We start from the raw sequence: 44,426 nt of genomic DNA, 5'->3' as shown, positions 1-44,426 counted from the left end.
GGAGCCCGAGGTCTATGCCGCCGCCGCCCAGCGCGCCGCCGCCGACGCGGCCCGCGCGGGCCGCGCGGCCGAACGTCTGGCCGGACTGGCCCGCGAAGGCGCCGCGCCCGGAGCCCAGGCGGGCGATGCCAAAGATCTGGCCGGTGCGGCCCAGGCGGGACTCGCCGCCGCCCGCGCCGATCTGACGGCCACCCGCCTGACCATGCCGTTCCCGGGGACGGTGATCGAACGCCTGGCCGAGCAGGGCGAAGTGGTCGGTGCCGGCCAGGCGCTGCTGACCATCGCCGACACGGCCAGTCCGCTGCTCGCCCGGGCGCAGGTGCCCGCCAGCCTGGCCGCCGGGCTGCGTGCGGGCCAGCCCGGCACGGTCCGCCTCGCCGACGGGCGCGACCTGGCTGCGCGGGTGCTGCGCAAGGCCGCCGGAGCGGAGGCCCGGACCGGGCTCGTCACGGTGGAGCTGGCTCTGGCCGGCACGACCGGCGCGCTCAGCGGGGCGCCGGCCTCGGTCCGCTTTCCGCAGGCGGTCCCGGGCCCGGGTGCAGCCGATGGCGTGCAACGAATTCCCGCCGAAGCCCTGATCGAGGCCCAGGGGGGCACGGCATCGGTCTACGTGATCGACCAGGGCGGGCGGGCCCGCCGCCGCTCGGTCCGCCTGCTGGGGCTGGCCGATCGCGACGCCCGCGTCGCCGGCCTGCCGACGGATGCCCGCGTGGTCACGCTCGGCGCGGGTTTCGTTCGGGACGGCCAGCGGGTGGAGGTGACGCGGTGAACGGCTTGATCACCTTCGCGGTCCGGCGCTGGCAGTTCATGCTGCTGGCCGTGGCCCTGCTTGTCGCGCTGGGCCTGATCACCTTCGCCAAGGTGCCCCGCACCGAGGACCCGCCGCTCAACACCCCGGGCTTTACCATCACCATCGTCCTGCCTGGCGCCACGCCAGAGACGATCGAGCAGCAGGTCACCCGGCCGGTCGAGGATGCCCTCGCCGGGCTCGACAACCTGCGCGAGATGCGCTCGACCAGCGGGGACGGCGTCTCGACGATCAATGCCGAATATGTCTGGGGCACCAATGCCGATCGCAAGTACGACGAGGTCGTGCGCGAGGTGAACGCCCTGCGGCCCGCCCTGCCCGCCGGGGTGGTGCGCGTCGACGTGCGACGCTGGCGGCCGACCTCGCTGCCGATCATGCAGGTCGCCCTGGTCAGCGACGTGCTGCCGATGCGCTCGTTCGAGAAGCTGGCGCGCGATCTCAAGAACCGGCTCGCCCGGGTGCCCGGGGTCCGCAAGGCCGACGTGCTCGGCGCCCCGACGAGCGAGGTGCGGATCGCGCTCGACATGCCCCGGCTCGCCGCCCAGGGCGTGCCCGCCGGAGCCGTGATCGATGCCCTGCGCGCGGGCGGGGCGGATACCCCGATCGGGGCGGTCGATGCCGGGGCGCGGCGCTTCAACCTGCGCTATGGCGGGGCCTACCGCGATCTCGACGCGGTCCGCGACACCCCGGTCCCGGTGCCGGGTGGCGGGGCGGTGCGGGTCGGCGATCTGGCTGCGGTCGACTGGGCCCAGCGCGAGCCGCAGCATATCGTCCACTTCCGCGGCCATCGCGCCCTGCTCGTCACGGTCGAGCAAAGCGATCGCCAGGACGTGACCCGGCTGACCAATGCGATCGACGCGGAACTGGCCTCCTTCGCCCGCCTGCTGCCCGGCAGTGTCCGGATGGAGAAAGGCTTCGTCCAGGCCAGCAACGTGCGCAACCGGCTGGATCATCTGGTGCGCGACCTGCTGCTGGCCTTGGGGATCGTGGCCATCACCTTGCTGCCGCTCGGCTGGCGGGCCGGCGGGGTCGTGATGGTGGCGATCCCGGTTTCGCTGCTGATCGGCATCCTGGTGTTGTCCGCCTTCGACCTGACCCTGAACCAGCTCTCGGTCGCCGGCTTCGTGCTGTCGCTCGGGCTGCTGGTCGATGATGCCATCGTGGTGATCGAGAACGTCGCCCGCTGGCTGCGCGAGGGTGCCGACCGGACGACCGCCGCGATCGGCGCGACCCAGCAGATCGCACTGGCCGTGCTGGGCTGCACCGCCTGTCTGATGTTCGCTTTCCTGCCGCTGATCGCCCTGCCCGAAGCCTCGGGCGAATTCATCCGCTCGCTCCCGGTTTCGGTGCTGGGCACCGTCGGCGGCTCGCTGCTGGTGGCGCTGACGCTGATCCCGTTCCTCGCCGCCCGCGCGCTGAAGCCTGACGAGGACCCGCATGGCAACCGCATGCTGCAGGCGATGACCGGGCTGATCGAGCGGGTCTATGCCCCGGTGCTCCACCGCGCGCTCGACCGGCCGTGGCGGGCGCTCGGCGCGATCTTCCTGATGGCCGCGCTGGCGGTGCCGCTGCTGGCCGCGATCGGCTCCAGCCTGTTTCCTCCGGCCGACCTGCCGCAATTCGTGGTGCGCGTGGACATGCCGCGCGGCACGGCGCTCGACGTCACCCAGAAGGCGGTCGAACGGGTCGAACGGCGCCTGCTGCAGGAGCCCGAGGTCGCCTGGACCGTGGCCAATGCCGGGCGCGGCGGTCCGTCGCTCTACTACAACGTGGTGCCCACCCCGGAGGATCCGGCGCGGGGCGAGGTGGCGGTCGGCCTGAAGGCCTGGGACCCGTCGCGCAGCCCCGAGCTGCTGGCCCGCCTGCGGGCAGACTTCCAGCGCGTGCCCGGGGCCGAAATCAAGCTGCAGACCTTCACCCAGGGACCGGCGGTGGAGGCGCCGATTGCCCTGCGCATCGTCGGGCCGGATGTCGCCACGCTGGGGCGGATCGCGGCGCAGGCCCAGGCCGTGCTCGAGGCCATGCCCGAGCTGCGCGACATCGGCAATCCGCTGCGCAGCCCCCGCACCGACCTGACGCTGGCCGTCGACGAGGCCCGCGCCCGTGCTCTGGGCGTCCCGGCGGGCGCCTTGCGCTCGGCCACCCAGATCGCGCTGGGCGGGGCCAGCCCGGCGATCCTGCGCGATCCGGATGACGATGACTATCCGCTGACCGTGCGCCTGCCGATGGACCGGCACAACCGGCTCGACGCGCTGGACCAGATCACGGTCCCCACCGCCAGTGGCGCGGCCGTGCCGCTGACCAGCCTGGCCACCCCGTCGCTCCAGTCGGGGCCGGCCGAAATCGATCGCTACCAGCGCGAACGCTCGGTCACCCTGACCGCCTGGGCCAAGGACGGGGTCCTGGTCTCGCGCGCCAACGCCGCCGCGCTCGAACGGATCCACGCGCAGGTGCCGTTGCCCCCGGGCTATGCGATCAAGGTGGGCGGCGAGGCCGAGACATCGGCGCGCAGCTTTGGCGGATTGCTGCCCGCGATCATCACCGCCTCGCTCGGCATCCTCGCCGTGCTGGTGCTGGAATTCGGCAAGTTCCGCCAGGTCGTGGTGGTCGCCGGGGTCGTACCGCTCGGCTTCTTCGGGGCGGTGCTGGCGCTGTGGCTGACCGGCAACAGCCTGTCGTTCACCGCCTCGGTCGGGCTGATCGCGCTGGTCGGGATCGAGATCAAGAACTCGCTGCTGCTGGTCGATTTCACCGAGCAGCTGCGGCGCGAGGGGATGGATGTGCGGGCCGCAGTCGAGCAGGCCGGCGAGATGCGCTTCCTGCCGGTGCTGCTGACCTCGGTGACCGCGATCGGCGGACTGCTGCCGCTCGCCCTGGAGGGCAACGGGCTCTATTCGCCGCTAGCCATCGCGATGATCGGGGGGCTGATCACCTCGACCCTGCTGGCCCGCGTCGCCACGCCCGTGATGTACCTGCTGCTGGCCGGGCGGGAGATCTGCCCGGTCGAGCCGAGCGAGCCTGCCGCCCTGCCGGAAGGAGCCCTGGCATGATCCCCCGCCTGTCGCTGCGTCACACCCTGCTCCTGGCCGGGATTCTCGCCGCCGGCCCGCTGACGGCGGCTGCCGCCGGGGCCCGCCCGCAACCGGCACCACCACCCGTGGAGGCGCCGGTCGCACCGGCCTGGAGCGCGGCCAATGCCGCGGCGCGCCCGGCCGAGCCGGCCTGGTGGCGGGCCTATGGCGATCCGGCGCTGGACCGGCTGGTCGAACGGGCGCTCGCCGCCGGGCCGGATCTTCCGGGGGCCCTCGCCCGGATCGATCAGGCCCAGGCAGCGGCCCGCGCGGTGGGCGCGGGCCGGTTTCCCTCAGGGACGGTCAATGGCTCGCTCGCCCGGACCGAACAGTCACTGGAAAACGGACTGGGGCAGTTGACGCGCTTTGTCCCGACGATCAACCGCACCCAGGACACCGCCTCGCTCAACGCCACGCTCGGTTGGGATCTCGATCTCGGCGGCGGGGTCAAGAACGGCGCGCGCGCCGCCCGCGCCGATCTGGTCGCGGCGCAAGCCGGGCTGGCGGCGACCCGCCTGGCGCTCGCCGCCGAGGTGACCGCGCGCTACCTCGATCTGCGGGAGGCGGAGGCCCGGTCGCGTCTGGTCGCCCGCCAACGCGACGATCTGGCTGCGCGCCTGCGCTATGCCGAGCTGCGTCTTGCCGCCACCGAAGGCTCGGCGCGCGAGCGGGATGCCCGGGTGCGCGAACTGGGCGAGGCCGAGGCCAGCCTGCCCCTGCTCGACGCGCAGGTCCGCGCCGCGCGCCACGCCCTGGCCGTGCTGACCGGGCGTCCGGCTGGCACGGACCTGCCCGAACTGTCCGCCGTGGGGCCGGGCGCCGCCGTGCCGCTGGCCGAGGACCCGGCCGCGGGGACCCCCGCCGACCTGCTCCGCGCCCGCCCCGACCTGGTCATGGCCGAAGCGCGGATCGTCAGCGCGCGGGCGCGGGTCAAGTCCGCGCTGGGCGAGTATTGGCCGCATGTTTCGATCGGCGGGCTGCTCGGGTTCGACACCAACCGGCTGGCCGGCTTCGGCACCCCCGCCTCGCGCATCACCCAGGGGTTCATCGGCCTGCGGTGGCGGCTGTTCGATTTCGCCCGGATCGACGCCGAGGTCGCCGCCGCGCGCGGGGCCGAGCGGGAGGCCCTCGCCGCCTATCGGGATGCGGTGCTGCGCGCCGGAGCCCAGGTGGAAAGCGCCTTCGCCCTCGCCGCGGCCCGCCGCGAGGCCCTCGCCGCGCAGGACCGCCGCCGGGCTGCAGCCGACAGCGCCTGGACCAGCGCCCAGGCCGCTTTCCGCCTGGGTGAGATCAGCGACGACCAGTTGCGCGGCGAAAGCCTGCAACACGCCAGCGCCGAGGCGGACCAGCTTGCCGCGCGACGGGCACTCGCCGAAGCGGTGCTCGATTGCCGCAAGGCCCTGGGGGGGTAGCGGCGGGCGAGCCGGCTACAACATCGTGGCGTAGTACGTCTGCTCCAGGGGCAGCATCGCCGCACCGACGGCGCAAGCGTCGAACCCGGTCTGCGAGGCGATGATCCGCGGCAGCGGACGCGGCATCTCGCGCCGGGCGTCGTCGAACAGCTCGATCGCAGGCAGCAGCTTGGCGGCAAGCTCGGGAGGGATGCGGCCGCCGAACACGATCGCCTCGGGATCGACCAGCGCGGCAATGCCCGAGGCGATCAGCGAGAACTGGTCCCGGCTGCGCGAGATCCATTCGTCGACCCCCGGCCATTCCGGATCGAACCGGGCCAGCATGGTCGAGAGCCCGTCAAGCTCGACCCCCGCCTTGCGCAGGGAATCGAGCAGGGTCTCCAGCGTCGGGATCTGGAAATTGCGCCAGGGCAGCATGCGGCCGATCTCGCCGCTGTTGCCGTGCGATCCGCGCAGCAGGCGGTTGTTGATGATGATCCCGCCGCCCAGTCCGGCCGCGACATAGATGTAGACGAAGTTGGCAAAACTCCGCCCGGCCCCGAGAAAGCTCTCGCCCACCGCAGCGGCGTTGCCGTCGCTCTCGGCCCAGCACGGCAGGCCGAGCCGCTCGGCGAACAGCTCGTCGATCGGGACCATGGCGAATTCATCGAGCGCGCGCGGCGGATTGAACCGGGCCTTGCCGTCCAGGCAGGGACCCAGGATGCCGATCCCGGCGCCAACCAGCCGTTCGCGGGCCAGCGGCGTTGCGGCCAGCAGGCGCTCTCGCACCTCGTCGATGCGGGCGAACACCGCCTTGCGGCTCATTACCGGCATGGTGAAATACTCGTGGCCGACCACCCGCCCGGAAAAGTCCATCAGGGCGATCGACATCGCGTCGGTCATCAGCGCGATGCCCAGCGAATAGGCGAACGGCGGGGCGATCGCGAGTTCGACCGTGGGCTGCCCGCGCCGCCCGCTGCTGCGCTTGCCCCCCTGCACCAGCGCCCCGCTGGCCAGGAGATCGTTTACCAGCCGCGAGACGGTCTGCTGCGACAGGCCCGTGGCACGGGCGATCTCCGGCTGGGTGGCGCCATTGCTGCGCAGCACGACGCCGAGAATCCGCGCCTCGCTTTCCGAGGGTTGCTGGCGCGTTTCCGCGAAGGTCATTGTCCCGGCCATCGCGCCCAGATGACAAATCCGGTGCGCGGGATCAATTCCCCACTCGGCAATAGAGGCGTGGGCTTTCGCGGCGTGGGCTTTCGCGGCACGTCGCGGCTCACTCCACCGTGACGGACTTGGCCAGGTTGCGCGGCTGATCGACGTCGGTGCCCTTCACGCAGGCGACGTGATAGGCCAGCAACTGCACCGGCACGGCATAGACCAGCGGCGCGATCAGCGGATGGACCTTGGGCATCTCGATCGTGGCGAGGCAACCCTCGCCAGCCTCGGCCAGACCTTCGGCATCGGAAATCAGCACGACCTTGCCTCCGCGGGCGCGGACTTCCTGCATGTTGCTGACGGTCTTTTCGAACAGGGGGCCGGATGGCGCGAGCACGATCACCGGCACGGCCTCGTCGATGAGCGCGATGGGGCCGTGCTTCATTTCGCCCGAGGCATAACCTTCCGCATGGATGTAGCTGATTTCCTTCAGCTTCAGCGCGCCTTCCAGGGCCAGCGGATAGTCCTGGCCACGCCCGAGGTAGAGCACGTCACGCGCCGGGGCGATCAGGTGGGCCATGGCGGCGATCTCGTCGTCATGGGCCAGCGCGGCATTGAGCGCGGCCGGCGTTTCCACCAGTTGGTCGACCAGATCGCGCTCTTCCTCGCGGCTCATCCGTCCGCGCTTCACCGCCAGGTGCGCGGCGAGCGCGGCCAGCACCGCCAGCTGGCAGGTGAAGGCCTTGGTCGAGGCGACGCCGATTTCGGGACCGGCATGGGTGGGCAACAGCAGGTCGGCTTCGCGCGCCATCGAGCTGGTCGGCACGTTGACCACCACCGCGATCGTCTGGCCGTGTTCCTTGCAGTGGCGCAGGGCCGCCAGCGTGTCGGCGGTCTCGCCCGACTGCGAGATGAACAGCGCCAGCCCGCCCGGTTCGAGCACCGGATCGCGATAGCGGAACTCGCTGGCCACATCGATGTCCACCGGCAGGCGCGCGAACTGTTCGAACCAGTACTTCGCGACCAGCCCGGCGTAATAGGACGTGCCGCAGGCGACGATGGTGACGCGGCGGATCTGCGAAAGGTCGAAATCGAACTGCGGCAGCGCGACCGACTGGTCGACCCGGCGGATGTAGCTGCGCAGGGTCTGGGCCACCACGGTCGGCTGCTCGAAGATCTCCTTCTGCATGAAGTGGCGGAAGTGCCCCTTCTCGATCGCCGCGGCCGAAGCCCCGGATGCGACGATCTGGCGCGTGACCGGGTGGTTGTCCTTGTCGAACACCTGGGCGCCGGTGCGGGTGATGATCACCCAGTCCCCCTCGTCCAGATAGGAGATGCGCTGGGTCAGCGGCGCGAGCGCCAGGGCATCGGACCCGAGGTAGGTCTCGCCCTCGCCATAGCCGACCACCAGCGGCGAGCCGAGCCGTGCGCCAATCAGCATCTCCGGGTGGGCCTTGAACGCGATCGCCAGGGCAAAGGCGCCCCGCAATTGCGGCAGCACCGCCTGGACCGCCTCGGCGGGCGACCTGCCGGCCTCGATCTGTTCGGAAACCAGGTGCGCGACCACCTCGGTATCGGTGTCGCTCTCGAAGACGCGGCCCCGCGCGGTCAGCGCCTCGCGCAGGGGGCGGAAGTTCTCGATGATCCCGTTGTGCACCAGGGCAAGATGCTCGGTGGCGTGGGGGTGGGCGTTGGCCGCGGTCGGCGCGCCATGGGTGGCCCAGCGGGTGTGGGCGATGCCGGTGGTGCCCGGCGCGGGGTGCCGCGCGAGTTCGAGCACCAGGTTCGACAGCTTGCCCGGCGCACGGCGGCGGATCAGCTCGCCTCCGGACAGCGTGCAGACCCCGGCGCTGTCATAGCCGCGGTACTCCATCCGCCGCAGACCATCGACCAGGCGGTCCGCCACGTCTTCCTTGCCGACGATGCCGATGATTCCGCACATGCTGCCAGGGGCCTTTCAGGGATCAGGTGTAGGGGACGCGGATGCCGGGGATGTGCGGCGGGAAATCGGCGACGTTGCTGGTCACCAGGATCGCCCCGTGCTCCTGGGCCGAGGCGAAGACAAGGGCCGCGGCCATGCCCAGCGCGGGGCGCTCGGCCTTCAGCGTGGCCGCACGACGGGCGATTTCCGGACTGATTTCGCGGATGGCGAAGTGCGACAGGAACCGTTCGGTCTCCTCCCGCGCCACGGCCGGAGCTTCGGCCATGATCTCAAGCCAGGTGATCCGGCTGATCCACGGACGCTTGGCCCGGCGCAGTTCGGCCATGGCGAGCTGATGGCCCGACAGGGTGTCGACAACGATGCCGGTGTCGAAGCAGGTGTCGGTCATGCCGCCCCGCTGTCCGGTCCATCCGGCAGGCGCACCCATTGCGCGCGCAGCGCCTTTTCGTAGTCCTTGCCGACCACGCCCTGGCCATAGCGCGTCCACAGCCCGAAGCCCTGCTCAAGCCAGTCCTGCTCACCGGCGCGGAAGGTCGCGATGGCGAAGCGGATCAGCGCCGCGCGCGAGATTCCCCGCTCGGCAGCCTGCTCGTCGAGCCAGCGGATGTCATCGTCGGGAAGATCGGCGAGGATGCGCATTATGATATCTTGATATCATATCATGATATGCCCGTCAAGCAGGCGAGCACCTGGCAAGTGCTTGATTTGCTAGCATGGGCACGGTGAACGACCGGTAAACGATCCCCGTCGCCGGGCACGGTCGTCGGACTTGGTCAGCCCGCCCTAGTTTCGCCCCTTCTCCGCCTTCTTGCGCTTCATCGCGTCGTGAAACCGGTCGGCCCAGCCGGGCTTGACCATCTGTTCGGCCCGGACCAGCCGCAATTCGCCATCGGCGACATCGCGGCTGACCGCGCTGCCCGCGGCCACGATGGCATCGGCCCCGATCCGCACCGGAGCGATCAGTGCCGAGTTCGAGCCGATGAAAGCCCGCTCACCGATCACGGTCTTGTGCTTGAAATAGCCGTCATAATTGCAGGTGATCGTGCCCGCGCCGATGTTGGCCCCTGCCCCCACTTCCGCATCGCCAAGGTAGGTCAGGTGATTGGCCTTGGCTCCCGGCCCGAGGGTGGCGTTCTTGACCTCGACGAAGTTGCCGATCTTGACCCCGGCCTGCAGCACGGCGCCGGGACGCAGGCGGGCATAGGGGCCGATCTCCACCCCCTCGTCCAGCCGCGCCCCCTCGATATGGCTGAAGCCGCGGATCAGGACCCGGTCAGCCACGGTCACACCGGGGCCGAACCACACGTTCGGCTCGATCGTCACATCCCGCCCCAGCACGGTGTCCCAGGCAAACCACACGGTCTGGGGCGCGATCAGGGTCGCACCCTCGGCCATGGCGCGATCGCGGCGCCGCTCCTGCCAGCGCGATTCGGCCTCGGCCAGTTCGCCGCGGCTGTTGATGCCGGCCACTTCATCCGGGTCGGGCGTCACCACCACCGCGCAGTGTCCGCCTTGGGCATTGGCGACGTTCACCACGTCGACCAGGTAATATTCGCCCTGGGCATTGTCGTTGCCGACCTGTCCCAGCAGTTCGAACAGGCGCCCGGCCCGCACCGCCATCAGCCCGGAATTGCACAGCCGGCATGCCCGTTCCGCCGCAGTGGCGTCCTTGTGCTCGACCATCCTGGTGATGCGCCCGTCCGCCTCGGCGATCACCCGGCCATACTGGAGCGGATCGGCGGGCTCGAAGCCGAGCACGACCACTTCGGGGGCATCGTCGGCGTGCAGGCGGTCGAGCATCCGGCGCATCGTTGCGGTGCTGACGAACGGCACGTCCCCGTAAAGAACCAGCACATCGCCGGAGAAACCGGCCAGCGCCGCTTCGGCCTGCTGGACCGCATGTCCGGTACCCAGTTGCGGCTCCTGCACCGCCAGATCCGCCCGGCTGCCAAGCTGGCGCTCAAGCTGATCCCGCCCGCTGCCGACCACCACGACCTGCCGCTCGGGCTGCAGCTCCGCGGCGCTGGCAATCAGATGCTCCAGCATCGGCCGGCCCGCGATGGGATGGAGCACCTTGTGCAGGTCGCTCTTCATCCGGGTGCCCTTTCCGGCGGCAAGGATGACGACAGCTAGCGGGGGAGTCTGACGATCGGCGCTCATGCCTTTCCCTTGCCAGCAAATCGTTACGGTTTCCAAGCCTTGTGATTGCTGTTTCCTCCGCTTTGCGCCACCAGCCGCGCATGGACGCCTTTCCCTTCCGCATTGTCGGCTTCGATCTCGACGGCACCCTGCTCGACACTCATGGCGATCTGGGCGCCGCGCTCAATCATGCGCTGGGTCTGGCGGGACGTCCGCCCGTTGCCGTGGCGCAGGTGACCGACCTGATCGGAGGCGGGGCGCGCCAGATGCTCGATCGGGCCCTCGCGCTCACCGGCACCGTTCCGCCTGATGACGAGGTCAAGGCCCTGCATCGCGAACTGATCGCCTTCTATCGCGAGAACATTGCGGTCCACACCCGGCTCTATCCGGGCGGCGAGGCGATGCTCGATGGATTGGCCGCACGGGGCGTGCAGATCGCGGTGGTGACCAACAAGCTGGAATCGCTCGCGGTGCGCCTGCTCGACGCCCTCGGACTGAGCCCCCGACTGGCCACGATCATCGGCGGAGACACCCTGGGCCCCGGGCGCGCCAAACCCGCCCCGGACCTGCTGCACGAGATGATCCGGCGACTGGGCGGAGGGCCCGCAGCCTTCGTCGGGGACACCACTTACGACACCCGGGCGGCGGCCGCGGCCGGTCTGCCCTGCGTCGCCGTGCGCTTCGGCTTCAACGATGTTCCGGTGGAGACGATGGGCGCCACCGCCGTGATCGACCACTACGACGCGCTGATTCCCACGCTGGAGCGCTTGTGATTCGAGGTTTTCCACAGTCGGGCGATGGGGAAAGATGACACTGGCGTTACAGCGCCGTCAATCCGTGCATTTTTTACGATAGTCCGTGAACAAGCGCGAAACGCGCGCCGCCAGGTTTCACAAAACTGTAACACGATCGGGCGGATCGTAGTATCATCCGGGTCCGGCAACCGCGCCGCGACATCACCCGTCCGTTCTCCCGCGAGGGCGGACAACCGGGAGAAGGATGATGAAGCACGGTCACCTCCTGCGGGCATCTCGCCCCTTGCTGGCCCTGATCGGCCTGATGACGGCCGCTGCCGCCCAGGCCGAACGGCTCGACATCGATCACCGGCTCTACGCCCCGCTGCACGCCGCCATGGAGCAGCCGCACGAGGGCAGCATTTTCTACCAGGCCAGCCCCTCGGGCCGGCAGTTCGACCGCATTCTCGTCAACGGCACCTCGGCCGAGCATGACTGGACCGAAGCGCTCGAACTGGTGGTCGTGCCGCGCAAGGGTGAACGCAAGACCCCCCAGGAGTGGTTCGCCGCGTTCCAGGCTGCCAGCGAGAGCACCTGCCCGGCCAATGTGACGGTGCTGGGCGAGGACGAAAGCTCGATCACCTTCTCGCTCGACGCGCCTCCGTGCAGCACCGGCACGCCGCTGAGCGGGCTCTATCGCGTGATCTACGGCCGCAAGACCGTCTATGTCGTCAGCGCCAAGCTCAAGGGGCAGATGCGCGCCGACCAGCGGCAGCAATGGCTGGGCCTGCTCAACTCGGCGAAGCTCGCGGGCTAGCGGGCTAGCGGATCAGTCCTCGACCACCTTCAGCAGGCGGCGCTCGATCGGGCTGAGTACGCCGGCAAGGTCATGGCCGCGCTTCAGCACCTGGCCGGTCTCGCCGAACAGGGTCCACATCCCCTGCTTGTTGCGCAGGGCCGGGCGCTTCTCCAGCCTGGCCTGGGGCCGTTCGGCGGCGCGGCGGAAGGCCATGAAGCTGGCCGCCTCGCGCCCGAAATCCATCGCATAGTCCTTCCACTCGCCTGCGGCGACCATCCGTCCATACAGGTCGAGAATGCGCGTCAACTCGACGCGGTCGAACCCGACCTGGCTCGGCGCCGTCGTCGGAAACGGCACGATCTGCGCTCCCGGGGTGGAGCCGGTTCGGCCACCGGCCGCGCCATCGCCGCGCGCCAAGCCTCAGCCGCCCGACTGGCGGCGGGTGCCGCTAGGCGGAGCGGGGCGCGCAGCCTCGCGCAGCGCCGCCAGCTCCTGGCGCAGCAGGGCCACCTCCTCTTCCAGCGCGGCGAGGCGCTTGGTGTCGGCGGCCAGCTCGGCGCTGTCGCTGCACGGCTCCTGGCAGGGGGTGCCATAGGGCATGAACTCGCGCTGCCAGGTTTCCGCCGGGACCAGCGTCGACCGCGCCTTGACCCCGACCATGGTTGCGCCTTCCGGCACGTCCTCGGTCACCACGGCATTGGCCCCGACCCGCGCCCGGGCGCCGACAGTGATCGGGCCCAGGATCTGCGCGCCCGAACCGACGATCACCCCGTCCTGCAGCGTCGGGTGGCGCTTGCCCCCCACACCGTTCGCCGGGTTGGTCCCGCCCAGCGTGACGCACTGGTAGATGGTCACGTTGTCGCCGATCTCGGCGGTCTCCCCGATCACGGTGAAGCCGTGGTCGATGAACAGATGCCGGCCGATCCTGGCACCGGGGTGAATGTCGATCCCGGTGAAGAACCGGCCCAGGTGGTTGACCAGGCGGGCCAGGAAAAACAGTCGGCCGTTGAACAGCCAGTGCGCCACCCGATGGAACCCGACGGCCCACAGGCCAGGGTACAGCAGCACCTCCCAGCGCGACCGGGGGGCCGGATCACGGGCCTCGATCGAGTCGAGGTATTCGGTCAAGCGCCTGAACATGCTGGTCTCATTGTCTTTCAAATGCTGGCGGGTGACAACCGCCTTCCGTTGTCGCGGCGACGTCCGATCGACCGGAGCCGCTCAGTCCCCGAACAGCCCGGGCTGGCCCGGCCCCCGGAGCTCCTCCAGCGCATCGCGCCAGATCGACAGGGTCGGCGGCTGCTTGCGCTCCAGGCTGAGCCGGTCGATCGTCGCCACGATCTGCTCGGCCCCCAAATGGCTACGCTCCACGCGCGGCACAAGATAGGCGGCAGCATCGGGCCCCAACGCGAAGCCGCGCCGCTCGGCGTGAAGCGCGATCAGGTCGGCCAGCATGGCGTCATCCGGGGTCCCGATCTCGAGGTGGAGCGCCGCGCCCAGTCGCGAGGCGAGATCGGGCAGCCGCACGGTCCAGCCGCCGGCGGGGGCATTGACCACCAGCAGCAGGGGGGTGCCCATCTCCTGCGCCCGGTTCCAGCGGTGGAACAGGTCGGTCTCGTCGACCCGCTCGACGTCGTCGATCGCCTCGCCTCCGGTGCTGTCGGCAAACCAGCGCGCCAGCAGGGACTTGCCCGAACGCGGCGGCCCGGCGAGCAGCGCGGTGCGATAGGGCCAGTGCGCCGACTGGCCCAGGGCGTCCAGCACCTTGGCATTGGCATTGCCCACCACGATGCGGCCGGGCTCGCTGGCCGCGGTGAGCGGCAGGGGAATCTGGCGGGCCATCGGCCGATTGCCCGCCCTAGCGCCGGATGCTCAGGGCGCCGTTGCCGATGGTCACGGCATAGCCGCGGGCGCGCAGCGCGGCGGCCAGTTCGTCGAGGCTGCCGCCGTAGGTCACTCGCATCACCGAAGTTCCGCCCATGGCCAGGCTGGTGGTGGCCGCAGCCCTGACACCCGAAAGCCCCCGCACCGTGGCGAGCGCGGCATCGACGGCGCGCGCATCGGGCGAGGCGAACTGGACGGTAAAGACCACCGGCGCATCGGCTGCGGGCGCGGCGACGATGGTGGGCGCCGGGACATCCTCTCCGCCCTCGCTCAACACCGCCTGTTCCTGGGCCGCCGTGACGCGATTGGCCGCAGCCAGCAGCGCGGCGATCGCCGGATCGAGCGCCAGCCGCTCGGAATTGAGCGTCGGGTTGACCCTTAGCGTGCCCGCCACCAGTGCATCGGTGTAGATCCGGTCCATCCGCCGCACCGCCTCGTCGAGCATGGCCGGCACCTTCTCCGGCCCGGGGGCGGTCAGGATAAAGGTGCCGAGCGGGCGGTTGTCCGGGCCATAGCGCGCGGTGAAGGTGCCCTTGACCGGCCCACCCGGCCATTGCCGTTCGAGCCGGGCGACCGGCACGATCACGTCGCTGGCGCCGAACTGGTCCAGCACATTGCGCCACCATGTGCGGCTGCGTCGGGTGACCTGGCCGGCGGTGAGCAGCAGCGAATCGCCGCCGCCGCCAGTCGGGCGGACATAATCGATCGCGCTGGCTCCGGCATGGAACCGCGCCCAGGCCGCCTGCCACGGGGTGCGCACCTCGTACATCTGCGCCACCCCGCCCGAATAGAGCAGCGGCAGCATCAGCAGCGGCTGCGACCGGGTCCCGACCGCGCTGCCGCTGCCGACGAACTGGCTGGCGCGGGTGCGGTCGAAAATCACCCCCAGCGTCGCGATGTAGCGGCGGGGTCCGATCTGCTCCTGCTGGATCACCACCGAGGACACCAGGCCCTCCAGTTGTCCGTCCGACAGTTGGGGCCCGCCAGCCTTGGCCCAGGCCTGCCGCGTGGCTTCGCGCCAGCCGTTGCGGCGGGCCTCCTCGGCGGTCTTGCCGGTGGAGTTGACCTGGATTCCGTCGACCTCGATATCCCCGGTGCTGGCGACCGGGGCGATGCCCCGTTCCCCTTCGATCTGCGCGATCAGGCGGGCCGGACCGATCGCTGCGACGGCGATGGCTGCGGCCACCACCAGTCCTCCGCCCCAGCGCTGGGCCGTGGTGGGACGCCAGTGGCGCATGCGGGGGGGGATGGCGTTGAACAGCATCGGGGAAACCGCGCGCCTTTTGCCCAAAGGCAAGTGGAAATCCAAGCGCGAAACGGCTAGGCGCGCGGGATATGGCAAATGATCCCGAACCGCAGTCCTACAGCTATGAACAGGCCGGCGTGTCGATCGCGGCCGGCAATGCGCTGGTCAAGGCGATCGCACCGCTCGCCCGGGCCACGGCCCGGCCCGGCGCCGATGCCGAACTGGGCGGCTTTGGCGGCTTCTTCGACCTGCGCGCCGCCGGCTACAAGGACCCGCTGCTGGTGGCGGGCAACGATGGCGTGGGCACCAAGGTCAAGCTGGCGATCGACCATGACCGGCACGACCGGATCGGAATCGATCTGGTCGCGATGTGCGTCAACGACCTGATCGTCCAGGGCGCCGAGCCGCTGCTGTTCCTCGATTACTTCGCGACCGGCAAGCTCGACAACGGCGTGGCCGAGCGGGTCGTGGCCGGCATTGCCGAAGGCTGCAAGCTCGCCGGCTGCGCGCTGATCGGCGGGGAGACCGCCGAAATGCCGGGCATGTACGCCCCGGGCGACTATGACCTGGCGGGCTTCTGCGTGGGCGCGGTCGAGCGCGGTGAGCAGCTCACCGGCGACAAGGTGCGCGAAGGCGACGTGCTGATCGGCCTCGCCTCGTCGGGCGTCCATTCCAACGGCTACTCGCTGGTCCGCCGTCTCGCCGCCGACAAGGGGTGGAAGCTGGAACGGCCCGCCCTGTTCGATCCCGAGGTGCTGCTGATCGAGGCGCTGATCGCGCCGACCCGGATCTATGTGAAGAGCCTGCTGCCGCTGATCCGCGCCGGACGCATCCATGCCCTCGCCCACATCACCGGCGGCGGCCTGCTGGAGAACGTGCCGCGGGTCCTGCCCGCCGGACTGCATGCCCGGATCGACGCGGGCGCGTGGGAGCAGCCCCGGCTGATGGCGTTCCTCCAGGCCCAGGGCCATATCGAGCCGGGCGAAATGGCGCGCACGTTCAACTGCGGGATCGGCATGGTCCTGGCCGTGGCGGCCGACGAGGTCGCCGGACTGATGACCGATCTGGCCGCCGCCGGCGAGACGGCCATGGTCATTGGCGCGATCGAGGCCGGTCCGCGCGGCTGCACAGTCCAGGGTTCGGCCGAGGACTGGTCGGCGCGATCCTCCTGGGAAGCGGTCCACCTTGGCTGACGCAGTCGCGCCCCGGACCAGGGTCGCGGTGCTGATCTCGGGCAGCGGGACCAACATGGCGGCCCTGCTCTATGCGAGCCGGACCGACGATTGCCCTTACGAGATCGTCCTTGTCGCCTCGAACAATCCGGACGCGCCGGGGCTGGACGTGGCCCGCGCCGAGGGAATCGCGACCTTCACGCTCTCGCACAAGGGCATGGATCGCGCCAACCACGATGCGGCGATGCATGAGGCGATCCTCGCCAGCGGTGCCGATCACATCGCGCTGGCCGGCTACATGCGGGTGCTGACCGACGGCTTCGTCGCCCGATGGGCCGGCCGCATGGTCAATATCCACCCTTCTCTCCTGCCCCGGTATCCCGGCCTGCACACCCACCGGCGCGCGATCGAGGCGGGCGACAGCCACGGCGGCTGCTCGGTCCACCTCGTCACCGCCACGCTCGACGAAGGTCCGGTGCTCGGCCAGATCCCGGTCGCGATCCTGCCGGGCGACACGCCCGAGACGCTCGCCGCGCGCGTCCTGTTCGCCGAGCACCAGCTCTATCCGCGCTGTCTGGCCGCCTATGTCTCAAGGGTCCGCGATCCCCGCTGGCTCACCCAACAGGTGCGCGAACGGGCCATGGCGCTGCCGGAGGCCGAGGAGACCCTGTCGCACGGCATGGCCTGCTTCGGCGTGATCAAGGGCAAGAAGTTCGCCTGGGTGTCCGCCGATCATCACGGGGACGGACGCATCGCCCTGCTGGTCAAGATCAGCGGCGCGGACGAACAGGCCGACCTGATCGAACGGGACGGCGAACGCTATTTCCGCCCAGCCTACTTCGGCAGCGACTGGATCGCGATCCGGCTCGATCTGGGCGACACCGACTGGGATTCGATCGAGCAATGGCTTCTGCGCAGTTGGCGCACCATCGCGCCGAAACGCCTGACCGGCCTGCTCGACGCTGCGGACATGTTCTGATCTGGTAGTGCCCGCGCGGCGGGGTGGACCCATTCGAACGGCGGCTTTCGCCTGAAGTCGGACCTTTGTTTCCTCCCCGGTACGGGGAGGGGGACCATCCGCAGGATGGTGGAGGGGCACTCTCCTTGGGGCGCGGCAGTTGGGCAAGGCGGGGTGCCCCTCCACCACCTTCGGTGGTCCCCCTCCCCCGCTGGGGGAGGATCTTGGAACGGCAGCTCCCCACCCAACCTGACCCTTCATCGGTTGGACGTTTGTGCCCGCCGCCAAGTTTGAAACACGCTCAGCCAATCTCGCTTTCGTCGACCAGCGGACGGCTCTCGCGCGTGCCGCGATAGCGCTCGTCGGGCTTGGTCGGGTCGGGCAGGAGGACGACGTGATCGTCGTGGACCTCGACCAGGGTTCCGACGAACGGGAACCCGTCGAGACTGCCGGTGACGCGATAGCTGACCACGTCGCCGGGCTTGAAGGTGGCCGGATCGAAGTTGAATTCGAACGGACAGGCCTCGCCCGTCTCTCCCATACCCTGCATCGCCATACTCCTTGCGCCGAGGATAGCGCTTTGCCCGCTGCGGGACCAACGAAAAGGCGACAGGGGCATTTGCGAAGGTGACGGCCGAGCCCCCTCCCCGCTGCGACTGGCCCGCCTGCGGCAGGGCAAGTCTCGCTCCTCTCCCCTTTGGGGAGGGGATGGGGGTGGAGGGCCGCGCTTGCCACGGCAAGCGACCCCATCGCCAATGAAAAGGGCCGCCGGATCGCTCCGGCAGCCCCATCAGGATGCGATCCTGCCGGCCGTGATCAGCCGACGATCTCTTCCGGCTTGAAGAAGTAGGCGATTTCGATCGCCGCGTTCTCTTCGCTGTCCGAACCGTGCACCGAATTGGCTTCGATGCTCTCGGCCAGTTCCTTGCGGATCGTGCCGGGTTCGGCATTGGCGGGGTTGGTGGCGCCCATGATGTCACGGTTGCGCTTCACCGCGTCCTCGCCCTCGAGCACCTGGACCACCACCGGGCCGGAGATCATGAACGAGACCAGGTCGTTGAAGAACGGACGCTCGCTGTGGACCGCGTAGAAGCCTTCGGCCTGCTCCTTGGTCATGTGGATGCGCTTCGAGGCAACGACGCGCAGACCGGCCTCTTCCAGCATCTTGGTGACCGCACCGGTCAGGTTGCGGCGCGTGGCGTCGGGCTTGATGATCGAGAAGGTGCGGGTGACCGCCATGTCGGGATCCTTGATTACGGAGTGGGTCTTGCAAAAGCTGGCGCGCCCCTAGCCGGGAACCCGCGAGACTGCAAGCTGCGCAGGACCACGCCAGCGGCGGAACGGCCCGTCGCGGACATCATTTGAAACAGGGCAGCCATGCGCCATCCCGGTTCGGTCGCCACATCACCCCTGTCGAAAGATAGGAAACAGTTTCCTGCCGATCGACCCACGGTTTGATCCGAAGGAGATTTGGAGATGAACACCGCGCGTCTTGGCCCGACCTCCCTGGCTGCCTCCCTCGCGGCCGCCCTGGCCTTCGCCACAGCCCCTTCCGCCCATGCTCAGACCGGAGCCGCTGCGACGCCGGACAGCCACGTCGAACGGCTCGAGCACAACGGGATCGGCTATGAGGTGACTTATCGCCCGCTGGTCCGGACCATGGAGAAGACCATCGGCGCTCACCCGGGCGCGCGCTCCACGCTGCAGCGCTGCCGGGCAGTGACCGAGATCGCGATCGATCGCGAAGTGCGCCTGCCGGATGGCTCGGCCGCCTTGTCGCACCGCCTGACGGACATGCAGCGGATCACCGCGCACCACATCGGCCCGTGCGAACAGAACCGCCAGGCCCTGGCCAAGGCGCGGCTGCGTCAGGCCGATGCGATCGCGGCCCAGGTGCGGGCCATGGCGGCCAGTGACCGCCCGGCGCTGCTGGCCCAGATCGATGCGGCGCGGGCCCTGGCGGTCAACTGATCCCCTGGCAGGTCAGGCGGCCCTGATCCAGCGGCCGCCGTCCTGCTTCCAGAAGTGGCGCTCCAGCCCGTCCCGTTCGCCAAGCATCCGCCAGCAGGCCCGTGCAGCCCCCAGCGTGGCCTCATCGAACACCAGAAAGGTCCGTTCGAACCCCTCGGCCTCGCGCCAGACCCCATCGGCCAGAACACAGAAGCGCGCGCCATTGGCCGGCTCGGGCCGGTCGGACAGGAGCACGGGCTGGCGCGCGGCATGGGGATCCCCGGCCTGACCGTTGGCGAGGAAGCTGTCGGCCGGGGCCGCCCGCCACAGCGCCTCGCCGATGGCCTCGCGCAGGTCCGGCCGATCGGCGACAACCAGCAGCCGTTCGCCGGCCTTCAACGTGTTGCGCGCCAGCAGGGCCACGATCTCGGGCACCGGGTCGCGGCTCACCTGATAGAAGTCAACCCGCATCAGCCCCCCGCATCCCGCCGCGCGTCCTGCCCTGCCGCCTTGCCGCGCCGGCAGCGGTCGGAACAATAGCGCACGTTGTCCCAATCGCGCTCCCACTTCTTGCGCCAGGCGAAGGGCAGGCCGCAGGTCAGGCAGGTCTTGGTCGGCAGGTCCGCCTTGCGCCGCATCCGCGGCATGGGATCAGCCTTCCAGCACGTCGCGGACGTAGCGATCAAGCAGGCGCACGCCGAACCCGCTTGCGCCCTTGTCCCAGGTCCGCCCGGGCTTGTCGGTCCAGACCGTGCCGGCGATGTCGAGGTGGGCCCAGGGCGTGCCCTTGGCGATATAGCGCTGCAGGAACTGCGCCGCGGTGATCGACCCGCCGTACCGCGGGCCGACGTTCTTCATGTCGGCAATCGGGCTGTCGATCAGCTTGTCGTAGGCCGGGCCGAGCGGGAAGCGCCACAGCCCGTCACCGGTCGCCTTGCCCGCCGCGTCGAGACCGGCGGCAAGCGTATCATCATTCGCGAACAGGCCGGCATATTCATGGCCCAGCGAAACGATCATCGCCCCGGTCAGAGTGGCCAGATCGACGATGGCCGCGGGCTTGTACTCCTGCTGGACCCAGGTCAGCGCGTCGCACAGCACCAGCCGCCCCTCGGCATCGGTGTTGATCACCTCGACGGTCTGGCCGGACATGGTGGTGACCACGTCGCCGGGGCGCTGGGCATTGCCGTCCGGCATGTTCTCGACCAGTCCGCAGACGCCGACCACGTTGGCCCTCGCCTTGCGCCGGGCGAGCGCCAGCATGGTCCCCGCGACCGCGCCGGCACCGCCCATGTCCCACTTCATGTCCTCCATCCCGGCCGCCGGCTTGATCGAGATGCCGCCGGTGTCGAAGGTGACGCCCTTGCCGACGAAAGCCGTCGGCGCCGCTCCGGCGGCCCCGCCGTTCCAGACGACCGCCAGGATCCGCGGGGGGCGCACCGATCCCTGGGCGACACCCAGGAGTGCCCCCATGCCAAGCGCCTTCATCTCGCCCTCGTCGAGCACGCGCACCTCGAGGCCCGTGCCCTCGTAACGGGCGCGGCAACGGGCGACGAAGCTCTCCGGATAAATGACGTTGGCCGGCTCGGTGACCAGTTCGCGGGTGAACTCCACCCCTTCGGCCACGGCGCTTTCCACCGCCCAGGCGGCCTCGGCCCCGTCCGGCGCGCCAACCACGACGATCTCGGCCAGCGAGCGCTTCTGCTCATCCTTCAGGGTGGTGCGGTACGTGTCGAGCCGCCAGGCCCGCAGCCGGGCCCCGGTCAGCAGCGCGGCCACGCCGGCGGCATCGATCTTCGCCCCGGCCAGATCGAGCACCAGCACGGTCTCGCCCGAGGTCAGGTACTTGCCGGTCAGCGCGGCGCCGGTCTTTTCCAGCGCGGCCGCCTGATCGCCGCCAGGCTCGCCGGTCCCGGCGAGGACCAGTCGGACGACCTGCCCGTCCTGGCGGGTGAAGCCTTCAAAGACCTGCGCCGTCTTCCCGGCGAAGCGGTTCGCCCGCGCCGCCTCGGCCAGCACGGGATCAAGACCTTCGGGCAGGGCATTCTGCGCGGTCAACCGCGCGACCAGGCGGGCGTTGGCGGGAATGGCGGCGGCGAAGGTGATCTTCATGGGGACTCCAGGCATTATGCGACAGATTTTCGCACAGGTGCGGCGGGTTGGGACATTAATGGCCCTGCCAGCCGGTTGACCCGATTGCAGTTAGGGCGCGGCGGTGCGATAGGCAAGCCATGCTCCCCCTGGCCGAAAGTCCCCTGCCGCAATGACCCTGCGATGCGCGGCCGGATTTCGCCGGAGGCTGGCGCACGGCCTGGCCGGAGCCGGCCTGCTGGCGCTGCTGGCCTGCGGCAGCCCCGCTGCCCGGGCGCAATCATCCCTCGATCCGTCCGCCCTGCCCCCCGGCAACGACCTCAACGGACCGATCGGGTTCGAAGCGGACCAGGTCAGCTATGCCTATGATCCGGAGATCGTCACCGCCAGCGGCAACGTGGTGCTGCGTCGCGGTGACCAGTCGGTCCGCGCCGATACGGTGACGTGGGACCGCAAGACCGGCAAGATCGTGGCCAAGGGCAACATCCGCCTGGTCGATGCCGATGGCAACCAGCTCTACACCGACACGGTCGAGCTGACCGACCAGCTCAAGGCCGGGGCCATGCAGAACCTGCTGATCGCCCTGCGCGACGGCGGGCGGCTGGCTGCGATCACCGGCGAGCGCGATCCGGCGGGCAACATCATCCTCTCGCACGCCACCTATTCCGGCTGCGCGGTCGAGGATGAACAGGGCTGCCCGCGCAATCCCACCTGGCAGGTCAACGCCAGCCGCGTGGTCTTTGCCCCCGAAGAGCGGACGATCCGCTTCAGCGGCGCCCGACTGCGGCTGTTCGGGGTCACGCTGATGCCGCTGCCCAAGCTGGCCATCGCCAGCGACGGCCGGCCGATCAACGGCCTGCTGATCCCGGACCTGCAGCTCACTGCCAACAACGGTGTCGCGGTCAGCGACACCTGGTACCAGCGTCTCGGCCCGAACCAGGACCTGGCCGTCACCGGCTATCTGTTCTCCGAAGCCTTGCCGATGGTCGCGGCCCATTATCGCGCCCTGGTCGATGACGGGGCCTTCCAGATCACCGGTTACGCCACGCGCAGCCGCCGCATTTCGGTCAGCGGATCGTCGGTCGGTGGCGCCCAGGCCAACGACTTTCGCGGCTATCTCCATGCCAATGGCCGCTTCCAGTTCAGCCCCGAATGGAGCCTGACCGGATCGGTGCGCCTGGCGACCGACCGGACCTTCCTGCGCCGCTACGACATCAACCGCGATGACCGCCTGCGCTCGACCTTCGATCTTCAACGGATTGGCGACAGCAGCTATTTCTCGTTCTCCGGCTGGGCGACGCAGACCATGCGGGTGGCCGCCCGGCAGGGACTGATCCCGGTCGCCCTGCCGGTGCTCGACTGGCGCAAGCGGCTGGCCGATCCGGTCCTGGGCGGACGGCTGGAGCTGCAGGCCAACAGCCTGGCGATCACCCGGACCAGCGGCCAGGACACCCAGCGGGCCTTCGCCCGGGCGCAGTGGGACCTGTCGCGACTGACCCCCTGGGGCCAGGAGGTGACCTTCACCGCCATGACCCGCGGCGACATCTATCACTCGGCCCAGAACGACATGACCAACGCCTTCTATCCGGGCCGGTCGGGCTGGCAGGGTCGGGCCGTGGCGATCGGCGCGGTCGACGTGCGCTGGCCCCTGGTCGGCGCGGCCTTCGGCGGCAACCATGTCCTGACCCCGCGGCTGCAACTGGTCGCTTCCCCACCGATCCGCAATCTGGCGGTCCCGAACGAGGATTCGCGCGCGATCGATCTGGAGGATTCCAACCTCTTCGCGCTCAACCGCTTTCCCGGCTATGACCGGGTCGAGGACCTGGTGCGGCTGACCTACGGCTTCGACTGGGAGCTGCAGCGGCCCGGACTGCGGGTGCGATCGACCCTGGGACAGTCGGTGCGGGTCGGCAGCCAGGCGACGGTCGTGCCTGATGGCACCGGGCTGTCCGACCGGATGTCCGACATCGTCGGACGGACCGAGGTCCGCTTCCGCGACAAGGTCAAGCTGACCTGGCGTTACCGGCTCGACAAGGACAACCTTGCGGTCCGCCGCAACGAGATCGATGCGACGATCGGCACCGAACGCAGCTATGTCGAAATGGGCTACCTGCGGCTCAACCGCGATATCTCGTCGATCGAGGACCTGCGTGACCGCGAGGAACTGCGGGCTGCCGGCCGCTTCGCCTTCGCCCGGTACTGGTCGGTCTTCGGGGCGACCCTGATCAACCTGACCGATCGCCAGGAAGACCCGCTCAACACCTCCAACGGCTTCCAGCCGCTGCGGACCCGGCTCGGTCTGGCGTACAATGACGACTGCCTCGAGCTCGCGCTGACCTGGCGGCGCGACTATGTCGCTACCGGCGATGCCGGGCGCGGCAACACCTTCCAGATCCATTTCGCGCTGCGCAACCTGGGCTTCCGCTGACCGGCGCGGGGGCCGTCAGGGGCACCGATCGGCTGTAGGAAGTGTTTGCAGGGTTGCGCAAACACGCTATCGCCCTCGACGGGCGCTGCGGCGTCCGACGCGGGGGTGGTCAGACAGTACCGGGCGATGCTCAGGGGGCGATGCTCAGGAACGGTTCAGCCGTCGCTGCACATCAAGGCGCAGGCACATGCGGATCGGCCGGCAGGCGGACGAACCGCGCAGACAGGAATTGGCTTACGGTGACATTCTTCTCGCGCAAGACCCCGGGCCGCCCGGGTGGAGCAGGCCGCACCATGCTGATGCTCGGCCTTGCCGCCTTCACTGCCGGTTCCCTGGTTCCTGCCGCCGCGCTGGCCCAGGCCGGGCCCGCCGAGACCCCTCAGGGCGCGATCGTGATCCCCGACGACGTTCAGATCTTTGGCAAGAACGATCCCAACCACCGTCGCGCGACAGCGGTGGTGAACGGGGACATCATCACCGGGACCGACGTCGAACAACGCCTTGCGCTGATCCTCGCCGCCAACCAGGGCAAGATCGGACCTGAAGAAATGCAGCGGCTGCGGCTGCAGGTCCTGCGCAACCTGATCGACGAGACACTGCAGATCCAGGAGGCGAAGGCCCAGGACCTGAAGGTGACCGACGACGAGGTCGATTCCACGTACGAGCGGGTGGCGCAGCAGAACTTCCGCCAGGAGGCCACGGCCCTCGATGCCTATCTCGGCAAGGTCGGCTCGTCGGCCGGGTCGCTGAAGCGCCAGATCCGTGGTGAGCTGGCCTGGCAGGCGGTGCTCCGTCGCAACGTGCAGCCCTTCGTCAACGTCTCCGAGACCGAAGTGCGCGAGGTGATGGACCGGCTCAAGGCCGCCAAGGGCACCGAGGAGTACCGTCTCGGGGAGATCTTCCTCTCCGCCACCTCGGAAACGCGCGCGCAGGTGTCCGAGAACGCGCAGCAGATCATGGAGCAGCTCAAGAAGGGCGGCAGCTTCGTGGCCTATGCCCGCCAGTACTCGCAGGCCTCGACCGCGGCGGTCGGCGGCGATCTCGGCTGGATCCGCCTGGCCCAGTTGCCCAGCGAACTCGCCGGCGCGGCCCAGGGGCTGGGCGCGGGACAACTGGTCGGACCGATCGAAACCAGCGGCGGCTTCTCGATCCTCTACCTGATCGACAAGCGCCAGGTGCTGACTGCGGACCCGCGCGATGCGGTGCTCAGCCTCAAGCAGATCTCGATCGAGTTTCCCGCGGGCACGACCGAAGCCACCGCCACGAAGCGCGCGGCCGAATTCGCTGCGGCCATGAAGTCCGCGCGCGGTTGCGGCGCGGTTGATGCCGTGGCCCAGGGGATCGGCGCGCAGGTGGTCGCCAACGATCAGGTGCGGGCGCGCGATCTGCCCGGTCCGCTGCAGGACGCGCTGCTGGCGCTGTCGCTCGGCGAAACCTCGCCGCCGTTCGGCTCGATCGCCGAGGGCGTGCGCGTGCTGATGCTCTGCGGTCGCGACGATCCGCAGGTCGCCAGCGGGCCGAGCTTCGAACAGATGATGGCCCAGATGGAGGATGACCGCGTCAACAAGCGCGCCCAGGCCTATCTGCGCGACCTGCGCCGCGACGCGGTGATCGAGTACAACTGACCTGCACCATGGCACCCGCGCTGCCTGCTCCGCTCGCGGTCTCGCTCGGCGATCCCGCGGGGATCGGGCCCGAACTGCTGGCCACGGCCTGGGCCGCGCGCGACGTGCATGGCCTGCCCCCCTTCTTTGCAGTGGGCGGGGCTGACGTCCTGAGCGCAGCCGCCCGGCAGCGCGGCCTCGACATCCAGCTCGAACGCATTGCCGATCCGGCCGAAGCCGCAGCGGTGTTCCCGCGCGCCCTGCCCGTGTTCGACACGATCGACGGCGCCTATCGTCCCGGTGTGCCCGATCGCGCCGGAGCCGAGCTGGCGCTGGCTTCGCTGACCCGAGCCACGGCGCTGGCGGTGGCCGGCCAGGCCTGCGGGGTGGTCACGGGCCCCATCGCCAAGAGCCTGCTGGCCGAAGTGGGCTTCGTTCACCCGGGTCAGACCGAGTTCGTCGCCGCCGCCTGCGGGGTGGCGGCGGAAAACGCGGTGATGATGTTGGCCGGACCAGCGCTGCGCACGGTGCCGCTGACCGTTCACGTCGCCCTCGCCGAGGTGCCGCGGCTGGTCACGACCGATCTGATCCTGCGCCGCGGGCGGATCGTCGCCGCGGCCCTGACGCGGGATTTCGGGATTGCCCGGCCGCGCGTCGCAGTGGCGGCGCTGAACCCGCATGCGGGCGAGGACGGCCGGTTCGGGACCGAGGACCAGGCCGTGGTCGCGCCGGCCATCGCCGCGCTGCAGGCCGAAGGGATCGCCGCAACCGGCCCACACGCGGCCGATGCCCTGTTCGCGCCCCACAACCGCGGAACCTTCGACGTGGCGCTGTGCATGTACCACGATCAGGCCCTGATCCCGATCAAGGCGCTCGACTTCGATGCCGGGGTCAACGTGACGCTCGGCCTGCCGATCGTGCGGACGTCGCCCGATCACGGGACGGCCTTCGGCATTGCCGGCCAGGCCCTTGCCCATCCCGGCGCGACCATGGCGGCGATCCGCCTTGCCGGGGAATGCGCGGCGCGGAGACGGGCATGACCGACCTGCCCCCCCTGCGCGAGGTGATTGCCCGCCACGGCCTGTCGGCCAGCAAAGCCCTGGGCCAGAACTTCCTGTTCGATGAGCAGTTGCTGGACCGCATCGCCGCGATTCCCGGTCCGCTGCGGGACCGGGCCGTGCTGGAGGTGGGGCCCGGCCCCGGCGGCCTGACCCGTGCCCTGCTCCGCGCCGGTGCGCGGGTGACCGCGATCGAGATGGACCGGCGTTGCCTGCCTGCCCTGGCCGAACTGGGCGAGGCCTTTCCCGGCCGGCTGCGGGTGATCGAGGGTGATGCCCTCAAGATCGATCCGGCTGGCCTGTTCGACGAACCCTATGCCATCGTCGCCAACCTGCCTTACAACGTGGGCACGGCGCTGTTCACCGGCTGGCTGTCGGGCGAGGCCTGGCCGCCGCGCTGGTCTTCGCTGACCCTGATGTTCCAGGCCGAGGTGGCGCAGCGCATCGTCGCCCAGTCGGGGGAGGACGCCTTCGGCCGGCTGGCGATCCTGGCCCAGTGGCGCAGCCAGGCCCGTGTGGCGATGAAGGTGCACCGCAGCGCCTTCACCCCGCCGCCCAAGGTGATGAGCGCCATTGTCCATGTCACCCCGCAGGAGGCGCCGGCCGGGGTTTCGATGAAGGTCCTGGCCCGACTGACCGAAGCCGCATTCGGACAGCGCCGCAAGATGCTGCGGCAGAGCCTGAAGGGCGTCGCGGGCGCGCTCGATGCGCTGGACGGGCTTGGCATCGATCCGCAACGGCGGGCGGAGACCCTGACGGTGGCCGATTTCGTCAATCTGGCCCGAACCCTGACACCAACCGCCGGCACTCAGCCCGGCTGAGCCTCAGCGCCGTCCGCCGCCCCAGCCGCTGCGCAAATCGCCCTTCGGGAAGCGCAGGATGACCTGCGTTCCCTGGCCCGGTTCGCTGACGATCCCGATCGTCCCGCCATGATTGGCGACAATGCGCTTGCACAGGGCAAGGCCCAACCCCGATCCACCCGTCTTGGTCGAGAACAGCCGATCGAACACGCGATCGATATGCTCGGGCGGGATGCCGCAGCCGTTGTCCTCCACCGCGATCTGGACCTCGCCCAGGTCCGCCTCCGCCAGGGCCACCCGGATCACGCGTTGCGCGGACTGATCAGTCAGGGCATCCGCCGCATTGGCGATGAGGTTCATCAGCACCTGGATCAGCTCTTCCTCGCAGCCGTAGATGCAGAGATCGTCGAGGTGGTCGTCCGCCCGCACCTCAAGCACGATGCCCTGCTCGCCCAGGTCACGCCGGACCATGCCCTCCAGCCGATCGACCAGATCGACCAGATCGATGCTGGTGAACTCGCTCGACAGCCGCTGCATCAGGCGCCGCACGGTCATCACGCGTTCGCTCACCCGGATGATCTCGCTCTGTGCGCCGTCGAGCGAGGCCAGGGCCTCGGTCACGTCCGGCGTTTCGCGCGACAGCCAGCGGCGCGCCGCCTGGATATAGTTGTTGGCGCAGGAAATGGGCTGGTTGACCTCGTGGGCCATGGTCGACGTCATCGAATCGACCATCTGGACCCGCTGGGTTCGGATCAGGTCCTCGCGGATTCTGGCGTTTTCCTGGTTCAGCTTCTGGTTGCGCTCCATCTCCGCAATCAGATGGTGCACTTCCACCAGTTCGGTCCGGTGTTCCATGTACTTGGTGAAGCCGACGTACAGCGCGACAGTGAACCACAGCGTGAAACCGACCACGCCGATGATCCATCCCAGCATCTGGATTTCAAGGGCCCCCTGGGATGCGAAGAGAACCGCTCCGATCGCCGCGAAGCTGAGGCTCGTGGCCGGCAGCAGGTTGAGCAGCAAGGCCAGCCGCGGCTTGAACACCACCGAATTGGCCACGGCCACGGGAGGGGAGTAGAACAGGAGGTTGCGCGACACCAACGAGAACAGGTTGAGGCCCGCTTCGATCGAGCGGGCCAGGACGAAGGCGTTGAGCAGCAGGACCAGGATCACGACGATATAGGGCACCAGGTTGGGTCGCCCCAGGATCCTGACCAGGAACAGCGACACAAACAGCAGGAACGTGACCGGGTACTGGTAGGCCTGCCAGTCGATCTCGCCATGGCTGATGCAGTCGACCGCCCAACGGATGAAGATGAACAGCGTCATCCAGTTGAGCAGCAGCATCGCCCGACGGTTCTGCGCCACCGTCATCCATTCGGACTTGCTGAACAGCAGGCAGCGATCGAGCGCGTAACGCGCCATGGGCGCGGGCTGCGTCGAGATCGCCTGCAGAAACCGGTTGTCCACGGTACCCCCCTACCCGATCATCATCCCTGTACTTCGTCCGGATGGGTCTTCACGATCTGGGCGTAGTTGAGGATCAGTTCGCCGAGATGCTTGACGTCAAGCTTGTGCAGGATCGAACGCCGGTGGACCTTCACGGTGGCTTCGGACATGCCGAGTTCGTGGGCGATCTGCTTGCCGACCTGGCCATGGCAGAGCCGCACGAAGACCTCGTACTCGCGGGTGGTGAGGTTGCGGATCAGCCGGTCGGCCTCGCGCCGTTCGCGGGACTGGACCGATCGGCTGGAATCCAGCTCCATCGCCGCCCCGATCGCATCGAACAGGTCCTGGTCGCGGAACGGCTTGGTGAGGAACTCGAAAGCGTTGGCCTTCATCGCCTTGACCGCCATCTCGATGTCGGCAAACCCGCTCACCACGATCACCGGGGTATGAATGTCCAGCGCGGCGAGCCGCTTCTGCACCTCCAAGCCGCTGACGCCAGGCATCCGGACATCCAGGACAATGCATCCGGACAAGCCTTGCTTGGCCCGTTCGAGCAGGGCAGCGCCGGATTCGAACATCTCGACGACATAGCCGAGCCCGAAATTGTCGACGGCCACGGCGCAACCGAAGGCCTGGAGCCGCGACACGAACTGGACCGCTTCGGCAAAGTCGGGAAAGCTCGTGGTTTCGGTGATGGCGATGATCAGCCGGTTCGCCACGCTGCTGCTGCCGGTCAGACGCCGGAACAGGCCGCCCCAGCGCGCACAGGAACTGACACTTTGGGCCGAGACCTGGACGGCGATCGCCACGTCGGGGTCGGCCTCGAGCAGATCGAGCGCGCTGTTGACCAGGAACTGGTCGAGGGCCACGGCCAGGCCCAGCCGCTCCAGCGCCGGCCGGGAATCCATCAGATCGCGACGCTGCCCGTCACGTCCGCAAAGCTGCGGGACCATCTCGTAGAACAGCACGTCCTGACCGAAGTGACCATCGCGGACGGGCCGCCAGGTCAAGACCAGCGGCTCTGCTCCGGTCGACTGGCGGATCGGCTGCACGACACCCGATTCCCGGCCCATGGCCTCAAACACGCGGAACACGGCACCAGCGGTGGAGTAGGACACCGGAGCTTGTGCCGGGACGGCAGGGGCCTTCGCCGAATGATCGGGCAGCCCCCCGTCGCCCGGCAGGGCCGTGAGGACCGCCGCCGCCAGGGCCATGTCCGCGCGGTAGCGCTCAACCCAGGTGTTGCCACGCACCGGCGGCTCACCGAAAAACGCGGCCCGGCACCCGCCCTCGAAGCGACGGGTCGGGGACGGCTCAAAACCATCGTGAACCGACCACGATCCGGCCAGCGACAGGCAGATCGTCCCTCCGTCATGCGGCAGGAACACCACCGGAGGATTGATCAGGAGGCGGTTCACCGACAGGGCCTCGCCGGAGCGGACAGCCGCTCCGACCGTGGCGGCCCCGATCTCGGTCGCATCGCTCAGCGGACGGTGGAGCGTGCCATAGAACACGCCGGCGCTTTCGAAGTGGATCTCCGCCCGGTCACCCAGCCATTCTTCGATCGCGGCGCGCACCCGGCGCACGGCGAGGTCGGCCAGATCCGTCCCGTAAGCGATGCAGATGTGATCGAAGTTGTCGATCGCCAGCATGAAGCGGACGACGCCCGCCCTCTGCAGGCCGGACTGGTGGAGGCCGGACGACTTCGGGGCCGACCACCTCGGGCTGCGCGGTTCCCCGCCGCTTACGCTGCTTAGACCTTCGAACTGCACGACATTTCGCCCCTATTGCCGATCGGTTTCCACTCCGATCCGGACCTTTCATCATGCATTTGGGCGAAATTGGAATAATCAAGAAGTGACGTTAACTACTACCGGATTGAGAAATCTCCCTTTGTGTAGAGATACTATAATTCGAATGAACGTCAAAATACCCCAAAGTGGTAGATTTATACTTCAATGACTTATACCTTCTTGGAGGGGCTGTATGGGGAAATGCGCTGGATTCGCCCGTTTAGCCCTGGCCTCCGGCCAGTCCCGAACCGGGCGGGCGCGCCGTCAGCCAGGTCGCGAGTCGCGGTTTTCCGTGCCACCGCCGCTGGCCACGCAGACGGGCTTGGCCAGCAGGGTACGACCGCAGGCCAGGAAGGGTGGCGGGGTGGGAAGACAGGTCCGGACCTGGCGGGTACCCGGCCCTGCCTGCGGTCAAAAGCGGATAGGCAGGACGCCGGTCGCGCCGAGGATCAGGCTCCAGAGCAGCAAGGACAGGGCCACGACCACGATCAGCGAGCGCCGCGCCGACCAGCGCGGCTCCAGCGGCCCGGCAGCGCCGGCCGTGGAATCAGCGGAGCCCGGCTCGCGGAAGCCCGGTCCTGACGGGTGCCGCCATTCACCCGGGGACGCAACCCGCTCGTCCGATGCTTGCCCATGCCTGGTCATCGCCGCCATCCTCCCGGGCCACCCGCAGGTGCATCCGTTGAGTCGCCCCGGCGCCCATCAAGCCCACCGAAAACCTCCGGCCGCGTGCCGGCCAGGGCGGTGGACGTGCCGGTGCGGGTTCAGCACGCGGCTCGCTGGGTGCGGATGCGGCGGCAGGCTAACCACAGCTTGCCCAGGCTCGGCAGCAAGCTTTTCGGCAGAACTTTCAACGAAACCGGGTCTGAGATACCCCGATGGGGTAAGAACCAAGGTCAAGCCTGGTGCGCCAACGCAAAAAGAGGCGCTCGGCACGGACCGCAGCGAGGCGAAGCCCCATTCGGTCAAGCCGCAACGCCTCTTTCCGAGCTTCTTCCCGGTAAGTCAGAAGACCGTGCGCGGCTTATGCTTAGTTTCAGCTGAAGGAAAGTAAAATCGGTTGCAAGGATCGGATGCTGTCCGCCACACATTGCCGCAAGATACTGGTCTTGCAGGACAATGCACCAGAGTCCGGGTGTCAATTAAATTTGCGTCATGTTCAGTCAAACGAACTGGACAGACGGGATGCTAGCGCAGGTCCACGCGCACGACCGCCGGCAGGGGCGCCGCACCGGGCTGCTCGGGCCAGTGCGCCACCGGGCGAACGGCGCCCTCCTGCCGGGCCAAGCGCACCCGGTTCAGGTCAACCTCGGCCAGGAGCCATTGCGTCTCGCCTTCGCGGCCGGTCGCGATCACGCCGTCCTCGGGAAAGCCCAGGTCGGGAGGGCCATAGACTCCGGCCGCGCCACGGTTGACATCGACGGCGGGAGACCATTCGGCGAGGCCCACAGTGGGCGCCTGGACCGCCACGAGCTGCCCCTCGAGCGCGCGCGCCTGGGCGCCGATCCGCACCCGCCAGTAGCCGTGCAGGCTGTCGGTGCAGCTTGGCACCAGCAGCAGCTCGCAGCCGGATTCAACCAGCGCGCGGGCGAGCAGCGGGAACTCGCTGTCGTAGCAGATGGTCACGCCGATCGGGCCCAGCGCGGTCTCGAACAGGTGCAGCGGGCCCCCTGCGGACACGTGCCACTGCTCGCGCTCGAAGCGGGTCATCACCAGCTTGTCCTGGACCCCGACCTTGCCGTTCGGAGCGAACAGCCGGGCGCGGTTGACGAAGCGGCCATCGTCGAGGCGCACCGGGAGCGAGGCCGCCAGGATATGCAGGCCGTGGCGCCGCGCCAGTGCGGCGTGGAGCGCATCGACCTGCGGCGCCAGGCGCGCCACGTGGTGCAGCGATCCGGCCAGGTCCCCCATGGTCGCGGGATCGAGCGCGGCCAGCTCCATCGCCCCATATTCGGGAAAGACCGCCAGGGCCGCCCCGCCCGCGGCCGCCTCGGCCACCCAGCGCTCCAGCTTGGCGGCATAGGCCTCCCAACCCGACAGCCGGTCGATCGGGTACTGGGCGGCGGCGACGATGAAGGCGCTCACAGCCGCCGCATCCAGTATTGCATCGGCTTGGGGCTTTCGTCCGGCTCGCCATGCTCCTGCCAGGCCAGCTCGGTGACCAGGCCGGGCACCGGGGCATAGCCGCGGCCCGTCCAGAAGGCGTCCAGCGGGCGATAGCCGGCCGGGCGCGCCGGGTGGTCGGCCGGCCGGATCACCGCGGCAAAGGTGGCCGAACCGGCGCCGCAGGCCCGCGCCCGGGCCTCGCGGTGATCGAAGAAGGCATGACCGATCCCGCGCCCGCGATAATCGGCCAGCAGCACGCTCTCGCCGAAATAGAACAGCGCGGCGGTGTCGATCCCGCGCGCCTCGAACGGGGCGCGGAACTCCGCCTTCTGCGCGGCCATGGGCGAGGCCGTGGCGGCCCCGACGATCCGGGCCCCGTCGAAGGCGGCCACCAGCACGGCGTCGGGCGCCGCGGCGAATTCGCGCAGGTAGTCCCGCTCATAGGCCGGATCGCCCGCATAGAGGTAGGGAAAGTCGGCGAAGACCGCGATTCGCAGCCCGGCCAGATCGTCAATCGCGGCGCCGATCTCGGCTCCGGTCAGCGGACGGACTTCAATCGCCATCAGGCCTCCTTCGTCTGGGCACCCCAGAGACATGCCCGAGGGGCTTAGCCCAATGCCCCCGCCCTGTCAGCGGCACTGCGCCGGCCACGGTCCGGATCGCGCATGCCGACGGTCGGTCAGGGCCGCCCGCTCGTGGCAAGAGCCCAGGGCAGGCCCCGGACAGGGGGCGAACGGGCGCCGACCGGCGAATTTGCACTTCGGGGCTGGTTCGGCTACGGGCCCGCCAAGCGCCCCGGCCGTTGCGATGGACTCGCCTCCACGCGGTGCCGGGGCTTTTGGTTTCCCGTGGGGCCGCCCCTGTGAAATGCCACCGTCTAGGCCCACTGTGAAGGATAGCCGCAGATGTCCCGTCGCCGCCAGATCTACGAAGGCAAGGCCAAGATCCTCTATGAAGGCCCCGAACCGGGCACGCTGATCCAGTACTTCAAGGACGACGCCACCGCGTTCAACGCCCAGAAGAAGGGCACGATCAACGGCAAGGGCGTGATCAACAACCGCATCAGCGAGTATGTGTTCACCCGCCTGTCGCACATCGGCATCCCCACCCACTTCATCCGCCGCCTGAACATGCGCGAACAACTGGTCCGCCAGGTGGAGATCATCCCGATCGAGGTGGTGGTGCGCAATGTCGCCGCCGGCTCCATCTCCAAGCGGCTCGGCATCCCCGAGGGCGAGCCGCTGCCGCACACCCTGATCGAATACTACTACAAGGACGATGCCCTGGGCGATCCGATGATCGCCGAAGAGCACATCGCCTGCTTCGGCTGGGCCAGCAACGAGGAGATGCAGGACATCTCGTCGATGGCGATCCGCGTGAACGACTTCATGGTCGGCATGTTCGCGGCGATCAACATCCGCCTGGTCGACTTCAAGCTGGAGTTCGGGCGGATCTGGGACGGCGACTACAGCCGCGTGATCCTGGCCGACGAGATCAGCCCCGACGGCTGCCGCCTGTGGGACATGGTCACCGGCGAAAAGCTCGACAAGGACCGCTTCCGCCGCGATCTGGGCGGCGAGGAAGAAGCCTATCAGGAGGTCGCGCGCCGGCTGGGCCTGCTCGACACCGACAACGGGCCGAGCGAGGTGTTCGACCTGTCCAAGCACCGCAAGCTGCGCGGCAAGTAGAGCCCGTTCCGGGGCTTGCGGGCGGCTTCGGACGGCCGATTGCGCCCAAAGTCGGACCTTTGTTTCCTCCCCGGTACGGGGAGGGGGACCACCGAAGGTGGTGGAGGGGCACTCTCCTTGGGGCACGGCAGCTGGTCAAGGCGGGGTGCCCCTCCACCATCCTGCGGATGGTCCCCCTCCCCCGCTGGGGGAGGATCGAAGAACGTCCGCTCCCCACCCTAAATGGACATCCCGCCACCCCCTCCATCGTCGCCCCGGCCCTGAGCTGGGGCAGTGCTGGCGTGGCGACGGTGGGGGAAGGCAAGCCCGGTCCCGGGTCCCTGACCTCCGTCAGGGCAGGCAAGCCCGGGATGACGATGGCTTTAACGATGTGCCAGTCTGCGGGTGGGCAAATGCGTTTTGAGCAAGTGATGCCCACCGGCCCCTCTCCCAACTCACTCCCCTGAAGGGGAGAGGGCTAAGGCGGCGCCCCGCCCCTGCCAGCCATGGCGCGTGCTGCGCCATGGGGCTGCGCCGCCTAGAACGGCAGCGGCGCCAGGTCGGGCTCCACCCAGTGGTGCCGCGCCGTCGGATCGAACAGCCGGTCGCGGCTCCAGTGGGCCAGCAGCCAGTCGCTCCGCCCCTGGGGCGAGGACATGAGCCGGTCGAGCACTCCGCACAGCGGAGCGCCCTCGCCTCCCGCATCAAGATGGGCCGCCGCCGCCCGCATCGAGGCGATGGTGATGGTGTGATGGTATCCGCTGCTATCGGTGTTGGGGGTTCCGGTGGCCTCGTTGTAGGCCCGGATCAGTCCGCGCATCGCCTCCGGGGTCGCCAGATCGGGCCGATGCCGCAGCAGCCACAAGGCTGCCGCGAAGTGGCCGGCATGGGTCCATTCCGCCTTGGGCAGGGTGCGGTCGATCATGCGCCGGGCGAGGTGTGCGATCGCGGCATCGTCGGCAAAAGGCATGGCGGGGGGCATGGCGGGCGGTTCCGAATCTGGGATCTCCCCCGCGATAAACCCCTCGGGGGCATGCGGGTCAAGTCGGGCCGGCCCGTGGCGACGTAGCCCTTGCCCCCTCCGCCAAGCGCGGCCACGCTTGATCCATGTCCCGCCGCCTGATTCCCGCCCTGCCCCCGCTGCTGGTCCTGCTTCACGCCCTCCTGCTGGGGGCCTGCGCGCCCGAGCGGGGGTCCCTCGCCTCGGCGTCCCGCCCGCTCTGGGCGATGGCCCAGAGCGACATCGCGATCGACCCCGCCTTCCGCACGGGCACCCTGCCGAACGGGCTGCGCTTCATCATCCGCAAGGGCACCAACCCGGCCGGCACCGCCCTGGTGCGCATGGATATCGCCGCCGGGTCGCTTGACGAACGCGACGACGAGCGCGGCTATGCCCATTTCGTCGAGCACATGGCCTTCAACGGCAGCACCCGCGTGCCGGAGGGGGAGATGGTGCGGCTGCTGGAACGGGCCGGCCTGGCCTTCGGCGCCGACACCAATGCCCAGACCAGTTTCCAGCACACGCTCTACACGCTGGACCTCCCGCGCAACGATCCGGCCCTGTTCGACATGGCCCTGATGCTGATGCGCGAGACCGCCAGCGAACTGGCCTTCGCCCCGGCAGCCGTCGCGCGTGAGCGCGGCGTGGTGCTGGCCGAAATGCGCGACCGCAATTCGTGGGCCTATCGCGCCGCGGTGAACGAGATGGGCTTTGCCAATCCTCGCGCCCGTTACGTCAGCCGGGTCCCGATCGGCACGGCGGCCGCGCTGGAGCGGGCCTCGGCCGAGCGGCTCCGCGCGTTCTGGCAGCGCACCTATGTTCCGGCCAGGACAACCGTGATCGTGATCGGCGACCTTGATCCCGATCTGGCCGAGGCGGCGATCCGGCGGCATTTCGCCGATTGGCAGGCCCGGCCGGCCGCGCCCCAGCCCGACGCCGGACCGGTGCGCTTTGCGGACATGGGGCGGACCTCGGTCTATGTCGATCCTGCCCTGTCCGAACGGATCACCGCCTTCCGCCATGCGCCATGGCAGGACGAGCGTGACGGCGTGGCGCGGCGGCGGGAAAACCTGCTGCGGCAGATCGGCTACGACATCGTCAACCGCCGCCTGCAACGGCTGGCCCGGCAGGGCGATCCCCCGTTCCGCAGCGCCGGGCTCGGCACAAGCGACGTATTTCGCGCCGGGCGGACCACCAGCCTGGTGGTCGATACGATCGACGGGGGCTGGCGACGCGGCCTGGCCGCAGCGGTGGCGGAGTATCGCCGGGCCCTGTCCGAAGGCTTCACCGCCGCGGAAGTGGCCGAACAGGTCGCCAACGTCCATGCCGCGCACCGCAACGGCGCGGCAGCCGCCGCAACCCGTTCCAACGCCTCGCTGGTCGGTGCGGCGCTGGCCCTGGTGCGCGATGACATCGTGCCCGCCACGCCGGAAAGCTCCCTGCAACGGCTCGAGGCCTTCATCCCCGCGATCACGCCGGAGGCCGTGCTCGCCGCGCTGCGCCGCGAGCTTGTCCCGCTCGACGATCCGCTGCTGCGGTTCGCCGGCCGGCGCACCCCGGACGGCGGCAGCCTGGCCCTGCGCCGCGCCTGGCAAGCCGCCATGGCAGCCCCGCTGACGGCAGCCCCGGTCCGGACGGCCGAGGCCTTTGCCTACACCGATTTCGGTGCGCCCGGCCGCGTGGTCAGCGACACGCGCGAACCGGTCTATGGCATCCGCACCCTGCGCTTCGCCAACGGGGTCCGCCTGAACCTCAAGCAGACCACGCTCGAACGCGATCGGGTGGTGGTCAGCCTGCACATTGACGGCGGCGACATGCTGGACACCCGGGCCCGGCCGCTCGCCACCGACATGATGCTGGCCTTCGGCGCGGGTGGCCTGGGCCGGCACAGCCAGGACGATCTCCAGTCGATCCTGGCGGGGCGGACCGTGGGCTTCAACCTGTCCTCGGCCGCCGAAACCTTTGCCGCATCGGCCCAGACCACCCCGGCGGACCTGGCCCTGCAACTGCAGTTGATGGCTGCCTTCATCACCGATCCGGGTTATCGCCGCGAGGGCGAGACGCTGTACCGCCAGTACGTCAACAACATGTTCGCGCGGAAGGATGCCACGCCCGGATCGGCGCTGGGGGCAGCCCTGGGCGGGATCCTCTCGGACAACGATCCGCGCTTCACCCTGCAGACGGTGGAGGCCTACCGCGCGCTGAGCTTCGCCGGGCTCAAGGAGGCGATCGCCGACCGACTGGCGCACGGCGCAATCGAACTGGGCGTGGTGGGGGACGTGCCCGAAGACCAGATGATTGCCCTGGTGGCCCGCACCTTCGGCGCCCTGCCCGCGCGCGAGGCGGAATTCCAGCCCTACCCCGATCAGCGCACGCGCCCGTTCACCCTGGACCGGACACCGCGCGTGGTTCGCCACAGCGGGCCCGCCGACCAGGCCCTGCTGCGCCTGACCTGGACAACCCGGGATGACGGCGATCCCCGCGAGGTGCTGGGTCTGATCCTGCTCGAACGGGTCATGCGGATCGAACTGACCGACACCCTGCGCGAACAGCTCGGCAAGGCCTATTCCCCCTCGGCCGACAGCTCGGCCTCGGCGGTCTGGCGCGGCTATGGCACCTTCACGGTCTCGGCCTCGGTGGCGCTGCCCGATCTGGCCACCACCCGCGCGGCCATTCGCACGACCGTGGAGGCGCTGCGGCGCGAACCGGTCAGCGACGACGTGTTCCAGCGCGCCCGGCAGCCCGTGCTGGAGGCGGTCGAGAACGGACTCAAGACCAATTACGGCTGGCTCGGACTGGTCGCGCGGGCCCAGACCCGGGCTTACCAGATCGAACGGCAGCAGCACGCCGCAGAGCGAATCAGGCAGCTCGGTGCGGCGGACATCATGGCCCTGGCGCGGCGCTATCTGGATCCGGATGCAGCGGTGGAGGTGGCCGCGATCGCCACGGATGCACCCGCGCCGACGCGCCGTTAACCGTGGTTCCGGGCCACTACGTGGGCTTCCCGAAGGGCTCCGGAAACGCGGTGTAAACCACTATAATGTAAAGGGTTCCCAGAGGATCGCGCAAACGAAGTCTTAACCCCGAACCCGCTATCCCGGCTGAGGATTCTACTCACATCGGGTTTCATCGGAATGGTTAACGCGCGCCTTTGCATTCGCCCTGACCGCGTCACCCGTCGCCGGGCAGACACCCTTCTCGGTCGCCTGCGGAAGGACCGCAGCGGCAACGTCCTCGGACTGGCCGCCGCGGTGACCCCGCCGATCCTGCTGCTCGTCGGCGCCGGGGTCGACATGGGCCGGGCCTATCTGACCCAGACCACGCTGCAGGCAGCCTGCGACGCAGGCGTGCTGGCCGGCCGTCGCGCCCAGGCCAAGTCGGGCACCTGGGGCTCGGCCGAGATCGCCAAGGCCACGGCGATGTTCAACTTCAACTTCCTGTCCGCCGGAACGGGCGCGACCGGAACCACCTTCACCCCCACCGACGCCGGCAACGGCGTGATCAGCGGTACGGCATCGACCCAGATGCCGACCACGATCATGAAGATGGTCAACCGCAACAGCTTCACGCTGAGCACCACCTGCAGTGCGGAATACCAGATCTCCAACGTCGACGTGATGTTCATCCTCGACGTGACCGGATCGATGGCCTGTGCTCCGAACGGATCGAATTGCAATTCGGGTTCCGGCTCGAAGATCGTCGCGCTGAAGGAGGCGGTCCGCCAGTTCTACTACACGATGGCGCTCGCCATGCCGAACAACGGCTCGGCCCGGTTGCGCTTCGGTTTCGTGCCCTATGCCGGGACCGTCAACATCGGCAACCTGGTGGACAGCGGCGACATTCCAAGCAGCTATCTCACCAGCGCAACGCCTTATTCGACCAAGCTGTTCAACTTCGACACGCCGAACTTTCCGTTCACGATCGTCAGCTCGAGCCAGCCGAGCTCCAGCGCGTGCAACACCTGGGCCAATGCCCCGGCGACGTCGACCAGGACCTACTCCTTCGTCAGCTATTCGGGCGGGACGTGCCGGCGGAGGGAAACCTCGACCACGCAGAATGGCTGGCGCCTGAACCCCACCCAGCCCTTCACTTACCGGGTGGCAACGCTCGACACCTCGCGACTGAAGGCCCGGGCCCCGGTGGAGATCCTGACCGGGGTCGACCTGCCCTCGAGCACGTCGAACGGGGCGACCGTGCAGACGCGGGGGACCTACGACGTGATCAGCTTCGCGTCGCAGGCTGCGACGGCCACCGGTTACTACAGCACGATGCACACTTGGGATGGCTGCGTCGAAGAACGCGACACCGTCAACTCGCTGTTCACGAACAATGTCGCCCCCAGCGGAGCCTTTGACCACGACGTGACATCGGCGCCGACCAACGATGCGACCCGGTGGCACCCCTACATCGGCCGGCTGGTCTACAACCGCTGGCAGAGGGCCCAGCTCGATAGCACCGCCAACTATTTCTCGGAGCAGGAGTACTGCGTTCCTCCGGCGATGAAGTTCACCACGGTGGACACCAGCAGCGCCACCACTGTGCCGGGTTGGCTGGAAAACTACCTCGGGACCTTGATCGCCCGGGGCAATACCTATCACGACATCGGCATGATCTGGGGTGCCCGACTGGCCAATCCCAACGGGATCATGTCGGCCAACGTCAATGATGGGAACCTTCCGTCCATCAGCCGTCACATCATCATGCTGACCGATGGCGAGCTGGCGCCCAACGGCGATGTCTACAGCAGCTACGGGCTTGAGGATATCGACAACCGCGTGGCCCCCTCGGGTGGGAACCTCTACAACTACCACAACGCCCGCTTCACCACGGCCTGCGCCAATGCCCGGGCCATGGGCTATACCCTGTGGTTCATCGGCTTCGGCCAGAGCCTGACGCCGCAGATGCAGAGCTGCGCCCCCGGCAAGGCGTTCTACGCCAGCAATGCCGCTACGCTGAACGACACGTTCCGCCAGATCGCCAGCCAGGTCGCCGACCTGCGCCTGAAGAGCTGAGGCCGCCGCCATGCCCTGCCGCCATGAAGGATTGTCCGCACGTCTTCGCCGGCTTCCGGCCGACCGCGAAGGCGCCGCGCTGGTCGAATTCGGCCTGATCATGCCGGTCATGCTGATGATGGTGTTCGGCGCCCTCGAATTCGGCATCAACGTCTACATGCGCTCGGTGCTGGAAGGGACCATGCTGCAGGCCGGGCGCAACTCGTCCCTGCAGACCGGCGCCAGCAACCAGACCTCGATCGATCAGATGGTCACCACCCAGATCAAGAACGTGATGCCCAGCGCGACGGTGACCTTCGACCGGGACAACTATCCGTCCTATTCCAGGGTCAACAAGCCCGAGGACTTCACCGACAGCAACAGCAACGGCCAGTACGACGCCGGCGAGTGCTTTCAGGACATCAACAGCAACAACCGCTGGGACGCCGATCTGGCGCGCGATGGCCTGGGCGGAGCGAACGACATCGTCGAATTCACCGCGACGGTCAGCTATCCCAGCTTCATCCCCGCAGGCCGGGCCTTGGGCCTGTCGCCGACCACCTCGATCACGGCCAAGACCATCCTGAAGAACCAGCCCTTCGCGACCCAGCCGGGCTGGGGTGCGCGCCAGGTGTGCCCATGACCGCGGCGGCTCCTGCGCCACCGGCCGGATCGGCGAGGCCGTCCCGCCTGGACCGCTGGCGCGGCCTGCTCGGCCGCCTGCGGCGCGATCGGCGGGCGATCTCCGCGGTCGAATTCGCGATGGTCATGCCGGTCCTGTCGGGCGCGGGCCTCGGCACGATCGAACTGGCCAACATGGCGACCACCTACATGCGCGTCAGCCAGGCCGCGGTGATGATGGCCGACAACGCCTCGCGCGCCAAGCAGGCCAGCGGCAGCGGCGGCGCGGTGATGCGCGAGTTCGACGTCAACGACCTGTTCGCCGCGATCGACCTGCAATACCCCGGCCTCCAGATGTACCAGAACGGCCGGGTGATCCTGTCCAGCCTGGAACAGAACAACGCCGGCGGACAGTGGATCCACTGGCAGCGCTGCCGCGGGCTGACCACCTGGGCGTCCAAGTACGGCGTCCAGGGCACGGGCACGGCCACCGGCACCAGCTTCGCCGGCATGGGCCCCTCGGGCAGCCTGCTGACGGCGGATTCCAACTCGGCGATCATGTTCGTCGAGGTCTATTACCAGTACCGGCCGATCTTCTTCAACGTGGGCGGCGCCGCGGCCCCGCTGATCTACCGTTCGGCGGCGGTCTATGTCCGCGACGACCGCGACTTGACCGGCGGCAGCCCCTATCCGGGCGCCGGACTGGCCAACCCCTCGCCCACGTCCAGCCGCTCGACCTGCTGAGCACCGCGGGACCGGGCCGGGCGAGAGCCCGCGACGGGGCCCGCGCCGGGGCCCGCACCGGGGCTCCGGCGCTTAATTCCGCCGCACCGGTGCCGTTCATCGAACCATGCCCGTGCCCGATCCCCGCCCGCCCCGCGCCCCCGGACTCCTCGGTCGGCTCCGTTCGCTGCTGTCCGGACCGCAGCCGGCGTCCGCACCGGATGCCGGGTGGGCCGATGACGGCGACCCGCACGACACGGAGCCGCACGGCCCCGACGCGATCTTCGCCGAAATGGCCGGCTTCCTCGGCCGCCACCACCTGCGCCTGTCGCAGTCCACCCTGCTCGCCGCTTACGACTGCGTGACCGGCAACGACCCGCGCCTGGCCCTGGCCGTGGCCGAGCGGGAACGCGCCGCCGAACCCGTCTCGCTCGACTGGCTGGTCGGCTTCCGGCGCGGCGAAGGCGTGCAGGACGAGCTGGCGGCCGTGGCCCGGCTGATGGAGCGGCTCGAGCGCAACCTCGAAAGCTTCAGCCAGACCACCACCCAGGCCCGCACCGCCACCACCGAGTACAGCGCCGCCCTGCGCGACCAGGTGGACGGGCTGCAACAGGGGGGCGACGCCGGGGCCATGCTGGCCGACGTGCTGGCGATCGCCCGCACCATGATCGAGCGCACGCACGACATCGAACGGCACATGGTCCGGTCCGAGCAGGAGACCCGGGCGCTGCATCGCAGCCTGGAAGAGACCCGGCGCCACGCCGAGCTGGACCACCTGACCGGCCTGCCCAACCGCCGCGCCTTCGAGCACCGCCTGGCCCGCGAGCTGGTCGCCGCACAGGCAGAAGGCGATCCGCTCTGCGTCGCGTTCTGCGACATCGACCGGTTCAAGCGGATCAACGACACCCACGGCCACGATGCCGGCGACCGGGTGCTGCGCGCGGTGGCCTGCGCCCTGAACGAGATTTCGGACGACCGCTGCCACGTGGCCCGCCACGGGGGGGAGGAATTCGTCGTCCTGTTCCGCGGCCTGCCGCTGGACGAAGCCTATGACCGGCTGGACGAGACGCGCGATGCCCTGGCCGAACGCCGCATGGTCAACCGGGCGACCGACATTCCCTTCGGCAAGGTCACCTTCTCGGCCGGGATCGCCGATGTCTTCGAATATCCGGATTCGCGCGAGGCGCTGCGCGCCGCGGACGAGGCGCTCTACATCGCCAAGAAGGACGGCCGCAACCGGATCGTCCGGGCCAGCGCCCAGGTGCGCCTGATCGCGGGACCGCCCAAGGCGGCCTGAACCCCGCCGGGCCGGCCGCCTCCGCTCTCCCCCGACCCCGGCCTCCGGCCTCCCCCCGCGCCACGGGGGCTGTCCTACAGACCCCGATCCGGTGCAGGATCCGCGCCCCCCGCCCCCCGCAAGCTGCGCGAGCCTGCCTCCGATGATCGACCGCACCCGCCCCGCCCCCGGCACGCACCCGGTCCCCGCCTTCGATCCGGTGCCGCGGCACAGCCCGCGCTTCGATGGCTGGACCCCCGAACGGCAGCGCGGCTTCATCGAGGCGCTGCTGGCCACCGGCTCGATCCGCGCCGCCGCGCACGCGGTCAACATGACCCCCGCGGGCGCGTACCAGCTCCGCCGCCATCCCAAGGCCGCCTCGTTCCGCAAGGCGTGGGAGGAGGCGCTCGCCGCCGGGGTCCAGCGGCTGGAGGACATCGCGATGGACCGCGCGATCAACGGCACGGAGGAGCCGGTCTATTCCTATGGCAAGCTGGTCGGCACCCGGATCGTGCGCAACGACCGGCTGCTGATGTTCCTGCTGAGAAACCGCGCCCCCACCCGCTTCGCCGCCACCCAGACGCGCCTCGGCATGGTCACCCAGACCGAGCTCAAGCGCCTGAAGAAGCAGTGGCGCGCGGAATGGGAGAAGGAATTCCGCAATCCGGTCAGCGCCGAAGAGGTGCGCCAGTCGATCGAGGACAACCTCGCCCGCCTGCGCGAGGACATTATCGAACGCACCAGCCCCCGCACCGCGCAGCTCTATGCGCAATGGCAGGCCTCCAACGAAGAGGATGCGCGCAAGGGCGAACGCTGGTGGGAAGAGGATGGCGCGCGGTACGATGACGGGACGGCGGTGGGGGATTATGGGGCGGGGTGAGATTCTTTGGGGGGAACTGGGACATGTACGAACCCGCTGGCGCGGGAGTGGTGCTTGCCTTGAGGTCAGCCCGCTGATCTGCAGCCTGGTCGAAGTTGAGGTCTGCGGCGAGTAGGCAGACGATCGCGGCTCCTTTCAACCAAGGAGTCGTACGATGACCAACGTTCTGTCCGATGCCCCCGCCAGCTCGCTGCGGCAACGCATGATCGAAGACATGAACATGCGCCGCTTCGCCCGGAAGACCCAGTTCGACTATGTGCGCCATGTCGCTCGGTTTGCCACTTATCTTGGCCGTCCTCCCGATACCGCGACTGTCGAGGATCTGCGGCAATTCCAGGTCGAACAGCGCGAGGCGGGCCTGGGCATCCCCACCTTCAACAGCATCGTTTCTGCCCTGCGCTTCTTCTTCACGCACACAATTGACCGCCCTGACCTGTCCCGCAGGCTCCATACGGTCAAGAACCCTCGTGCCTTGCCCGTTGTCCTCAGCCGTGACGAGGTGGCGCAGCTGCTGGGAGCCACCAACTGCCTCAAGCACAAGGCGGCGCTGTCGGTCGCATATGGGGCTGGCCTGCGCGCTGCCGAGGTGACCATGCTCAAGGTCCGCGATGTCGACAGCAAACGCATGCTCCTGCGGGTGGAGCGCGGCAAAGGCGGGCGCTATCGCAATGCCCTGCTGCCTGCCGATCT

The 44,426-nt window shown here is 69.1% G+C and carries 40 protein-coding genes; 20 read left to right on the top strand and 20 right to left on the bottom strand.

The genetic code is table 11. The features are described from left to right. The 3 genes from H7F49_RS14410 to H7F49_RS14400 form a co-directional block, all read left to right on the top strand. On the top strand, positions 1–769 hold a 769-nt coding region (locus tag H7F49_RS14410), incomplete at its 5' end, for an efflux RND transporter periplasmic adaptor subunit (protein ID WP_185684272.1). Next, on the top strand, positions 766–3,858 hold the full coding sequence (locus H7F49_RS14405; RefSeq protein ID WP_185684271.1) for an efflux RND transporter permease subunit: 3,093 nt from the start codon (positions 766–768) through the stop codon (positions 3,856–3,858). The genes H7F49_RS14410 and H7F49_RS14405, both read left to right, overlap by 4 nt. Continuing rightward, complete coding sequence (locus H7F49_RS14400; protein WP_185684270.1) at positions 3,855–5,291, top strand: TolC family protein; 1,437 nt, start codon at positions 3,855–3,857, stop codon at positions 5,289–5,291. Before H7F49_RS14405 ends, H7F49_RS14400 begins: the two co-directional genes overlap by 4 nt. A gap of 15 nt (positions 5,292–5,306) precedes the next feature. On the opposite strand, the gene H7F49_RS14395 is transcribed toward H7F49_RS14400, so the two are convergent. The 5 genes from H7F49_RS14395 to glmU form a co-directional block, all read right to left on the bottom strand. After that, complete coding sequence (locus tag H7F49_RS14395; protein ID WP_185684269.1) at positions 5,307–6,449, bottom strand: ROK family transcriptional regulator; 1,143 nt, start codon at positions 6,447–6,449, stop codon at positions 5,307–5,309. A 97-nt stretch (positions 6,450–6,546) separates the two neighbouring features. After that, on the bottom strand, positions 6,547–8,370 hold the full coding sequence (gene glmS, locus H7F49_RS14390) for a glutamine--fructose-6-phosphate transaminase (isomerizing) (protein ID WP_185684268.1): 1,824 nt from the start codon (positions 8,368–8,370) through the stop codon (positions 6,547–6,549). 22 nt (positions 8,371–8,392) lie between these two features. Then, on the bottom strand, positions 8,393–8,758 hold the full coding sequence (locus tag H7F49_RS14385; RefSeq protein WP_185684267.1) for a PIN domain-containing protein: 366 nt from the start codon (positions 8,756–8,758) through the stop codon (positions 8,393–8,395). Beyond that, positions 8,755–9,009 (bottom strand): ribbon-helix-helix domain-containing protein, encoded by a 255-nt coding sequence (locus tag H7F49_RS14380; protein WP_214647836.1) that lies wholly within the window; start codon positions 9,007–9,009, stop codon positions 8,755–8,757. Before H7F49_RS14380 ends, H7F49_RS14385 begins: the two co-directional genes overlap by 4 nt. Before the next feature lie 144 nt (positions 9,010–9,153). Next, the gene (glmU, locus tag H7F49_RS14375) at positions 9,154–10,530 is read right to left on the bottom strand and encodes a bifunctional UDP-N-acetylglucosamine diphosphorylase/glucosamine-1-phosphate N-acetyltransferase GlmU (protein WP_185684266.1); all 1,377 of its coding nucleotides are present in this window, start codon (positions 10,528–10,530) and stop codon (positions 9,154–9,156) included. A gap of 80 nt (positions 10,531–10,610) precedes the next feature. Between glmU and H7F49_RS14370 the strand changes: the two genes are divergently transcribed. Both H7F49_RS14370 and H7F49_RS14365 read left to right on the top strand, forming a co-directional pair. Next, complete coding sequence (locus H7F49_RS14370) at positions 10,611–11,282, top strand: HAD-IA family hydrolase (protein WP_185684265.1); 672 nt, start codon at positions 10,611–10,613, stop codon at positions 11,280–11,282. 229 nt (positions 11,283–11,511) lie between these two features. Continuing rightward, on the top strand, positions 11,512–12,060 hold the full coding sequence (locus H7F49_RS14365; RefSeq protein ID WP_185684264.1) for a hypothetical protein: 549 nt from the start codon (positions 11,512–11,514) through the stop codon (positions 12,058–12,060). Between the two features lie 12 nt (positions 12,061–12,072). Here H7F49_RS14365 and H7F49_RS14360 read toward each other — a convergent pair whose 3' ends face one another. From H7F49_RS14360 to H7F49_RS14345, 4 genes are all read right to left on the bottom strand, one after another. Then, the gene (locus tag H7F49_RS14360) at positions 12,073–12,402 is read right to left on the bottom strand and encodes a DUF2794 domain-containing protein (RefSeq protein WP_185684276.1); all 330 of its coding nucleotides are present in this window, start codon (positions 12,400–12,402) and stop codon (positions 12,073–12,075) included. Positions 12,403–12,462: 60 nt separating this feature from the next. Continuing rightward, positions 12,463–13,182: a serine O-acetyltransferase EpsC gene (gene epsC, locus H7F49_RS14355; protein ID WP_185684263.1), complete on the bottom strand. Its 720-nt coding sequence runs from the start codon at positions 13,180–13,182 to the stop codon at positions 12,463–12,465. 81 nt (positions 13,183–13,263) lie between these two features. Next, positions 13,264–13,884, bottom strand: a complete 621-nt coding sequence (locus H7F49_RS14350; RefSeq protein WP_185684262.1) for a P-loop NTPase family protein — start codon at positions 13,882–13,884, stop codon at positions 13,264–13,266. A gap of 16 nt (positions 13,885–13,900) precedes the next feature. Continuing rightward, positions 13,901–15,190: a heavy-metal-associated domain-containing protein gene (locus tag H7F49_RS14345; RefSeq protein ID WP_235982184.1), complete on the bottom strand. Its 1,290-nt coding sequence runs from the start codon at positions 15,188–15,190 to the stop codon at positions 13,901–13,903. 71 nt (positions 15,191–15,261) lie between these two features. On the opposite strand from H7F49_RS14345, the gene purM reads away from it, so the two are divergent. Further along, positions 15,262–16,365, top strand: coding sequence for a phosphoribosylformylglycinamidine cyclo-ligase (gene purM / locus H7F49_RS14340; RefSeq protein WP_185684261.1), 1,104 nt, complete (start codon positions 15,262–15,264; stop codon positions 16,363–16,365). Next, complete coding sequence (gene purN, locus H7F49_RS14335) at positions 16,358–17,323, top strand: phosphoribosylglycinamide formyltransferase (protein ID WP_185684260.1); 966 nt, start codon at positions 16,358–16,360, stop codon at positions 17,321–17,323. Before purM ends, purN begins: the two co-directional genes overlap by 8 nt. 280 nt (positions 17,324–17,603) lie before the next feature. Here purN and H7F49_RS14330 read toward each other — a convergent pair whose 3' ends face one another. After that, complete coding sequence (locus tag H7F49_RS14330) at positions 17,604–17,852, bottom strand: hypothetical protein (protein WP_185684259.1); 249 nt, start codon at positions 17,850–17,852, stop codon at positions 17,604–17,606. A 266-nt stretch (positions 17,853–18,118) separates the two neighbouring features. After that, positions 18,119–18,541 carry a nucleoside-diphosphate kinase gene (ndk, locus tag H7F49_RS14325; protein ID WP_185684258.1) on the bottom strand — a complete coding sequence of 141 codons (423 nt, stop codon included), beginning with the start codon at positions 18,539–18,541 and terminating at the stop codon, positions 18,119–18,121. Between the two features lie 237 nt (positions 18,542–18,778). Here ndk and H7F49_RS14320 point away from each other — a divergent pair, with 237 nt between their 5' ends. Then, entirely contained in the window at positions 18,779–19,273 is a 495-nt protein-coding gene (locus tag H7F49_RS14320) for a hypothetical protein (RefSeq protein ID WP_185684257.1), read from the top strand. Positions 19,274–19,285: 12 nt separating this feature from the next. Here H7F49_RS14320 and H7F49_RS14315 read toward each other — a convergent pair whose 3' ends face one another. From H7F49_RS14315 to H7F49_RS14305, 3 genes are read right to left on the bottom strand one after another with little or no spacing between them, the layout of a single operon-like run. Beyond that, positions 19,286–19,723: a DNA polymerase III subunit chi gene (locus tag H7F49_RS14315; protein ID WP_185684256.1), complete on the bottom strand. Its 438-nt coding sequence runs from the start codon at positions 19,721–19,723 to the stop codon at positions 19,286–19,288. Further along, the gene (locus H7F49_RS14310; RefSeq protein ID WP_185684255.1) at positions 19,723–19,899 is read right to left on the bottom strand and encodes a DUF2256 domain-containing protein; all 177 of its coding nucleotides are present in this window, start codon (positions 19,897–19,899) and stop codon (positions 19,723–19,725) included. The genes H7F49_RS14315 and H7F49_RS14310 overlap by 1 nt, the downstream gene beginning before the upstream one ends. A 4-nt stretch (positions 19,900–19,903) precedes the next feature. Then, positions 19,904–21,361 (bottom strand): leucyl aminopeptidase, encoded by a 1,458-nt coding sequence (locus H7F49_RS14305; protein ID WP_185684254.1) that lies wholly within the window; start codon positions 21,359–21,361, stop codon positions 19,904–19,906. A 151-nt stretch (positions 21,362–21,512) separates the two neighbouring features. Here H7F49_RS14305 and H7F49_RS14300 point away from each other — a divergent pair, with 151 nt between their 5' ends. From H7F49_RS14300 to rsmA, 4 genes are all read left to right on the top strand, one after another. After that, entirely contained in the window at positions 21,513–23,768 is a 2,256-nt protein-coding gene (locus H7F49_RS14300) for an LPS-assembly protein LptD (RefSeq protein ID WP_185684253.1), read from the top strand. Between the two features lie 293 nt (positions 23,769–24,061). After that, on the top strand, positions 24,062–25,393 hold the full coding sequence (locus H7F49_RS14295; RefSeq protein ID WP_185684274.1) for a peptidylprolyl isomerase: 1,332 nt from the start codon (positions 24,062–24,064) through the stop codon (positions 25,391–25,393). An 8-nt stretch (positions 25,394–25,401) separates the two neighbouring features. Then, on the top strand, positions 25,402–26,412 hold the full coding sequence (gene pdxA, locus H7F49_RS14290) for a 4-hydroxythreonine-4-phosphate dehydrogenase PdxA (RefSeq protein WP_185684252.1): 1,011 nt from the start codon (positions 25,402–25,404) through the stop codon (positions 26,410–26,412). Then, positions 26,409–27,251 carry a 16S rRNA (adenine(1518)-N(6)/adenine(1519)-N(6))-dimethyltransferase RsmA gene (gene rsmA, locus H7F49_RS14285; protein WP_185684251.1) on the top strand — a complete coding sequence of 281 codons (843 nt, stop codon included), beginning with the start codon at positions 26,409–26,411 and terminating at the stop codon, positions 27,249–27,251. Before pdxA ends, rsmA begins: the two co-directional genes overlap by 4 nt. Positions 27,252–27,254: 3 nt before the next feature. Here rsmA and H7F49_RS19925 read toward each other — a convergent pair whose 3' ends face one another. From H7F49_RS19925 to H7F49_RS14260, 5 genes are all read right to left on the bottom strand, one after another. Next, positions 27,255–28,700, bottom strand: a complete 1,446-nt coding sequence (locus H7F49_RS19925; protein ID WP_185684250.1) for a sensor histidine kinase — start codon at positions 28,698–28,700, stop codon at positions 27,255–27,257. A gap of 20 nt (positions 28,701–28,720) precedes the next feature. After that, a complete protein-coding gene (locus tag H7F49_RS14275; RefSeq protein WP_185684249.1) occupies positions 28,721–30,331 on the bottom strand; it encodes a response regulator in 1,611 nt (536 codons plus the stop codon). 552 nt (positions 30,332–30,883) lie between these two features. Then, positions 30,884–31,117 (bottom strand): hypothetical protein, encoded by a 234-nt coding sequence (locus H7F49_RS14270; protein ID WP_185684248.1) that lies wholly within the window; start codon positions 31,115–31,117, stop codon positions 30,884–30,886. A 543-nt stretch (positions 31,118–31,660) separates the two neighbouring features. After that, on the bottom strand, positions 31,661–32,557 hold the full coding sequence (locus tag H7F49_RS14265; RefSeq protein WP_185684247.1) for a carbon-nitrogen hydrolase family protein: 897 nt from the start codon (positions 32,555–32,557) through the stop codon (positions 31,661–31,663). Then, positions 32,554–33,141 (bottom strand): GNAT family N-acetyltransferase, encoded by a 588-nt coding sequence (locus H7F49_RS14260; protein ID WP_185684246.1) that lies wholly within the window; start codon positions 33,139–33,141, stop codon positions 32,554–32,556. The genes H7F49_RS14265 and H7F49_RS14260 overlap by 4 nt, the downstream gene beginning before the upstream one ends. 342 nt (positions 33,142–33,483) lie before the next feature. Here H7F49_RS14260 and purC point away from each other — a divergent pair, with 342 nt between their 5' ends. Continuing rightward, positions 33,484–34,266 carry a phosphoribosylaminoimidazolesuccinocarboxamide synthase gene (gene purC, locus H7F49_RS14255; RefSeq protein WP_185678792.1) on the top strand — a complete coding sequence of 261 codons (783 nt, stop codon included), beginning with the start codon at positions 33,484–33,486 and terminating at the stop codon, positions 34,264–34,266. A gap of 517 nt (positions 34,267–34,783) precedes the next feature. Here purC and H7F49_RS14250 read toward each other — a convergent pair. Further along, complete coding sequence (locus H7F49_RS14250) at positions 34,784–35,227, bottom strand: hypothetical protein (RefSeq protein WP_235982183.1); 444 nt, start codon at positions 35,225–35,227, stop codon at positions 34,784–34,786. Between the two features lie 125 nt (positions 35,228–35,352). Between H7F49_RS14250 and H7F49_RS14245 the strand changes: the two genes are divergently transcribed. The 7 genes from H7F49_RS14245 to H7F49_RS14215 form a co-directional block, all read left to right on the top strand. Continuing rightward, complete coding sequence (locus H7F49_RS14245; protein WP_185684244.1) at positions 35,353–38,220, top strand: M16 family metallopeptidase; 2,868 nt, start codon at positions 35,353–35,355, stop codon at positions 38,218–38,220. A gap of 159 nt (positions 38,221–38,379) precedes the next feature. Beyond that, complete coding sequence (locus tag H7F49_RS14240; protein ID WP_235982182.1) at positions 38,380–40,257, top strand: TadE/TadG family type IV pilus assembly protein; 1,878 nt, start codon at positions 38,380–38,382, stop codon at positions 40,255–40,257. A 31-nt stretch (positions 40,258–40,288) separates the two neighbouring features. Further along, positions 40,289–40,879 carry a TadE/TadG family type IV pilus assembly protein gene (locus H7F49_RS14235; protein ID WP_185684242.1) on the top strand — a complete coding sequence of 197 codons (591 nt, stop codon included), beginning with the start codon at positions 40,289–40,291 and terminating at the stop codon, positions 40,877–40,879. Continuing rightward, positions 40,876–41,601: a TadE/TadG family type IV pilus assembly protein gene (locus tag H7F49_RS14230; RefSeq protein ID WP_185684241.1), complete on the top strand. Its 726-nt coding sequence runs from the start codon at positions 40,876–40,878 to the stop codon at positions 41,599–41,601. Before H7F49_RS14235 ends, H7F49_RS14230 begins: the two co-directional genes overlap by 4 nt. Before the next feature lie 112 nt (positions 41,602–41,713). Continuing rightward, a complete protein-coding gene (locus tag H7F49_RS14225; protein WP_328806771.1) occupies positions 41,714–42,877 on the top strand; it encodes a GGDEF domain-containing protein in 1,164 nt (387 codons plus the stop codon). A gap of 142 nt (positions 42,878–43,019) precedes the next feature. Then, positions 43,020–43,736, top strand: coding sequence for a hypothetical protein (locus H7F49_RS14220; protein WP_185684240.1), 717 nt, complete (start codon positions 43,020–43,022; stop codon positions 43,734–43,736). A 154-nt stretch (positions 43,737–43,890) separates the two neighbouring features. Continuing rightward, the coding region (locus tag H7F49_RS14215) for a tyrosine-type recombinase/integrase (RefSeq protein ID WP_185684239.1) at positions 43,891–44,426 on the top strand (536 nt) is incomplete at its 3' end.

The sequence above is a fragment of the Novosphingobium aerophilum genome, from assembly GCF_014230305.1.
Taxonomy (GTDB): Bacteria; Pseudomonadota; Alphaproteobacteria; order Sphingomonadales; family Sphingomonadaceae; genus Novosphingobium; species Novosphingobium aerophilum.
Note: the sequence above shows the minus strand (reverse complement) of the source record. Positions and strands in the feature narration are given on the sequence as shown.

Bases quoted from the DNA above. Each gene is read 5' to 3' on its own strand.
- H7F49_RS14385 (WP_185684267.1), bottom strand. From the start codon at position 8,758: ATGACCGACACCTGCTTCGACACCGGCATCGTTGTCGACACCCTGTCG.
- H7F49_RS14250 (WP_235982183.1), bottom strand. From the start codon at position 35,227: ATGCCCCCCGCCATGCCTTTTGCCGACGATGCCGCGATCGCACACCTC.
- glmU (WP_185684266.1), bottom strand. From the start codon at position 10,530: ATGAGCGCCGATCGTCAGACTCCCCCGCTAGCTGTCGTCATCCTTGCC.
- ndk (WP_185684258.1), bottom strand. From the start codon at position 18,541: ATGGCGGTCACCCGCACCTTCTCGATCATCAAGCCCGACGCCACGCGC.
- H7F49_RS14350 (WP_185684262.1), bottom strand. From the start codon at position 13,884: ATGGCCCGCCAGATTCCCCTGCCGCTCACCGCGGCCAGCGAGCCCGGC.
- rsmA (WP_185684251.1), top strand. From the start codon at position 26,409: ATGACCGACCTGCCCCCCCTGCGCGAGGTGATTGCCCGCCACGGCCTG.
- purC (WP_185678792.1), top strand. From the start codon at position 33,484: ATGTCCCGTCGCCGCCAGATCTACGAAGGCAAGGCCAAGATCCTCTAT.
- glmS (WP_185684268.1), bottom strand. From the start codon at position 8,370: ATGTGCGGAATCATCGGCATCGTCGGCAAGGAAGACGTGGCGGACCGC.
- H7F49_RS14320 (WP_185684257.1), top strand. From the start codon at position 18,779: ATGAACACCGCGCGTCTTGGCCCGACCTCCCTGGCTGCCTCCCTCGCG.
- H7F49_RS14230 (WP_185684241.1), top strand. From the start codon at position 40,876: ATGACCGCGGCGGCTCCTGCGCCACCGGCCGGATCGGCGAGGCCGTCC.
- H7F49_RS14400 (WP_185684270.1), top strand. From the start codon at position 3,855: ATGATCCCCCGCCTGTCGCTGCGTCACACCCTGCTCCTGGCCGGGATT.
- pdxA (WP_185684252.1), top strand. From the start codon at position 25,402: ATGGCACCCGCGCTGCCTGCTCCGCTCGCGGTCTCGCTCGGCGATCCC.
- H7F49_RS14240 (WP_235982182.1), top strand. From the start codon at position 38,380: ATGGTTAACGCGCGCCTTTGCATTCGCCCTGACCGCGTCACCCGTCGC.
- H7F49_RS14260 (WP_185684246.1), bottom strand. From the start codon at position 33,141: ATGGCGATTGAAGTCCGTCCGCTGACCGGAGCCGAGATCGGCGCCGCG.
- H7F49_RS14330 (WP_185684259.1), bottom strand. From the start codon at position 17,852: ATGCAGGGTATGGGAGAGACGGGCGAGGCCTGTCCGTTCGAATTCAAC.
- H7F49_RS14220 (WP_185684240.1), top strand. From the start codon at position 43,020: ATGATCGACCGCACCCGCCCCGCCCCCGGCACGCACCCGGTCCCCGCC.
- H7F49_RS14315 (WP_185684256.1), bottom strand. From the start codon at position 19,723: ATGCGGGTTGACTTCTATCAGGTGAGCCGCGACCCGGTGCCCGAGATC.
- H7F49_RS14310 (WP_185684255.1), bottom strand. From the start codon at position 19,899: ATGCCGCGGATGCGGCGCAAGGCGGACCTGCCGACCAAGACCTGCCTG.
- H7F49_RS14345 (WP_235982184.1), bottom strand. From the start codon at position 15,190: ATGCTGTTCAACGCCATCCCCCCCCGCATGCGCCACTGGCGTCCCACC.
- H7F49_RS14295 (WP_185684274.1), top strand. From the start codon at position 24,062: ATGCTGATGCTCGGCCTTGCCGCCTTCACTGCCGGTTCCCTGGTTCCT.
- H7F49_RS14300 (WP_185684253.1), top strand. From the start codon at position 21,513: ATGACCCTGCGATGCGCGGCCGGATTTCGCCGGAGGCTGGCGCACGGC.
- H7F49_RS14245 (WP_185684244.1), top strand. From the start codon at position 35,353: ATGTCCCGCCGCCTGATTCCCGCCCTGCCCCCGCTGCTGGTCCTGCTT.
- purM (WP_185684261.1), top strand. From the start codon at position 15,262: ATGGCAAATGATCCCGAACCGCAGTCCTACAGCTATGAACAGGCCGGC.
- H7F49_RS14275 (WP_185684249.1), bottom strand. From the start codon at position 30,331: ATGCTGGCGATCGACAACTTCGATCACATCTGCATCGCTTACGGGACG.
- H7F49_RS14395 (WP_185684269.1), bottom strand. From the start codon at position 6,449: ATGGCCGGGACAATGACCTTCGCGGAAACGCGCCAGCAACCCTCGGAA.
- H7F49_RS14305 (WP_185684254.1), bottom strand. From the start codon at position 21,361: ATGAAGATCACCTTCGCCGCCGCCATTCCCGCCAACGCCCGCCTGGTC.
- epsC (WP_185684263.1), bottom strand. From the start codon at position 13,182: ATGTTCAGGCGCTTGACCGAATACCTCGACTCGATCGAGGCCCGTGAT.
- H7F49_RS14380 (WP_214647836.1), bottom strand. From the start codon at position 9,009: ATGCGCATCCTCGCCGATCTTCCCGACGATGACATCCGCTGGCTCGAC.
- H7F49_RS14365 (WP_185684264.1), top strand. From the start codon at position 11,512: ATGAAGCACGGTCACCTCCTGCGGGCATCTCGCCCCTTGCTGGCCCTG.
- H7F49_RS14270 (WP_185684248.1), bottom strand. From the start codon at position 31,117: ATGACCAGGCATGGGCAAGCATCGGACGAGCGGGTTGCGTCCCCGGGT.
- H7F49_RS14370 (WP_185684265.1), top strand. From the start codon at position 10,611: ATGGACGCCTTTCCCTTCCGCATTGTCGGCTTCGATCTCGACGGCACC.